Below are 56771 nucleotides of genomic sequence, written 5' to 3'. Positions count from 1 at the left end.
CCCGTTGCTGCCGAGCGAGCGCTTCGGCGTTGGCGGCAGCGGGATCGGTCGCGGCTTCGCCCCGGGCAACATCACCGGTGACCGTGGCTTCGCCCTGAAGCTCGAACCGCGCTATGGCCAGGCGGTGGGCTATAGCTGGCTGCGCAGCTACCAGGCCTACGCTTTCTACGACTGGGGCAAGACCTACAACCTCGACGTGGACGATGACGAGCAGCAGAAGCTCGGCTCGATCGGTGCCGGGGTGCGCTTCAACCTCACCGACCAGTTGTCGTTCAACCCGGAGATTGCCCGCCAGGTCATCGGCGAGCCAGCCGACCAGCGCGATGGGAAGCGCGAGACGCGGGTCCTGTTCAACGTGGTGGCGCGCTTCTGAACCCTGCCGGCCTCCGTTCCGGAGGCTGCTGACGGAGCCCCTCTCCGGTTCTGCGGAGAGGGAGGTTCGTGCTCAATTCCGAGTGTTCTTCTCAAACTTTCGATTTCTTCGATTTTTCATATCGATGCCGTCAATCCGTGCCAAGGCCGGTCGGAGAGGCGTATTCTTGCTGTAACTCCTGTACTAGAGCGGTTCTTCGCACTATTTCAAACGTCGATGAATACTATTGGCGCGCTTCGTTTTCCAATCGAGTTTCCCGAACAGAGAATGGCCCCACGTAACGAATACCTGGAGCCACTGCCATGAAACGCCCGCTGATCCTCGCCATCGCCCTTGCTACCCTGACCGCCAATGCCGCCTTCGCTGCACCGCGGGTCGAATCCATCGCCCTGCGCGGTGCCCAACAACTGATCGCCTCCGACGGTTCCGACCGTACCCTCGAACGCCTGCGCAAGACCCAGGCGCCGCGCGTCCAGGAAGAACGCCGGGTCGCCGAAAGCGGCAGCGAGCAGACCATCGATCGCTTGCACCGCGACATGACCAGCCGCGAGGCGCGCCTGGCCGAGAACGGCAGCGAACAGACCGTCGACCGTCTGCACAAGGACATGGGGCGCGTCGATCTGCGCCTGGCCGACAACGGTAGCGAGCGCACCGTCGACCGCCTGCATCGGGAGATGCGGCGCCCCGCCTGACACCGCGGATCACGCCGCAAGGTGCGAGAAAAGCCCGGCTCGATGCCGGGCTTTCTTATTGCCGAGAAGGTGCGGTGTTCCATGGGGAGGACGGATAACGCCCCAGGCGTTATCGCCGATACGCCGCTGTCGGGGCAGCGACGCGCGACGGCATTGGCCTCAGTGCAGGCGGTCGCGTTGCGCCAGGCTAGGGAACAGCTTCATCCACGCTCCGGTGACCACCAGGGTGCCGATCCCGCCGAGGACCACTGCCGGTACCGTGCCGAACCAGTGTGCGGTGAGCCCGGACTCGAACTCGCCGAGCTGGTTCGAGGCGCCGATGAACAGGCCGTTCACCGCGCTGACCCGGCCGCGCATCTCGTCGGGGGTTTCGAGCTGCACGAAGGCGCCGCGGATGACCATGCTGACCATGTCCGCGGCGCCGAGTACCACCAGCACGCCGAGGGACAGCCAGAACGATTTCGACAGGCCGAAGGCGATGGTTGCCAGGCCGAAGATGCCCACGGAGAGGAACATGATCCGCCCGACGTTGCGTTCGATGCTGAAGTGCGCCAGCCAGAACGACATCGCCAGGGCGCCCACCGCTGGAGCCGAGCGCAGCAGGCCGAGGCCCCAGGGCCCGGTGAGCAGGATGTCCTTGGCGAACACCGGGAGCAGGGCGGTGGCGCCGCCGAGGAGCACGGCGAACAGGTCGAGGGAGATCGCCCCGAAGATGTCCGGTCGGCTGCGGATGAAACGGATGCCGGCGAGCAGCGAGTCGAGGGTGGCCTTGCCCTGGGTGAGCGGCTGGTTGCGTACCGGCAGGCTGAGCGTCAGGACGCACGCGAGGACGTAGAGAGTCGCGGTCGGCACGTAGACCCAGGAGGCACCGAACGCATAGAGCAGGCCGCCGAGGGCCGGGGCGGCAATGGTCGCCGCCTGCATCGCCGAAGCCGAAGCGGCCACCGCGCGCGGGAACAGCCCGGCCGGTACCAGGTTCGGTAGCAGCGCCTGGGTGGTCGGCATTTCGAAGGCGCGGGCGGTACCGAGGGCGAAGGCGAGGACGAAGATCATGTTGCGGGTGATCTCTCCCGAAGCCGCGCCGAGCACCAGTGCCACCGCCACCAGGGCCTGGCCGGCCTGGCAGAGGGCGGCGATCCTGCGTCGGTCGTAGCGGTCGGCAACATGCCCGGTGTGGAGCATGAACAGTACCCGCGGGAGGAATTCGACCAGGCCTACCAGGCCCAGGTCGAGGACATTGCCGGTCAGTTCGTAGATGTGCCAGCCGATGGCCACGGTGAGCATCTGGAAGCCGCTGGCGGTGCAGACGCGGGCCAGCCAGAAGGCGAGGAAGGGACGATGGCGGAGCAGGGAGCTGGGTTGGCTGGACATGCGGGGGTCGGGCGTTTCGAGAGGAGGGCGGAGAGTAACATGCGGTTACCTCTTGGCTGTTGCCATTGCCGAAATCGAAGATTCAGAGAAACGCACGAAAAGGTTGGAGCCGGCCTGGCAGGCGACCAAAGTCGAGTGTCCATGGGGCCTTCCAGCGGTAGACGGGACTTTTCCTCGGGTGCGACTTGTCGCTAAAATTAACTCCTGAGTCAGGTTTTTCCGCCTGCGTGCTCCATCTCGTCCGTCCGGACGAGCTGTTCAAGCCTGAATAACGACATGGGTGGGAACCGTACCACCCAGAGGAACTTGCATGTCCAACCGTGATATATCCCGGCGCGCCTTTCTCCAGGGCGGGTTGATCGCCGGCGTGGGTGTCACCCTGGCGCCGCTCGGCAGCCAGGCGTTCGCTGCCTTGTTCGAGAACCAGGTGACCGTTTCCGCCCAGCGCTGGATGGCGGGCAACGGTCAGGTCCGTTTCCGTAACGACGCCTTGTCCAAGGTCTGCGGCAACAAGGTGTTCGCCCGCGATATCCGCGCCAGGGACATGCCCGGCTGGCCGCAGCAGCAAGGCCACGCCATGTTGCTGAAGACCGTTCGCGCCGACCGCATCTACGAAGGCCACGACCTTTCCTGGCTGGGCGCCGAGTTGCAGCCGGACCGTATCGTCACCGCCGCCGACCTGGAGAAGGACGGCATCGTCTTCCCCGAGGCGCATTCGCCCGATCCGCTCCTGCCGCCGGGCAAGGTGCCGATGTTCATCGGCCATCCGGTGGCGATCCTGATCTGGAACGACTTCGAGCGCTTCCGCCGGGCCAAGCTCAAGCTCAAGTTCAACGACAAGGCGATCCGCTATGGCGCCCAGGCCCCGCTGTACCAGGGCGATCCCTACGGCAGCTATCGCTTCGTCCGGGTCGGCGGCAAGACGCCCTACGAGGACGACGAGTTCTCCAGCCTGAAGGACTCGATGCTGTTCCCCACCATCCTCAACCGCAAACCGGTATGGACCAGCGAGCCGAAGCTGCACGGCGACCTCACCGAGCAGGGGCTGTTCCATGCCAAGCGCATGGCCGAGCAACTGGAAAACCCGCCGCAGGACTGGCTGGTCTTCGACGAGCGCTACAAGACCCCATCGATCGAGCCGGCGGCACTGGAGCCGGACAACGGCAACGGCTGGTACGACGCGGCGAGCAAGACCTTGCACTTCGTGGTCGCCACCCAGTGCCCGTTCGAAGTCGCCTACGAAAGCGTGCACATGATCAAGCCGTCGCGCTTCGCCCTGGAGAAGCTCAACATCCATCCGGGCTATACCGTCGGCTACGGCTCCAAGGACAACAACATCTTCGTCTTCTATGCCGCGCTCGCCGCGCTGTATGGCGAGGGTGTGCCGGTGCGCCTGGCCAACGACCGCTACGAGCAGTTCCAGAGCGGCATCAAGCGCCACCCGTTCGACATCCGCTACCAACTGGCGGTAGACAGGAACGACCTCGGCTTCCGCATCTTCCGCGCCGACATGAGCGCCGACGGCGGCGGGCGCGCCAACTACAGCGCCTCGGTGGCGGCGGTGGGCGCCACCGCCGCGCAGTCGATCTACTACATGCCGCAGAACGACCTGGCGGTCACCGCCTATCATTCGCGCGGCGTGGAGGCCGGCTCGATGCGCGGCTACGGTACCCTGCAGACCATGGCCGCGACCGAGATGATGGTCGACGAGATCGCTGGCCGGCTGGGCGTCGACGCCATCGACCTGCGTCGTCGCAACGCCCTGCGCTCGGGCATGAAGAACACCCAGGGCGCGGTCCCGGCCGGTGCCCTGCGCCTGCACGAGATCCTCGACAAGGCCGCTGCCCACGAGGTCTGGAAGGACCGCGACGCACGCAAGAAGCGCTTCGACGCGGAAGACCCGGACAACTGGTATGGGGTCGGCTTCGCCATTTGCCAGAAGGACTTCGGCACCGGCGCCGAGGCGCCGATGGCGAGCATCGAGTTCAGCGCCGACGGGCGCATCAGCCTGCGCCACATCGGCACCGAGATCGGTACCGGGATGTCCACCTCGCAGGCCTTCGTGGTCGGCGACTTCCTCGGCCGTCCGGCGGACGAGGTGAAGACCGCCGAGACCGAATGGCCCGAGCTGCGGCTCACCACCAAGGGCAATCCCTACCTGATGAGCCAGGCCGAGCAGGACGCCGCGCTACGCGATCCGCGCTGGGTCGGCAAGCTGGCCTCGCCGTCGTCGGCGACCAACTCGGCGTTCTATTTCAGCCACGCCACCCGCGAAGCCGCGCGCGTGCTGTTCAACCACGGCCTGTGGCCGGCGGCCCTGGCGCTGTGGCGCAGCGGTCCGTTCGGCGGCCAGGCCAATCCCTATGTGGTGCGCCGCGAAAACGCGGTATGGGTCGACGGCCAGTTGACCGGCAACGGCCTGGCGCCGATTCCCTTCGCCGAGCTGGCGAAGAAGGCCCACGAGATGGGCCTGGTCACCGGCGTCAGCGTCCACGGCTTCAACCGCTGGAGCTGGGCCGAGGCGGACTTCGTCATCGATGGCGTGCGCGAGCGCCTGCCGCTCGACGCCATGGCGGTGAAGTACGGCGACGGCGCGCCGGGAGTGAAGAAGGCGATGATGAACAGCGCCGGCTTCCACCTGCTCGACCGGCAGAATCCGGCTTATCCGGCGACCCAGCTGAACAACGCGATGGTCACCTACTACAGTCCGGTGGCGACCCTGGTCGAGCTGAAGGTGAACAAGGGCAGCGGCGAGGTGCAGGTGCTCGACCACCATTCCTGGATCGAGTGCGGCCGGGTGCTGGTGCCGGAGCTGGTCAAGGGCCAGCTGGAGGGCGGCATCGCCATGGGTATCGGCCATGCGCTGCTGGAGGAAATGCCGCTCTACGAGGGCGGCCCTGCGGAAGGGGACTGGAACTTCAACCGCTACCGGTTGCCGCGGGCGAAGGACGTGGCGGTTTGGAACCAGACGGCGGAGATCCTCCCGCCGCTGTCGCCGACCGACCCGGCCAAGGGCATCGCCGAGGTGGTGATGATCCCGGTGGTCGGCGCCATCGCCAACGCCGTGGCGCACGCCACCGGCAAGCGCGTCCGCGACCTGCCCATCACTCCCGCCCGCATCAAGGAGGCCCTCCATGGCTAACCGCAAGCTCCAGATGACCCTCAACGGTCAAGCCGTCGGTCCGGTGGAGGTCGCCGAAGACCTGCCGATGATCGACTACCTGCACGAATACCAGAACCTCACCGGCTCGCGCCTGGGCTGTGGCCAGGGCATCTGCCATGCCTGCGTGGTGATCGTCGACAATCCGGACGGCACCAGCGAGGAAGTGCGCACCTGCATCACCGGCGCGCACTACTTCGACGGCAAGAAGGTTCGCACCATCGAAGGCCATGCCCAGCGCGACGAGAATGGCGACATCCGCGAGCTGAACCCGATCCAGCAGAAGTTCGTCGACCAGTTCGCCTTCCAGTGCAGCTATTGCGCGCCGGGCTTCGTCAACGCCGCCACCGTGCTGGTGGAAAAAGCCCAGCGCCAGCCGATCAAGCGCAGCGAGCTGGAGCAGGCGATCGAGGACAGCCTCGGCCATCACATCTGCCGTTGCACCGGCTACGTGCGCTACTACAGCGCCACCCGCGACGTGCTCGACGAACTCGGCCTGGTCAAGGAGGCTTGAGGATGAAGCGTACCCTTTCCGGCCTCGCCCTGGCGCTGGCCGCGCTGTCGCCGTTCCTGGCCTCCGCCGCCGGCGCCGACGCGGCGCTGGTCAAGCGCGGCGAATACCTCGCCCGCGCCGCCGACTGCATGGCCTGCCATACCGCCGAGGGCGGCGCGCCGTTCGCCGGCGGGCTGCCGATCCAGTCGCCGTTCGGCACCATCTACGGCACCAACATCACCCCGGACAAGGAACACGGCATCGGCGCCTACAGCGCCGACGAGTTCTTCGCCGCTCTTACCGAGGGCAAGCGCAAGGACGGCGCCTACCTCTATCCGGCGATGCCCTACACCTCCTATCACCTGATCGAGCGCGAAGATGCCGACGCCATCTACGCCTACCTGATGGCCCAGGAGCCGATCGCCCGGCCGGCGCCGCAGACCAGCCTGAGCTTCCCGTTCAACGTGCGCATGGGCCTGGCCGGCTGGAACCTGCTCTACGGCAAGAGCGTGCGCTTGCAGCCGGAGGAAGGGCGCAGCGAGGCCTGGAAGCGCGGGCAGTACATGGTCGAGGTGCTCGGCCACTGCGGCGAGTGCCATACCCCGCGCAACCTGGCCGGCGCCCTGGAGCAGGACAAGCGCCTGAGCGGCGGCCTGCTCAACGGCTACCTGGCGCCCAGCCTGCTGCCCGGCGACCTTGCCGCGCGCGGTTGGACCCAGCCGGACCTGGCGAGCTTCCTCAAGCACGGCATGAGCGCCCAGGGCAGCATGTTCAACGAGATGTTCCCGGTGGTGCACCACAGCACCCAGCACCTCGACGACAGCGACCTGGCAGCCATGGCCACCTACCTGCTCGGCGACCAGCCGCCGCCGGCCAAGGTGGTCCAGGCGCTGCCCGAGGCGCAGCTGAACGACAGCGGCAAGCGCGGTCGCCAGCAGTACCTCAACGTCTGCGCCGGCTGCCACGGCGGCGAAGGCGAGGGCAAGCCGCATATCGCGGTGGCGATGAACGGCAACACTACCCTGCGCCTGCAAGACCCGCGTAATCTGTTGCGAGTGATCGAAGACGGCATCGTCGAACAGCAGTTCACCGGCTTCGAACGCATGCAACCGATGCCCGGTTTCGCCGGGAAACTCGACGACGAGCAACTCACGGACCTGCTCAACTACCTGCGTCAGACCTGGGGCGGATTGCCCGGTGACCTCGGTCCCCAACAGGTCGCGCAATTGAAGATGGAGAGCGCTTCGGCGCATACCGTCAAGGTGAAGTGAATCGTGCAACACCTCGATCTACAGGTGGTCCGCAAGGCGCTGAAGTGGTCCGTGGGCGGCGAACGGGTGTGGTTCTGTACCGTGCTCACGACCTACGGCTCGGCGCCCCGCGCGCCGGGATCGCTGCTGGCGGTGAACGCCAGCGGTGAATGGATCGGCTCGCTGTCCGGCGGCTGCGTCGAGGATGATTTCCTCGAGCGGGTCGCCGCCGGCGGTTTCCCCGATCCCGCGGTGATCGTGCGCTACGGCGAGGGCGACGACCCGAACTCGAACATCCGCCTGCCCTGCGGCGGCATCCTCGACGTACTGGTGGAAAACCTGGCGCCGGACTGCGATGTCCAGGCCCATCTGCGCGAGCTGGAGTCGGCGTTGCTTGGGCAGCGCCGCCTGCTGCGCGAGGTCGAGCTGGGCAGCGGCGCGCGCAGCCTGCGCGACGATTCCAGCCACGGCCCTCGGGCTGAACGCGACGGCGAGTGCGTGCGCTTGCGCGTCGGCGCTGCCCAGCGCCTGCTGCTGGCCGGCTATTCCAGCGTCGCCCATGCCTGCGCCGAGTTCGGCAAGGGCCTGGGCTTCGAGGTGATCCTCTGCGACCCGCGCGAAGAAGCCTTGCGCGGCGTGGTGCTGGAGGGCATCGAGATCCGTCGCGAGCTGCCCTCGCTGTTCATCGCCGACGGCGGTTGCCACGCCGATACGGCGGTGGTGGCGTTGACCCACGATCCGAAGATCGACGACCTGGCGATGCTCGAGGCGGTGCGTACCGAAGCCTTCTATATCGGCGTGATGGGATCGCGGGCGACCTCGGAGAAACGCTTCGAGCGCCTGCGGCGCATCGGCGGCCTGGGCGATGCCGAACTGGCGCGGATCCACGCGCCGATCGGCCTCAACCTGGGTAGCAAGACGCCGGCGGAAATCGCCCTGGCGGTGCTGGCGGACATTCTCCGCATCCGCAACGGCATTCCCCGCGAGCGGCTCTGATGGTCGCCGCCGACGAGGTGCTGTGCCTGGTCCTGGCGGCCGGGCAGGGGCGCCGCTTCGGCAGCGACAAGCGCCTGGCGCGCCTGGCTGATGGCACGACCCTGCTGGCGGCCAGCGTGGCGCGGGCGCGCGAGGCGTTCGCCGAGGTGCGGGTGGTGGTGCGTGCCGGAGACACCCCGGTGAGCCTGGGCCTGCCGGCGCAGCAGCGGCTTGTCCACAGCCTCGATGCATCGTTGGGCATGGGCCACAGCCTGGCCGCCGGCGTCGCGGCGGCGAGGAACAGCACGGCCCGGGCCATCGCCGTCCTGCTCGGCGACATGCCCTGGATCGCCGCCGATACCCTCGAGCGTCTGGCCGCGATGGCCACTCCCGAAGCCATCGTGTTTCCCCTGTACGACGGTCAGCGCGGCCATCCGGTGCTGTTCGGCCGCGCTTTCTGGGACGCGCTTGCGCAACTGGACGGCGACCAGGGCGCGCGCCGTGTGCTGCAGGCCCATCGTCCGGCCTGGTGCGAGGTGCCGTGCGACGATCCGGGCGTACTCCGCGACGTGGACACCCCGGCGGCGCTCGGCTGACTATTTTCCCGCTTTCAGGATCACGAACTTCGGATTCGCCGCGACCTGCTCGACCCCGCGGAACAGCCGCTTGAGCTTGGCGTGGTAGCCCAGGTGGCGGTTGCCGACGATCCACAGTTCGCCGCCCGCCGCCAGGGCATCGCGAGCCTGGAGAAACATGCGCCAGGCGAGGAAGTCGCCGACCACCTGCTGCTGGTGGAACGGCGGGTTGCACAGGACCAGGTCCAGCGAGCCCGCCGCCTGGCCGGCCAGGCCATCGTCGGCGCGGAACGTCGCCGGCCGCTCGCCCAGCGCCGCTCGCCAGTTTTCCCGCGCCGACTGCACGGCCATGTACGACTCATCCACCAGGGCCAGCTCGGCCTGCGGGTTGAGCAGCGCGTAGGCGATGCCGAGCACCCCGTTGCCGCAGCCCAGGTCGGCGGCGCGTAGCGCGCCGAGGCTGCGTGGCAGGTGCGGGAGGAAGGCGCGGGTGCCGATGTCGAGACCCTCCCGGCAGAATACGTTGGCGTGGTTGAGCAGCGTCAGCGGCGGCTGCTCCAGGCGATAGCGGGTCGGATAGGGCGAGCGCGGCTGCGGGCGCTCCGCTGCCTCGGCGATCAGCAGGCGGGCCTTCTTCACCGCCAGCGAAGCGTGCATCGGGCCGATGTAGCGTTCCAGCAGGTCGCCGGCGGCGCGCGGCAAGTGCTTGACCATCCCCGCGGCGACGACCTGCGCGCCCGGTGCCAGTTGGCCGTGCAGGCGGATCAGTTGCTCCTCCAGCAACGCGAGGGTCTTCGGCACCTTGACCAGCACGTGATCGAAGGGCCCCACGGCGGTTTCGCTGGCCGGGACGAAGCGCACCGAGCCCAGGTCGAGGCCGTTGCGCGCGAGGTTCTTGCGCAGGGCGAGGAAGCCCAGGTGCGAATCGCCGCTGCTGGTGACCTGAACGTGCGGCGCCAGGCTCGCGGCGAGGGCGCCGAAGGCGTCGTTGAGGACCAGCACCCGGCATTGCGCCGTCACGCCCCGTTCGTGCAACTGGTTGAGCAGGTATTCGTCGGCGGCGTCGAACGCCTGGAGGGGCTCGCCGTCCTGCTCGGGCTGGCGGACCAAATCGAGCTGGGCGAAGGAGGTGGCGAATAGAGGCATCGGGTTCCCGGCGGGGCGAATCCCGCTCGTCAATTAACAATCTGTCGAAACTGAGAGCTGGTTGGAGTTCTCCAGCTTGTGCGGCACACGGATATGCCGAAAAATTCTTTACCCGGCTCTGGTTAGTCGTTTCCTTACCGACGAGTCATCCAGCCGGGCACGCCAATAATAACCGGGCTAGGGCTTCGATAGCGCCTGTCATGACCCGGTAGCGCCTGGACGGGCGCCTTCGCCACTTCGAGCGGCGACCGTCACCCAACCCGTTTTCCGAACGAGACCCGTGCGAGCCGTCGCGGGGCTCGTCGTTGCCATCGCACAGGTACATCGATGTTCAAGCCGTTTGTCGGTGTGGCGCTCGCCGCACTGTTCGCCGTTTCCGCCGTCGCCCATGCCGAGGACGCCGGCCCGATCGTGATCAAGTTCTCCCATGTGGTCTCCGACGACACGCCCAAGGGCAAGGGGGCGCTGTTGTTCAAGAAGCTTGCCGAGGAGCGTCTGCCGGGCAAGGTCAAGGTCGAGGTCTACCCCAACTCGACGCTGTTCGGCGACGCCGACGAGATCGAGGCCCTGCGCGCCAACAAGGTGCAGATGCTGGCCACCTCGCTGTCCAAGTTCGAGCCCTATACCAAGCAACTCCAGGTGTTCGACCTGCCGTTCCTGTTCGATGACCTGGAGGCCCTGAAGCGTTTCCAGAAGCGCGACAAGAGCCGCGAACTGCTGCGCTCCATGGCCAAGCACGGTATCTATGGCCTGGCCTACTGGAACAACGGCATGAAGCAGCTTTCCGCCACTCGCGAGCTGCACCGGCCGGACGATGCCAAGGGCCTGGTCTTCCGTATCCAGCCGTCGTCGGTGCTGGAAGCGCAGTTCGCCATGCTCGGCGCCACCGCCAAGCAGTTGTCCTACGCCGAGACCCTCAAGGCCATGCAGGCCGGCAGCGTGCAGGGCACCGAGAACACCTGGTCGAACCTCGCCGGACAGAAGATCGACAGCGTGCAGCCGTACATCACCGAGACCAATCACGGCGCGCTCAGCTACATGCTGATCACCAGTTCGGCGTTCTGGACCGGCATCCCCTACCAGACCCGCACCGAACTGGAGAGCATCGTCGACGAGGTCACCCTGGTGGTGAACAAGGAAGCCGAAGCGCTCAACCAGAAGGAGCGCGAGCACCTGCTGGCAGCCGGCAAGAGCCGCCTGGTCAGCCTCAGCGCGGAAGAGCACGAGGCCTGGCGCAACGCCATGAAGCCGCTGTGGAAGAACTACGAGGCGCAGATCGGTAGTGACGTGTTGCGCGCGGCCCAGGTGGTCAACCGCAAGCGCTGATCGGCCGCTGGCTATTCCCGTCAGCGGGGATAGCCACAAGCCTTGCGGGTGTTTCTGCCGGGTGCTTTGCGGGACACTAGGGGAGTATCGGTATCCGGAGCGGACCATGACCGCCAGCGAAGAGAAATTCACCCGCCAGACGCTGCTCGACGTGCAGCCTCTGACTCCCAACCTGTTCACCCTGCGTACCAGCCGCGACGCGGGATTCCGGTTCCGAGCCGGGCAATTCGCCCGGCTCGGCGTGTACAAGCCCAGCGGCAGTATCGTCTGGCGCGCCTACTCGATGGTTTCGGCGCCTCATGACGAATTCCTCGACTTCTTTTCCATCGTCGTCCCGGACGGCGAGTTCACCAGCGAACTCAGCCGCCTGCGCGAGGGCGACCAGTTGCTGGTCGATCGCCAGGCCTTCGGCTTCCTCACCCTCGACCGCTTCGTGGATGGTCGTGACCTTTGGCTGCTGGCCACCGGTACCGGTGTGGCGCCGTTCGTCTCGATCCTGCAGGACTTCGAGGTCTGGGAGCGCTTCGAAAGCATCAAGCTGGTCTACAGCGTGCGTGAGAGCAAGGAGCTGGCCTACCGCGAGCTGATCGCCGGCCTCGCCGAGCGCGAATACCTGGCCGAGCATGCCCACAAGCTGCAGTTCATTCCGGTGGTGACCCGCGAGCAGGTACCCGGTTGCCTGAACGGACGTATCACCACGCTGATCGAGAACGGCGATCTGGAGCGTGCCGCCGACCTGGAACTGACCCCGGAGCATTCGCGGGTGATGCTCTGCGGCAACCCGCAGATGATCGAGGACACCCGCGCCGTGCTGAAGGCTCGCGGCATGAACCTCAGTCTGACGCGGCGCCCGGGGCAGGTGGCGGTGGAGAACTACTGGTAGGTGCTTGCCCGCGCAGTAGCGGCGGATAGCGCCGCCGCCCGGCGTGTTGTCCGGCAATGAAAAAGGGCCCGTTCGGGCCCTTTTTCATTGTTCCGCCGACGCGATCACGACTTGTTCTGCTGGGCTTTCAGCAGATCGCGGATCTCGGTCAGCAGGGTTTCCTCGGCACTCGGCACTGGCGGTTCGGACGGCGCGACGGCTTCTTCGCGCTTGAGGCGGTTGATCGCCTTGATCCCCATGAAGATGGCGAAGGCCACGATGACGAAGTCGAGTACGGTCTGAATGAACTTGCCATAGGCCAGCACCACCGCCGGCACGTCGCCTTCGGCGGCCTTCAACGTTATCGCCAGGTCGGAGAAGTCGACTCCGCCGATCAGCAGTCCGATCGGCGGCATGATCACATCGCCCACGAAGGACGAGACGATCTTGCCGAAGGCCGCGCCGATGATGATACCGACAGCCATATCCACGACATTGCCCTTGACGGCAAAGGCTTTGAATTCACTCAGAAGACCCATGGGTTCACTCCCTGTATTTCGCTAATAGGTAAAGGCAGTCTAATGCAGCCTTCGGCAAGTTGCTCAGGCTGGAAGATTGGTGTTTTGGTTCCCCCCGGCAACGCGAAAATTCGCAAGGCATACGTTTGCGTCGGGTCTTGTGGGGAGAAACGAAGTTTAGAGGAAAAACATTACACTCATGTCGATTTTCAGGAATTCGCCAAGAAAGAAGACAAAGCAACTTCGGCAACTTGGAACTGCGCCATGCAGATGCCGGAAGTTGAAGTTGGAGTGGCGAGGTTCTCCGACCTAACTTCGCAGCAAATAACGAAGGTGAACTCGTTTACCGGCGAGCGAACTGGGAGTGCCTGGTGCACCAGCGCGGGCTTTCTTCGGCTGGCGGTCTTTTTTATTTCTTTTTGCGATTCATGGGCGCATTGATATTCCTAATCGGCGCGGTGAGGTTTTTCAATTTAGCGTCGCCGGCGGCGCTCCTTACCTTGGTCGGGCGCAACAAGACGCCTGACAAGCCATTAGGAGCTCTTCCATGAACCCTTCCCTGAACGCCTTCCGTCCCGGCCGCCTGCTGGTGGCGGCAAGCCTGACCGCCAGCCTCCTGTCGCTGTCCGTGCAGGCCGCGACCCTGACCCGTGACAACGGTGCGCCAGTGGGCGACAACCAGAACTCGCAGACCGCCGGGCCCAACGGTTCGGTGCTGCTGCAGGACGTGCAACTGCTGCAGAAGCTGCAACGTTTCGACCGCGAGCGTATTCCCGAACGCGTGGTGCATGCCCGCGGCACCGGCGCCCATGGCGAGTTCGTCGCCAGTGCCGATATCAGCGACCTGAGCATGGCCAAGGTCTTCCGCAAGGGCGAGAAGACCCCGGTATTCGTGCGCTTCTCCGCGGTGGTGCACGGCAACCACTCCCCGGAAACCCTGCGCGATCCGCGCGGTTTCGCCACCAAGTTCTATACCGCAGACGGCAATTGGGACCTGGTGGGCAACAACTTCCCGACCTTCTTCATCCGCGATGCGATCAAGTTCCCGGACATGGTCCATGCCTTCAAGCCGGACCCGCGCAGCAACCTCGACGACGACTCGCGACGCTTCGATTTCTTCTCCCACGTGCCGGAGGCGACCCGCACCCTGACCCTGCTGTATTCCAACGAGGGCACCCCGGCCAGCTACCGGGAAATGGACGGCAACAGCGTGCATGCCTACAAGCTGGTCAACGCCAGGGGCGAAGTGCACTACGTGAAGTTCCACTGGAAGAGCCTGCAGGGCCAGAAGAGCCTCGATCCGAAACAGGTGGCGGAAGTCCAGGGGCGCGACTACAGCCACATGACCAATGACCTGGTGAGCGCGATCCGGAAGGGCGACTTCCCGAAATGGGACCTGTACATCCAGGTGCTCAAGCCCGAGGACCTGGCGAAATTCGACTTCGACCCGCTGGACGCGACCAAGATCTGGCCGGGCATTCCCGAGCGCAAGATCGGCCAGATGGTGCTGAACCGCAACGTCGACAACTTCTTCCAGGAAACCGAACAGGTCGCCATGGCGCCGTCGAACCTGGTGCCGGGCATCGAGCCCTCCGAGGATCGCCTGCTCCAGGGACGGCTGTTCGCCTACGCCGATACCCAGATGTACCGGGTCGGCGCCAACGGCCTGGGCCTGCCGGTCAACCGCCCGCGCAGCGAGGTCAATACCGTCAACCAGGACGGCGCGCTGAACGCCGGACACAGTACCAGCGGGGTGAACTACCAGCCGAGCCGGCTCGATCCGCGCGAGGAGCAGGCCAGCGCCCGCTACGTGCGGACCCCGCTGAGCGGTACCACCCAGCAGGCGAAGATCCAGCGCGAGCAGAACTTCAAGCAGACCGGCGAGCTGTTCCGCTCCTACGGCAAGAAGGACCAGGCCGACCTGATCGCCAGTCTCGGCGGGGCGTTGGCGATCACCGACGACGAGAGCAAGTACATCATGCTTTCCTATTTCTACAAGGCTGACAGCGACTACGGCACGGGCCTGGCCAAGGTGGCCGGGGCCGATCTGCAGCGCGTCCGGCAACTGGCGGCGAAGCTCCAGGATTGATCGCAACCGGGGCGGCCATCCAGGCCGCTCTTCCTCTATCGGTTTGGTGGGAGATGACGACGATGCGAGGTTGGATTCTGGCAGGCTTGCTGCTCGCGGCGCTGGCCGCGCAAGCTGGCGAGGTGCATGGGGTCGAGGTCGAAGCGCGGTTGCGCGACTACTTCTTCGATGCCGCCCGACGCGGTGACCAGGCCATGCTGAAGGAGTTCGTCGAGGCCGGCTTCGACCTCGATGTGCAGGATGCCAAGGGCTATACCGGGCTGATCCTGGCCGCCTACCACGGCCATGGCGGAGCGGTGGAACAATTGCTGGAGGCCGGTGCCGACCCCTGCGTCCAGGATGCGCGCGGCAACACCGCCCTGATGGGCGCCATCTTCAAGGGCGAGGTCCGCATCGCCCGGCGCCTGATCGGCGCGCAATGCAGCCCCGACCAGCGCAACGGCGCAGGGCAGACCGCGGCCATGTACGCGGCGCTGTTCGAGCGCGAGGAGCTGCTCCAGGCGCTGTCGGCGCGCGGTGCCGACCTTGGCGCCCGCGATGCGCTGGGCAACAGCGTGGAAAGCCTGCGACGCGGCGAACTGAACGGCACTGCGGCGGCGAGGTGATCGGGGGCAATGTTCGGAGGAGGCCTGCTGGGCTAGTCTGGAGGTGTCGTATACAACGTCAGAGGAGGTCCGTCATGCCGCTCGAGCAACATCCGCTTTCCCGGGAGTTTCCGGATTTTCATGCCGAACTGAAGCAACTTCATGGCAACGACGCCCACTTCACTCGCCTGGCGGCGGACTATGAGAGCCTCGACAAGCGCATCTATGAGGTCGAGGGCGGTCGCGAACCCCTCGACGACCTGGCGCTGCAGGGGTTGAAGCAGCAACGGGTGCAACTCAAGGACGAAATCGCCGAGAGGCTGAGGAAGGCCAACGGAAAAGGCCATTGATTCATTCACGACAACGGCATGAAAAAGGGCGCCTCCGGCGCCCTTTTTCATGTGGGCATGCTCAGAAGGCGCCGCCGAAACGGAAACTCTGTCCGACCGCGACGAAACCCAGGCCCACCAGGGTGATCGCGGCGATGTGCCAGCCCAGCTTCGGCAGGCTCTCGGCGTCCAGGTTCGGGATCAGGCGCAGGCGCGCATGCACGCCCAGGGCGGCGGTCGCCGCCAGGAGCAGCAGCTTGAGCTGCAGGGCACGGGCCACCGACGTGGCGCCGAACCAGTGGTCGAACGGCAGCCACAGGCTGGCCAGCCACAGGCCGCTGACCACCTGCAGCAGCAGGGCGGGGATGCCGATCCGCTCGTAGACCTGCTCGAAGGCGCGGATCGCCTGGGGATCGCGGCGGCGCAGGGCGCCGGGGAGGATGCCGAGGGCCAGGACCAGGTGGCCGCCGACCCAGATCGCGGCACCCAGCAGGTGCAGGAACAGCAGTGTGCGCATGGAAGTCTCCTTGTCCGGCCATCAGTGTCGCGCGAAGCGCGGTCGATCGAGGCTGATCGGAATCAAGCCAGCGGCTATCATCTGCGCTTTGCCCGCGAGAGGAGTTCCCATGGCCAAGGCCAAGCGCATGTACGGCTGCACCGAGTGTGGCGCGACCTTCCCGAAATGGGCCGGCCAGTGCGCGGACTGCGGGGCCTGGAACACCCTGGTGGAGACCGTCGTCGAGGCCGCGCCGAGCGGCTCCGGCCGCGGCGGCTGGGCCGGCCAGCAGGCCAACCTGAAGACCCTGGCGGAGGTCAGCGTCGAGGAAATGCCGCGCTTCACGACCGGCTCCACCGAACTGGACCGGGTTCTCGGCGGCGGCCTGGTGGACGGTTCGGTGGTGCTGATCGGCGGCGATCCCGGCATCGGCAAGTCGACCATTCTCCTGCAGACCCTTTGCAACCTGGCCAGCCGCGTCCCGGCGCTGTACGTCACCGGAGAGGAATCCCAGCAGCAGGTGGCGATGCGCGCGCGGCGCCTGTCGTTGCCGGAAGACAAGCTCAAGGTGATGACCGAGACCAGCATCGAGACCATCATCGCCACCGCGCGCCAGGAGCAGCCGCGGGTGATGGTGATCGACTCGATCCAGACCATCTTCACCGAGCAGTTGCAATCGGCGCCGGGCGGCGTCGCCCAGGTCCGCGAGAGCGCCGCGATGCTGGTGCGCTATGCCAAGCAGAGCGGCACGGCGATCTTTCTGGTCGGCCACGTGACCAAGGAAGGCGCCCTGGCCGGCCCGCGGGTGCTCGAACACATGGTCGACACCGTACTGTATTTCGAGGGCGAATCAGACGGCCGCCTGCGCCTGCTGCGGGCGGTGAAGAACCGCTTCGGCGCGGTCAACGAACTGGGAGTGTTCGGCATGACCGACAAAGGCCTGAAGGAAGTGAGCAACCCTTCGGCGATCTTCCTCACGCGGGCCCAGGAAGCGGTGCCCGGCAGCGTGGTGATGGCCACCTGGGAAGGCTCGCGGCCGATGCTGGTGGAGGTCCAGGCGCTGGTCGACACCAGTCACCTGGCGAATCCGCGGCGGGTGACCCTGGGCCTCGACCAGAACCGCCTGGCGATGCTGCTGGCGGTGCTGCACCGGCACGGCGGTATCCCGACCTACGACCAGGACGTGTTCCTCAACGTGGTGGGTGGGGTCAAGGTGCTGGAAACCGCCTCCGACCTGGCGTTGATGGCGGCGGTGATGTCCAGCCTGCGCAACCGCCCGCTGCCGCACGACCTGCTGGTGTTCGGCGAGGTCGGGCTGTCCGGCGAGGTGCGTCCGGTGCCGAGCGGCCAGGAGCGCCTGAAGGAAGCCGGCAAGCATGGTTTCAAGCGTGCCATCGTACCCCTCGGCAACGCGCCGAAGGAGGCGCCGGCGGGATTGCAGGTGATCGCCGTGACGCGCCTCGAGCAGGCCCTGGACGCCCTCTTCGAGTGACCCGCCTCAGTCGTCGTGGGCGCTGACCAGCAGGGCCAGCTCGCGCTCGAGGAGTTCCTCGTCGCCCAGGTTCAGTTCCACCAGGCGGCGCAGGTGGCTGATGGAGTCGAGGTCGATGTGCTGGCATTCGAAGCCGAGCAGGCCGTCGCGAGCCCAGGCCAGGCTGATCTCCATGCGGATCAGTACATCCAGGCCCAGGTACAGGCGGGCCTCGAAGGGCCGTTGCGGGTCGCCGTTCCAGTCCTGCGGCTGGCCGACCAGGATGCCGTGCAGGGAGACGTCGTGGAGCAAGACCTCCCAGCGCCGTTCGCCCTGGAGGATCTCGCTGTCGGCGTCGAAGGCGATCCGGTGGAAACGTCGACGTTCGTCGTGCTGGTCACTCATGTCGCGATCCCTCGGTGCGCGCTGCTGGATACCACTATAGCCAAGCCATGCCGGCGGGGAAGTGGCGGAATTCGATCGGCGGTGCCGTCCGTCCCCGCCTGTGCGGCTGGATCGGCGGCATGTGTCCGAGTTTGACAGTTCGTCAAGTCTCGCCAAAGCTGCTAAAGCGTTTTTCTCCAAAATACAACTGCGGAGCGCAGACATGGACAAGCGACTTTTGAGCAAGGGGTTGGTTCTGGGGCTGCTGAGCCTGGGCAGCATGACGGCACACGCCGACGCGGCAGGCGGTAATGGCTGTGGTTGGGGCAACATGGTGTTCGAGGGCCAGCGCGGCCTGTTCCCGCACCTGCTGGCCACCACCACCAACGGTACCTCGGGCAACGCCACCTTCGGCATGACCTCCGGGACCAACGGTTGCAACACCAATGCACGCCTGGGCTACGGCGGCCGCTCGATCTTCGCCATGAACGGGATGCTCGACAACATCGCCGAGGACATGGCCAAGGGCCAGGGCGAAGCGCTCGACGCCTATGCCGTGCTGCTCGGCGTGGAAGCCAAGGACCGGGCGCACTTCGCCCAGGTCACCCAGCAGCATTTCGGCGAGATCTTCGCGAGCAAGGATGCGACGGGCGAGCAGGTCCTGAGCAACACCCTGGCGGTGATGAGCCGCGACGGCACCCTGGCGCGCTACGCCAAGCAACCGGCCTGAGATTTCAGGCCCAGGAAAGAGCCCGCTACGGCGGGCTTTTTCGTGTGCGCGGCCTGCCCGCCGGAGGTTGCCGCCTCCGTTGCCACGGCAGACGAGCGGCTTGGGCATACGGCGTTTTCCCAGGGCGCTTCCTACGGAGAGGGCAAGGCCGCGCCGAAGTGTTTTCGCCTGGCCGGCCCTTGTCGGCCATGGACTTTTCCGGCGGATTCCTGCGACATTGCGCCTACCGCCATCGTGCGGTAACCGCTCTAGACTAAGGTCGTATGACCCCTGGTCGGTTCGCGGCTAGAATTTTCGCTGCAGAACTGCGCCCTCCATCTGTCGGAAGCCAAACACTATGAACAATAACAATAGCCTGCTACGTCACCTCGCCTGGCTGGTGGTGGCGATCGTGGGCGCCGCGGCCCTGGGCGTCGTCGCCCTGCGTCGTGGCGAAGCGATCAACGCCTTGTGGATCGTGGTGGCGGCGGTGGCCATCTACCTGGTCGCCTACCGTTACTACAGCCTGTTCATCGCCAGCAAGGTGATGCAACTGGACCCCAACCGCGCCACTCCCGCGGTACTCAACAACGATGGCCTGGACTACGTCCCGACCAACAAGCACATCCTCTTCGGCCACCACTTCGCCGCCATCGCCGGCGCCGGTCCGCTGGTCGGTCCGGTCCTTGCCGCGCAGATGGGCTACCTGCCCGGCACCCTCTGGCTGATCGCCGGCGTAGTCCTCGCCGGCGCGGTGCAGGACTTCATGGTCCTGTTCATCTCCAGCCGTCGCAACGGCCGCTCGCTGGGCGAGCTGGTGCGCGAGGAAATGGGCCAGGTGGCCGGGACCATCGCGCTGTTCGGCGCCTTCCTGATCATGATCATCATCCTCGCGGTGCTCGCGCTGATCGTGGTGAAGGCTCTGGCCGACAGCCCCTGGGGCATGTTCACCGTCCTCGCGACCATTCCCATCGCGCTGTTCATGGGCGTCTACATGCGCTTCATCCGCCCCGGCCGGATCGGCGAGATCTCGATCATCGGGGTGTTCCTCCTGCTCGGTTCGATCTGGCTCGGCGGGCAGGTCGCGGCCAGTCCGGAATGGGCGCCGCATTTCACCTTCAGTGGAATCCAGATCACCTGGATGCTGATCGGCTACGGCGCCGTCGCCTCGGTACTGCCGGTGTGGCTGCTGCTGGCGCCGCGCGACTACCTGTCGACCTTCCTCAAGATCGGCACCATCATCGGCCTGGCGATCGGCATCCTGATCGTCATGCCGGAACTGAAGATGCCGGCCCTGACCCAGTTCACCGACGGCACCGGCCCGGTCTGGAAAGGCAGCCTGTTCCCGTTCCTGTTCATCACCATCGCCTGCGGCGCGGTGTCCGGCTTCCACGCGCTGATCTCCTCGGGGACCACGCCGAAGCTGCTCAACCGCGAGCCCGACGCCCGCTACATCGGCTACGGCGGCATGCTGATGGAGTCCTTCGTGGCGATCATGGCGATGGTCGCCGCCTCGGTGATCGAGCCGGGCATCTACTTCGCCATGAACAGCCCGCCGGCGGTGGTCGGCGCCGACGTCAACGCGGTGGCCGCGACCGTCAGCAGCTGGGGCTTCGCCATCACGCCGGAGCAACTCACCCAGACCGCCCAGGACATCGGCGAGACCACCATCCTGGCCCGTGCCGGCGGCGCGCCGACCCTGGCGGTGGGGATCGCGCACATCCTCCACCAGGTGCTGCCGGGCGAGAACACCATGGCCTTCTGGTACCACTTTGCGATCCTCTTCGAGGCCTTGTTCATCCTCACCGCGGTGGACGCCGGCACCCGTGCCGGGCGCTTCATGCTGCAGGACCTGCTGGGCAACTTCGTGCCGGCGCTGAAGAAGACCGAGTCGTGGACCGCCAACATCATCGGCACCGGCGGCTGCGTGGCGCTGTGGGGCTGGCTGCTGTACCAGGGCGTGGTCGACCCGCTGGGCGGGATCAATACCCTGTGGCCGCTGTTCGGCATTTCCAACCAGATGCTCGCCGGCATCGCGCTGATGCTCGCCACCGTGGTCCTGATCAAGATGAAGCGCCAGCAGTATGTCTGGGTCACCATCCTGCCGGCGGCCTGGTTGCTGATCTGCACCACCACCGCAGGCCTGATCAAGATCTTCGACAGCAACCCGGCGGTCGGCTTCGTCGCTCTTGGCGAGAAGTACGCCACCGCGCTGGATGCCGGCCAGGTGCTGGCGCCGGCCAAGGATATCGGCCAGATGCAGCACGTGGTGCTGAACGCCTACATCAACGCCGGTCTGACCGTGCTGTTCCTGCTGGTGGTGTTCAGCGTACTGTTCTACGCCATCAAGGTCGGCATCGCGGCCTGGGGCAAGAGCGAGCGGACCGACAAGGAAACCCCGTTCGAGCCCATCCCCGACGCCTGACCGGCCGCGCTCCCCGGTTCGCCGGGGAGCCTTAACGAGGAACTCGCCATGTTCAATGACCTCAGTCGCATGGGCAAGTACCTGGGCCAGGCCGCCCGGATGCTGGTCGGCATGCCCGACTACGACACCTATGTCGAGCACATGCGCAACAAGCACCCGGACAAGCCGGTGATGACCTACGAGGAGTTCTTCCGCGAGCGCCAGGAGGCGCGCTACGGTGGCGGCAAGGGTCGGCCGATCCGCTGCTGCTGAATCCCCATCCTTCCGCGGGCCACGTCTGACGTGGCCCGCGTCTTTTCTGGAAGTTGCGCATGTCCGAAGTAGCCAACGACAACCACGCCCCGATCCCCGTCACCGTGCTCACCGGCTTCCTCGGCGCCGGCAAGACCACCCTGCTCAAGTACCTGCTGCAGGCCGAGCACGGCATGAAGATCGCGGTGATCGAGAACGAGTACAGCGAGACGCCGATCGACGGCCAGTTGCTCGGCGTCGAGCCGGTGCAGGTGATGACGCTGTCCAACGGCTGCGTCTGCTGCTCGATCAACACCGACCTGGAAAAGGCCCTGTTCCTCCTGCTGGAGCGCCGCGACAACGGCGAGATCGACTTCGACCGCCTGGTGATCGAGTGCACCGGCCTGGCCGATCCGGCGCCGGTGGCGCAGACCTTCTTCGCCGACGAGGAACTCTGCCAGCGCTACGTGCTGGACGGCATCATCACCCTGGTGGACGCCGCCAACGCCGAGCGTCACCTGCAGGAAACCATCGCCCAGGCCCAGGTCGGCTTCGCCGACCGCATCCTGGTGAGCAAGACCGACCTGGTCGACGCCGCCACCTTCGAGGCCCTGGGCCAGCGCCTGCAACGGATCAACCGGAGGGCGCTGGTGCATGTGGTCGAGCACGGCCGCATCGACCTGGCGCACCTGCTCGACGTACGTGGCTTCAACCTCAACGCCGACCTCGGTCCTGGCATCGGCCTGCGCCCGCTGCGAGCGGTGGCAGCCAAGGATAGCCGCGATCGCATCGGCACCCTGGTACTGCGCAGCGACACGCCGCTCGATCTCGAAAGGCTGAGCGAGTTCATGGACGACCTGTTGCAGTGGCATGGCAATTCCCTGCTGCGCTACAAGGGCGTGCTGAACATCGCCGACGAGCCGCGTCGCCTGGTGTTCCAGGGCGTGCTGCGACTCTACGGCTTCGACTGGGATAGCGAGTGGCGGGACGACGAGGCGCGCGAGAGCGTGATCGTGTTCATCGGCGACAACCTGCCGGAGGACAGTATCCGCGAGGGCTTCGAACGCATCGTCGAAGGCCGCTGAGGCGCATCGACGCCAAAGGAGCGTGGAAATGGACAGGAACGCATTGATCGGCGCCTGGCGGGACTGCATCCGTGGCGCGGACAAATCCTGGGTGCTGTTCGCCCAGGGCACTTGCGTGATCCTCACGCAGCCGGAGCCGGACCTCGCGGCCCAGGCGCGGGCATTGCTGGCCGAGTGGGGAGCGGTACAGGTCGGCACGCCGGCGGGCGACTTCGGTGTGATCACCCTGGACAACGGCCGCGGCTGGGTGGTGACCGGGCATCACCCGGACATCCTTACCTTCGTCCCTCGCGAGGAACTGGAGGAGGACGCCGGCGAGCTGCTCGTCGGCATGCACGGCCGCTCCCGGCGGGGCGAGGATGCCGAGGCCTTGGCGGTGATCCATGTCGAGGACCGGCGATAACGCTACCCGGCGCCTCCTCCCTCGGAGGAAATGAAAAAGCCCGGCATTTGCCGGGCTCTTTCGTCTTGCCTTGTCGCTTAGTTGCCGTAGACCGGGAACTTGGCGCAGATCGCCTTGACCTTCTCGCGTACGCCGTCGACCACGGACTCGTCGCCCATGTTCTCGAGGATGTCGCAGATCCAGCCGGCCAGCTCGCGGCACTCGGCTTCCTTGAAGCCGCGGGTGGTCACGGCCGGGGTACCGATGCGCAGGCCGGAGGTGACGAACGGCGAGCGCGGGTCGTTCGGGACCGAGTTCTTGTTCACGGTGATGAACGCGCGGCCGAGGGCGGCGTCGGCGTCTTTGCCGGTGATGTCCTGCTTGATCAGGGAGAGCAGGAACAGGTGGTTCTGGGTGCCGCCGGAAACCACGTCGAAACCGCGGTCGAGGAAGACCTGGGCCATGCTCTGGGCGTTCTTCAGGACCTGCTGCTGGTAGGTCTTGAACTCCGGCTGCAGGGCTTCCTTGAAGCACACCGCCTTGGCCGCGATCACGTGCTCCAGCGGACCGCCCTGGGCGCCGGGGAATACCGCGGAGTTGAGCTTCTTCTCGATCTCCTCGTTGGCGCGCGCCAGGATCAGGCCACCGCGCGGACCGCGCAGGGTCTTGTGGGTGGTGGTGGTGACCACGTCGGCGAACGGCACCGGGTTCGGGTAGACGCCAGCGGCGACCAGGCCGGCGACGTGGGCCATGTCGACGAACAGGTAGGCGCCGACCTTGTCGGCGATGGCGCGGAAGCGGGCGAAATCGAGGACCTGGGAATAGGCGGAGAAGCCGGCGACGATCATCTTCGGCTTGTGCTCCACGGCCAGGCGCTCGACTTCGTCGTAGTCGATCAGGCCATTGGCGTCGATGCCGTACTGCACGGCGTTGTACAGCTTGCCGGAGGAGGAGACGCTGGCGCCGTGGGTCAGGTGGCCGCCATGGGCCAGGCTCATGCCGAGGATGGTGTCGCCGGCCGACAGCAGGGCCAGGTAGACCGCGGCGTTGGCCTGGGAGCCGGCGTGCGGCTGGACGTTGGCGTAATCGGCGCCGAACAGTTGCTTGGCGCGGTCGATGGCCAGTTGCTCGACGATATCGACGTACTCGCAGCCGCCGTAGTAGCGCTTGTGCGGATAACCTTCGGCGTACTTGTTGGTCAGCACCGAACCCTGGGCTTCCATCACCGCCGGGCTGGTGTAGTTCTCGGAGGCGATCAGCTCGATGTGCTCTTCCTGGCGCTGGGCTTCCTGCTCCATCGCGGCAAAGAGTTCGGCATCGTAGCGGGCGAGGGTCAAATCACGGCTGAACATGGCGGTCCTCATAAGGATCGGTGCTGGGAAAAGGCGCGCATTCTAACCCATGCGGCGGGTGCTGGCACATGAAAGGCCATCATGTCGCGGACAAGCGGCGCTCAAGCGCGCCGCACGGCGGCTCAGCCCTCGTTGAACATGAACAGCACGTCGCTGGCGTAGAGCATGCCGAACTGCTCGGCGGGCATCGGCCGGCCGAACAGGTAGCCTTGCACCTCGTCGCAGCCGTGCTCGCGAAGGAAGTCCAGCTGGGCCTGGCTCTCCACGCCCTCGGCGATCACCATCAGGTTCAGGCTGTGGGCCATGGCAATGATCGCCCGGGCGATCTGTGCGTCCTGTTCGCCGTGGGGCAGGCCGTCGACGAAGCTGCGGTCGATCTTCAACACGTCGATGGGGAATTGCTTGAGGTAGTTCAGCGAGGAGTAGCCGGTGCCGAAGTCGTCCACCGCGATGGCCAGGCCGAGGCGCTTGAGCCCGGAGAGGATCTGCATGGCCTCGGCGACGTCACTCATCAGGATGCTTTCGGTCAGCTCCAGCTCCAGGCAGGCCGGCGGGATGCCTGTCTCGTAGAGGATCGCGGCGATCCGCTCGCCCAACTGGCCATCGGCGAACTGCCGTGCCGAGAGGTTCACCGAGACCTTCGGCACCCGCACCTTGGCCTTGTGCCAGCTGCGCAACTGCTTGCAGGCTTCCGCCAGCAGCCAGTCGCCGACCTGGGCCACCAGGCCGATCTCCTCCAGCACCGGAATGAACTCGCTCGGCGGAACCAGTCCGCGGCGCGGATGCTGCCAGCGCAGCAGGGCCTCGGCGCCAGTCAGGCGGCGGCCGTCGCCGGTGAACTGCGGCTGGTAGTGGAGGACGAACTCGCCCAGTTCAAGGGCGCGGCGCAGATCGCTTTCCAGTTCCAGGCGCTCCAGGGCGCGAGCGTTCATCTCGGCCTGGTAGAACTGGAAGTTGTTCTTGCCCATCTCCTTGGCGTGGTACATCGCCGTGTCGGCGTTCTTCATCAGCAGGCTCAGTTCGGCGCCGTCCTGGGGCGACAAGGCCACGCCGATGCTGGCGGTGACGAAGAATTCACGGCCTTCCAGGGTGAACGGCCGGGCCAGACGGCCGAGGATCAGCTCGGCGACCTGGATCGCCCGTTTCAGGGCGATCTCGCGGTCGCCCTGGGAAGGCAGCAGCAGGGTGAATTCGTCGCCGCCCATGCGCGCCACGGTATCGTCCTGGCTGACGCAGGCGCTCAGGCGGGTCGCCACTTCCTGCAGCATGCGGTCGCCGGCGGCGTGGCCGAGGGAGTCGTTGATCGGCTTGAAGCGGTCGAGGTCGAGGAACATCAGCACCACCCACTGGCCGTTGCGCTCGGCCTGCTGCAGGGCGGTATGCAGACGGTCCTGGAACAGCGTGCGGTTGGGCAGGTGGGTGAGGGCGTCGTAGTAGGCCAGGCGGTGGATGCGCCGCTCGCTGGCCTTGCGCTCGCTGATGTCGCTGAAGAAGCAGACGAAGCTGACCAGGTCGCCTTCCTCGTCACGCACCGCGGTGATGCCGACCCAGGACGGATAGAGTTCGCCGGTCTTGCGCTTCTGCAGGATCTCGCCTTCCCAGCTGCCGCTGTGCTGCAGGCTGGCGAGCACGTGCTTGAGCTGGTTGGCTTCCTGGCGGTCGGCGGTGAGCAGGCGCGGCTGCTGGTCGAGCACGTCGGCCGGGCTGTAGCCGGTCAGGCGCGAGAAGGAATCGTTGACCTGGACGATGTAGCCGGCCGGGTCGGTGACCATGATCGCCGCCGTGGAGTGTTCGAATACCGTCGCCGCCATCCGCAGCTCGCGTTCGGCGCGGCGCTGCTGGCTGATGTCGCGGGCGATGCCGAGCAGGCCTTCGAAGCGGTCGTGCTCGTCCCACATCAGGACGATCCGCAGTTCGATGGGAATCTTGCGTCCGTCGGAGCGCAGGCAGTCGAGGGCGAACAGATGCTGGCCAGGGTTTTCCCGCAGCTCGGCGAGCTTCTGGCGGTCGCCGATGGCGTGCCGCACGCGGCGCAGCAGGCCGTTCAGGCGGCCGAGCTGGCGCGGGTTGGTGGCGGTCTGATGGAGGCCGTTGAGCAGCGCCCATTCCGGGCTGTAGCCGAACACGTGCTGTACCGAGGGGCTGACGTAGCTGGCGTTGAGTTCGGCGTCGGTGGAGAAGATCACGTCGCTGATGTTTTCCGCCAGCATGCGGTAGCGTCGGCCGTTCTCGCGCAGCGCGTTGTTCGCCTCGACGGTGAAGGTGATGTCCTTGGCCACGCCGATCAGGCGCGCCACGCGACCGCTGCGGTCGCGGCTGAAGGCCTGCTCGCGGATGTCGAACCAGTGCCAGCGGCCGTCGCGGTGGCGCCAGCGCAGTTGGCTGTCGAGCAGCAGGCCGTCGCCGACCACGTGCTGCAGGTTGCGGATGCGCCAGTAGTATTCCTGGTCGTCGGGGTGCAGCAGGGTTTCCCAGAAGTTCTCGCCCATCCGCGCCAGTTCTTCCTGGTTGTAGCCCAACTGCTGGCCCAGGTGATGGTTGCTGAAGATCACCCGGCGCGCGTGCAGGTCGTGGATGTAGAGCGTATCGGGCACCGCCTGGACCGCGTCCGACCAGAACTTCTCGCGCTCGATCAGCGACAGTTCGACTTCCTTGCGACTGGTGACGTCGGACAGGCTGAGGGTCACCGCATGCCATTCGCCGGGGTTTTCCGGCAGGCGCAGTTGCAACCACAGGTGCCGCGGCGTGCTCTTGCCGCAGCGCAGCGTGGCTTCCAGTTCGAGTACCGGCCGGCGCTCGATGAGCGCCTCGATCACCTGCAGGCGCAGGCTGTCCGGTTGTAGCGGGCCGTGGTCGAGCAAGCGCTGCCAGGCCTGTTCGGTGGAATCGATCTGCAGCAGGCGGCGACTGACATCGTTGATCTCGGTGATGCGGATCCGCTCCAGCAGCGCCTGCTGCCGCCCGGGTTCGCCGGCGAGCCAGGCGCGCAGTGCGGCGCAGCTGTCCAGGCCTTGCTCCACCAGAGCCTGGCGCAGGGCGGAGAGGTCGAGCACGCAGAGGGCCACGCCGACCCCTTCGAAGATGTCCTGGTAGCGCCGCCGGGTTTCCTCCAGGACGCCGAGGGCGTGCTGTTCCTCGGTGACGTCGCGCAACACCCAGACCTGCCCGCCCTGGAGTATCTGCTCGCGGAGGGTCCAGGCCTGGTCGGCGAGCGCCGGATAGCTGGCCAGCGGATGGCGGCTGAGGGTGAACGTCCGCGGCTCGCCGCGCACCCGCAGCGGCAGCAGCTCGCTACGGGTCTCGCCGTCGCCACCGGCGTCCGTCAGCCAGCCTGGCTCGAGGTCCGGCAGCAGGCCCAGCAGATGATGCTGGCGGGCCTGGGCCGAACTGATGCCGAAGAGGCGTTCGGCCTGGGGATTGAGGTAGCTGAGGCGGCCGTCGGCGCGGGTCACCAGCACCCGCTCGTCGATCGCCGCCAGTGCCGTGGCCGCCTGGCGCAGGCTGCGCTGCGAGGCCAGGGTCATGGCGCGCAGGCCCTGTTGCTCGCGGTGCAGGCGCAGCAGCATGTACACGGTGACGCCGACCAGCAGGAGGAAGATCGCCAGCTCGCCGCCGATTCCCGGCAGCAGGCCGAGCCGCACTCGCGTGCTGTCGTAGAGCCCGCGAAGCTGCCAGTCGCTGTTGCGCAGCGGTTCCACGCCGAGGGTCTGCATGTCGTCGAGCAGCGCCGTGCTCCCCGGGGTATGCCAGAGCACCCGCCCGGCGTATTGGTCTTCCAGGCGCCAGAGCAGGTTGCCGGTGGGCAGGTCGGGACTCCACTGGGCGAGGCTGTCGCTGGCCAGGTGCAACAGCCAGAAGCCACTGTCGCGGCGGCTGCCGGGTTCGCGCAGGGTCAGGTAGAGGGATTCGCCGTCGCGCGGGTCGAGGCAATAGTGGTAGAGGCCGGAGCCGGCGTGCTGGCGCAACTGCTCGGGCAGCGTCCTTTCCGGCGACGGGCTGTCCGTCTGCGGGGCGCTGTCCACCCATTGCAACTGGCGCACCTGCGGCAGCGCATCGCTGATGCGCGGCAACAGCCTGCCCTGGATCTCGCCACGCTCGCTGGGGGGCACGCCCGGGAGCAGGGCGAGGGCGGTGCGCGCCTTGAGTTCGAGGGTCAGGGACAGGCGGTCGTTGAGACGATCGAGCTGGGCCGCGGCTCGCTCGTGTTCGAAGCGTTCCTGCTGGCGCAGCTCCTGGCTCATCTGCCAGAGCAGCAGGCCGAGCATCAACAGGACCAGCAACAGCAGGCCAGCCTTGGCTGCCGGTCGGTCGGGTACGGTCAGTGGGTCGCCGGCGGGAGGCGGCGACGGGGTTAGCGAGGGGGTCGACACTGACCGGAATTCCTGGGGGAGGTGTGATTCGGTAGACAGTTAGGATGCCCGGAAGCAAGGCCAAGTGCCAGTATCGCCGACGAGCGTCACGGTCCTTTCCGGCTGTCGAGGCACTTTGTCGCAGGACCGGTGACGACTGATCTTCCCGAGTGTCGAGCAGGCCTCCGGGCGGCCGAAGTCGACGGCACGCGGATCGGTCCGTGCCATGCGGCGACGAGAGGGGCGCCGCCGCGGGCGCGAGGGTCAGGAGCGAGCCGGATTGGAGGCGCCATGGAGGAACATCTGCTCCAGGGTATGCGCGGAATTGGAGCTGGCCGCCCGTCCGCGACGTTCCGCATCGACCATGCCGTAGACCAGGGTGATGAACAGTTCGGTGAACACGGCCGCCGTGATGTCGATGCGAAACACGCCTTTCTGCTGTCCGCGCAGGAAGAAGGCGTCCAGCGCTTCCAGGTAGGACTGCCAGCGTGCGCCTTCGCCGTGCGGGTCGAGGAAGTCCGGGCGGTACTGGAATACCAGGAATACCAGCAGCTCGCGGTGGGTGAGGTGTTCCTTGATCAGGCGCTGCAACGCCTCCAGAGGCTCGGCATGCTCCAGGTCGCAGGCCTGGATGATCTGGTTCAGTACGGTCTCTCCGTGGTCCTCGAGCATCTGCACCAGGTTGTCCCGCGTGCCGCAGAAGCGGTGCAGGGTGGCCTTGCTTACGCCGGCCGCCTCGGCCAGTTCCTTCAGCGTCGCTCGCGGGCGGTCGACGATAGCGACTGCCAGCGCCTTGATGAGTCGCTCGTCATGGGAAATCAGGGTCATCGATGGGTCCCGGTTGGTTTTTCTGATTGTGCGCATTGTGCAGAAAACTGGCCTCGCGTCCAAAGGAATTAGCTGTCAAAAGATCATTTGAGACAATATTGACTCAATTAGCTCGAAAAAGTACCATTCGATCCGTTTTCAATCAACGGTCGGGTGTGTCATGGCTGATTTGCGTGCAATAGGAAGGATCGGGGCGTTGGCTATGGCCATCGCGTTGGCGGGTTGTGGGCCGGCGGAAGAGCGACAGGAGGCCGCCGAAATGGTGTTGCCGGTGGAGGTCCTGACGGTGCAGGCCGAGCCCCTGGCGCTGAGTTCGGAACTGCCTGGGCGGATCGAACCGGTGCGGGTCGCCGAGGTGCGCGCGCGGGTGGCCGGCATCGTCGTGCGGAAGCGCTTCGAGGAGGGCGCCGACGTCAAGGCTGGCGACCTGCTGTTCCAGATCGATCCGGCACCGCTGAAGGCTGCGGTGTCGCGCGCCGAAGGTGAGCTGGCGCGGAACCGCGCGGTGCTGTTCGAGGCGCAGGCGCGGGTGCGTCGCTACGAGCCGCTGGTGAAGATCCAGGCGGTCAGCCAGCAGGACTTCGATACCGCCACCGCCGACCTGCGCAGCGCCGAGGCGGCGACCCGCTCGGCCCAGGCCGACCTGGAGACCGCGCGCCTGAACCTCGGCTACGCCTCGGTCACTGCGCCGATCTCCGGGCGCATCGGCCGCGCGCTGGTGACCGAGGGCGCGCTGGTCGGGCAGGGCGAGGCGACGCTGATGGCGCGTATCCAGCAGCTCGATCCGATCTATGCGGATTTCACCCAGACCGCGGCCGAGGCCCTGCGCCTGCGCGACGCCCTGAAGAAAGGCACCTTGGCCGCCGGCGACAGCCAGGCGCTGACCCTGCGCGTCGAAGGGACGCCCTACGAGCGCCAGGGCGCGTTGCAGTTCGCCGACGTGGCGGTGGATCGCGGCACCGGCCAGATCGCCCTGCGCGGCAAGTTCGCCAACCCCGACGGGGTCCTGCTGCCGGGCATGTACGTGCGCGTACGTACGCCCCAGGGCATCGACAACCAGGCGATCCTGGTGCCGCAACGGGCCGTGCACCGCTCCAGCGACGGCAGCGCCCAGGTGATGGTGGTGGGCGCCGACGAGCGCGCCGAGGCGCGCAGCGTCGGTACCGGCGTCATGCAGGGTTCGCGCTGGCAGATCACCGAGGGCCTGGAGCCGGGTGACCGGGTCATAGTCGGCGGCCTGGCTGCGGTGCAGCCGGGGGTGAAGATCGTGCCGAAGCCGGATGGTGCCCAGGCGCAAGCCCAGTCACCTGCGCCGCAACAGTAAGGGCGGGTTCGCCCCGAGGATTTTCCGATGTCCGAATTCTTCATCAAGCGGCCGAACTTCGCCTGGGTGGTGGCCCTGTTCATCTCCCTGGCCGGCCTGCTGGTCATTTCCAAATTGCCGGTAGCGCAGTACCCCAATGTCGCGCCGCCACAGATCACCATCACCGCCACCTATCCCGGCGCCTCGGCGAAGGTGCTGGTGGACTCCGTCACCAGTGTGCTCGAGGAGTCGCTGAACGGCGCCAAGGGCCTGCTCTACTTCGAGTCGACCAACAACTCCAACGGCACCGCCGAGATCGTCGTCACCTTCGAGCCGGGCACCGATCCGGACCTGGCCCAGGTGGACGTGCAGAACCGCCTGAAGAAAGCCGAGGCGCGCATGCCGCAGGCGGTGCTGACCCAGGGCCTGCAGGTCGAGCAGACCAGCGCCGGTTTCCTGCTGATCTATGCGCTCAGCTACAAGGAAGGCGCTCAGCGCAGCGACACCACCGCCCTCGGCGACTACGCCGCGCGCAATATCAACAACGAGCTGCGGCGCCTGCCGGGCGTCGGCAAGCTGCAATTCTTCTCTTCCGAGGCGGCCATGCGGGTCTGGATCGATCCGCAGAAGCTGGTGGGCTTCGGCCTCTCCATCGACGACGTGAGCAATGCCATCCGCGGGCAGAACGTGCAGGTGCCGGCCGGCGCCTTCGGCAGCGCACCGGGCAGTTCCGCGCAGGAGCTGACGGCGACCCTGGCGGTGAAGGGCACTCTGGACGATCCGCAGGAGTTCGGCCAGGTAGTGCTGCGCGCCAACCAGGACGGCTCGCTGGTCCGGCTCGCCGATGTCGCGCGCCTGGAACTCGGCAAGGAGAGCTACAACATTTCCTCGCGACTGAACGGCACGCCCACCGTGGGCGGGGCGATCCAGCTGTCGCCCGGGGCCAACGCGATCCAGACCGCTACCCTGGTGAAACAGCGTCTCGCCGAACTGTCGGCGTTCTTCCCCGAGGACATGCAGTACAGCGTGCCCTACGACACCTCGCGCTTCGTCGACGTGGCCATCGAGAAGGTGATCCACACCCTGATCGAAGCGATGGTCCTGGTGTTCCTGGTGATGTTCCTGTTCCTGCAGAACGTCCGCTACACCCTGATCCCGTCCATCGTGGTGCCGGTGTGCCTGCTGGGTACGCTGATGGTGATGTACCTGCTGGGGTTCTCGGTGAACATGATGACCATGTTCGGCATGGTCCTGGCGATCGGCATCCTGGTGGACGACGCCATCGTGGTGGTGGAGAACGTCGAGCGGATCATGGCGGAGGAGGGGATTTCCCCGGCCGAGGCCACGGTCAAGGCGATGAAGCAGGTATCCGGCGCCATCGTCGGCATCACCCTGGTGCTCTCGGCGGTGTTCCTGCCGCTGGCTTTCATGGCCGGTTCGGTGGGGGTGATCTACCAGCAGTTCTCGGTGTCGCTGGCGGTCTCGATCCTGTTCTCCGGCTTCCTCGCCCTGACCTTCACCCCGGCGCTGTGCGCCACGCTGCTCAAGCCCATTCCCGAAGGGCACCACGAGAAGCGCGGCTTCTTCGGCGCCTTCAACCGTGGCTTCGCCCGCGTCACCGAGCGCTATTCGCTGCTCAACTCGAAGCTGGTGGCGCGCGCCGGACGCTTCATGCTGGTGTACGCCGGCCTGGTGGCCATGCTCGGCTACTTCTACCTGCGCCTGCCGGAAGCCTTCGTGCCGGCGGAAGACCTCGGCTACATGGTGGTCGACGTGCAACTGCCGCCTGGTGCTTCGCGCGTGCGCACCGATGCCACCGGCGAGGAGCTCGAGCGCTTCCTCAAGTCCCGCGAGGCGGTGGCTTCGGTGTTCCTGATCTCGGGCTTCAGCTTCTCCGGCCAGGGCGACAATGCCGCGCTGGCCTTCCCGACCTTCAAGGACTGGTCCGAGCGAGGCGCCGAGCAGTCGGCCGCCGCCGAGATCGCCGCGCTGAACGAGCATTTCGCGCTGCCCGACGATGGCACGGTCATGGCCGTGTCGCCGCCACCGATCAACGGTCTGGGTAACTCCGGCGGCTTCGCATTGCGCCTGATGGACCGTAGCGGGGTCGGCCGCGAAGCGCTGCTGCAGGCTCGCGATACTCTTCTTGGCGAGATCCAGACCAACCCTAAATTCCTTTACGCGATGATGGAAGGACTGGCCGAAGCGCCGCAACTGCGCCTGTTGATCGACCGGGAGAAGGCCCGCGCCCTGGGGGTGAGCTTCGAGACCATCAGCGGCACGCTGTCCGCTGCCTTCGGCTCGGAGGTGATCAACGACTTCACCAATGCGGGGCGCCAACAGCGGGTGGTGATCCAGGCCGAACAGGGCAACCGGATGACCCCGGAAAGCGTGCTCGAGCTATACGTGCCTAACGCTGCTGGCAACCTGGTACCGCTCAGCGCCTTCGTCAGCGTTAAATGGGAAGAGGGACCGGTGCAATTGGTGCGCTATAACGGCTACCCGTCGATCCGCATCGTCGGTGACGCCGCGCCCGGCTTCAGCACCGGCGAAGCCATGGCGGAAATGGAGCGCCTGGCCGCGCAACTGCCGGCCGGCATCGGCTACGAGTGGACCGGCCTGTCCTATCAGGAGAAGGTCTCCGCCGGGCAGGCCACCAGCCTGTTCGCCCTCGCCATCCTGGTGGTGTTCCTGTTGCTGGTGGCGCTCTACGAGAGCTGGTCGATCCCGCTGTCGGTGATGCTGATCGTGCCGATCGGCGCCATCGGCGCGGTGCTCGCGGTGATGGTCAGCGGTATGTCCAACGACGTGTATTTCAAGGTCGGCCTGATCACCATCATCGGTCTTTCGGCGAAGAACGCGATCCTCATCGTCGAGTTCGCCAAGGAACTCTGGGAGCAGGGGCATAGCCTGCGCGACGCCGCCATCGAGGCCGCGCGCCTGCGCTTCCGGCCGATCATCATGACTTCCATGGCGTTCATCCTCGGCGTGATACCCCTGGCCCTGGCCAGCGGTGCCGGCGCGGCGAGCCAGCGTGCCATCGGCACCGGAGTGATCGGCGGGATGCTCAGCGCCACCTTCCTCGGCGTGCTGTTCGTACCTATCTGTTTCGTCTGGCTGCTGTCGCTGCTGCGCAGCAAGCCGGCACCCATCGAACAGGCCGCTTCGGCCGGGGAGTGAACGAGATGCGCAAACCTGCATTCGGCGTATCGGCGCTGCTGATCGCCCTGACCCTCGGCGCCTGCTCCATGGCGCCGACCTACGAACGTCCCGCCGCGCCGGTGGCCGACAGCTGGAGCGGCGCCGCCGCCCAGCGCCAGGGCGCGGCGATCGACACGCTGGATTGGAAGAGTTTCATCGTCGATGCCGAACTACGCCGCCTGGTGGACGTGGCCCTGGATAACAACCGCTCGTTGCGCCAGACCCTCCTGGATATCGAGGCGGCCCGCGCGCAGTATCGAATCCAGCGCGCCGACCGGGTTCCGGGCCTGAACGCCGCTGCCACCGGCAACCGCCAGCGGCAGCCGGCCGACCTGTCCGCCGGAAATCGCTCGGAAGTGGCCAGCAGCTACCAGGTCGGGCTGGCCCTGCCGGAGTACGAACTGGACCTCTTCGGTCGGGTCAAGAGCCTGACCGACGCAGCCCTGCAACAGTACCTGGCCAGCGAGGAGGCAGCGCGCGCGGCACGGATCGCCCTGGTCGCCGAGGTCAGCCAGGCCTACCTGAGCTATGACGGCGCCCTGCGGCGCCTGGCGCTGACCCGTCAGACCCTGGTCAGCCGCGAGTATTCCTTCGCCCTGATCGACCAGCGCCGCGCGGCCGGCGCCGCCACCGCGCTGGACTACCAGGAAGCCCTTGGCCTGGTGGAGCAGGCGCGCGCCGAGCAGGAGCGCAACCTGCGGCAGAAACAGCAGGCATTCAACGCGCTGGTGTTGCTGCTGGGTAGCGACGATGCCGCGCAGGCGATTCCGCGGAGTCCGGGGCAGCGGCCGAAGCTGCTGCAGGACATCGCTCCCGGCACGCCGTCCGAGCTGATCGAGCGACGCCCGGACATCCTTGCCGCCGAACATCGTTTGCGGGCGCGCAACGCGGATATCGGCGCGGCGCGCGCGGCGTTCTTCCCGCGCATCAGCCTGACCGGCAGCTTCGGCACCTCCAGCGCGGAAATGTCCGGCCTGTTCGATGGCGGCTCGCGCTCCTGGAGCTTCCTGCCGACGCTGACGCTGCCGATCTTCGATGGCGGGCGCAACCGTGCCAACCTGAGCCTGGCCGAGGCGCGCAAGGATTCGGCGGTGGCCGCCTACGAGGGGACCATCCAGACCGCTTTCCGCGAGGTCGCCGACGCCCTGGCGGCCAGCGATACCCTGCGTCGCGAAGAGAAGGCCCTGCGCGCCCTGGCGAACAGCAGCAACGAAGCCCTGAAGCTGGCCAAGGCACGCTACGAGAGTGGCGTCGACAACCACCTGCGCTACCTCGATGCGCAGCGCAGCAGCTTCCTCAACGAGATCGCCTTCATCGACGGCAGCACCCAGCGGCAGATCGCCCTGGTCGACCTGTTCCGCGCGCTCGGCGGAGGCTGGGACGAGGGACGGAGCCTGGTGGTACATCGAGGCGGCAGGAGTTGAGCGGGTAAACGTGTGGGAAACGGTGCTAGCGGGTGGCAACTGCCGCCCGCTCAAGGGCTGGCAGGTTGTGCGGGGTTCGACGCGCCACGCAGGAACAGCTCCTCCAGCGTGGCGGACAACCCGGCGCTGGCCGCGCGACCGCGGCGCTCGGCATCGACCATGCCGTAGATCAGGACGATGAAGAGTTCGCTGAAGGTCGCCGCGCTGATATCGATACGGAACACACGCTTCTGCTGGCCGCGCAGGAAGAAGGCGTCCAGGGCTTCGACATAGGACTGCCAACTGGCGTCCCCATGCCCGGCCTGGCGTCCCGGGTTCTGCTCGAACATCAGCAGCGCCAGCAGGTCGCGCTGGGCGAGGTGTTCCCGGATCAGCTCGCGTAGCGCTTCCCGCGGCTCCAGCCGCTGCAGGGCGGCGCTGTGGGTGAGGCGTTCGAGGGTACTCCTGGCATGGCTTTCCAGGCGCCGCTTGAGACCTTCGCGGGTACCGCAATGACGGTTCAGGGTTGCCCTGCTCACTCCTGCCAGTTCCGCCAGTTCTCCCATGGTGGCGCGCGGATGATTGACCATCGCGGTGGCCAGGGCCTTGAGCAGGCGCTGGTCCTGAGACGACGGGGTTGGCGCTGGGTCGAGACTGTCCCTGTGCGGGGAGTCGGGTAGCTGGGCGGATCTGGGAGCGAGTGTCATTTTTGAGGTTTTTTTTGTTCTTTTGAGACTGATTTGGATCAATTGTAGCAGGCTGGATCTCCCCACGCCTTGCTTCGCGTCAGGTCTTGAGCGGCAGCACCATGGCCGCGAGCAGTGCCAGGCCCACCCAGACCTCGCACGGGGCGATGGTCGCCGCCTCGCTCAGGCAGAACGCCTTTGACAGGACGAGGGTAGCGGAGACAGTAAGGGCGGCCAGTACGCTGCTCAGCGTCACCGTAACGGCCTGGAATCGGACGGCGAACATCCGCCGGCAAAGCGCCCCGCCCCACGAAAACCGGGGTGGCTGGCCAGCTTTCTCTCGGTCTGTCATATACTTGGCCGAGTTTTTTTCCTTTTCTTCATGAGGTGCTCGTTTTGGCTCAGTACGTCTACACCATGCATCGGGTCGGCAAGATCGTTCCGCCCAAGCGTGAAATCCTCAAGGACATCTCCCTGTCGTTCTTCCCCGGCGCCAAGATCGGCGTGCTCGGCCTGAACGGCGCGGGCAAGTCCACCCTGCTGCGGATCATGGCCGGCGTCGACACCGAGATCGAAGGCGAGGCCCGGCCGATGCCGGGGATCAACGTCGGCTACCTGCCGCAGGAGCCCAAGCTGGACCCGCAGGCCACCGTGCGCGACATCGTCGAAGAGGCCGTCGGCCAGATCAAGCAGGCCCAGGCGCGGCTGGACGAGGTCTATGCCGCCTATGCCGAGCCGGATGCCGACTTCGACGCCCTGGCCGCCGAGCAGGCCAAGCTGGAGGCGATCCTGCAGGCATCCGACGGACACAACCTGGAACGCCAGCTGGAAGTCGCCGCCGACGCCCTGCGCCTGCCGCCGTGGGATGCCAAGGTCGAGCACCTGTCCGGCGGCGAAAAGCGCCGCGTAGCGCTGTGCCGTCTGCTGCTGTCGGCTCCCGACATGCTGCTGCTGGACGAACCGACCAACCACCTGGACGCCGACTCGGTGGCCTGGCTGGAGCATTTCCTGCACGACTTCCCCGGCACTGTGGTGGCGATCACCCACGACCGCTACTTCCTCGACAACGTCGCCGGCTGGATCCTCGAACTCGACCGTGGCCATGGCATCCCGTTCGAAGGCAACTACTCCGGCTGGCTGGAATCCAAGGCCGCCCGCCTGGCCCAGGAAGCCAAGCAGGAAGCCTCCCACGCCAAGGCCATGAAGGCCGAGCTGGAGTGGGTACGCCAGGGCGCCAAGGGCCGCCAGGCCAAGTCCAAGGCGCGCCTGCAGCGCTTCGAGGAACTGCAGTCGCAGGAATTCCAGAAGCGCAGCGAGACCAACGAGATCTACATCCCGGCCGGTCCGCGCCTGGGCGACAAGGTCATCGAACTGCACAATGTGACCAAGGGCTACGGCGACCGCGTGCTGATCGACAACCTGTCCCTGAGCATTCCCAAGGGCGCCATCGTCGGTGTGATCGGCGGCAACGGCGCGGGCAAGTCGACCCTGTTCCGCATGCTTACCGGCAAGGAGCAGCCGGACTCCGGCACCATCGAGATCGGCGAGACCGTGCAGATCGCCAGCGTCGACCAGAGCCGTGACAGCCTGGAAGGCAACAAGACCGTGTGGGAGCAGGTTTCCGACGGTTTCGAGCAGATCAAGATCGGCAACTACGAAGTCCCGTCGCGCAGCTATGTCGGTCGCTTCAACTTCAAGGGCGCCGACCAGCAGAAGTTCGTCAAGGACCTCTCCGGCGGTGAGCGTGGCCGTCTGCACCTGGCCCTGACCCTGAAGCAGGGCGGCAACGTGCTGCTGCTCGACGAACCGTCCAACGACCTCGACGTGGAAACCCTGCGTGCGCTGGAAGAGGCGCTGCTGGACTTCCCCGGCTCCGCCATCGTGATCTCCCACGACCGCTGGTTCCTCGACCGGATCGCCACCCACATCCTCTCCTACGAGGACGATGGCAAGGTGACCTTCTTCGAAGGCAACTACACCGAGTTCGAGGCGGACCGCAAGAAGCGCCTGGGCGACGCCGCGGCCCAGCCGCACCGCGTGCGCTACAAGAAACTGGCGTAAGCGCACCCTCGAGAAACCGCCCGCCGGCGTTGCCGGCCGGCGGTTTTTTCATGCCTGGAATTCAACGAGCCATGCGCTGGGGAACATGGGAACTGCGCAGGGACACCTCCATAGGCGGTACCCGGGGGAGGCTCCCACGCAGCATGCCTGAGCCTTCACCTAACTAAAGATGGGGGTGCATCGACGGCTGCGATGGTGTCAGCTCTGCTAGTGGTCTGCGCAGCCGATCCGTGCGCTCAATACCGCCTGCCCGGAGAGGCCGCGCCATATGGCGAAGCCCGGCGGAATCGAGTACCGGCATTGGCCGGGCGGACCAGCCGCTACCTTCGCTCGGCGCTGGCGCCTCGGGGTAGCGTTGCCGGTGGTGGCGGCTTGTGCGCTGTCCCCATCATCAGCAGTATGGCCGTTCGGCCTGTATCGCCGGCCTTGCGGCGGTACGACCGGGCGGGCCTTGAAGGGATGCGAGCGGTCGGGTGCGAATGCCAACAACAAACAAGCACGAATCATTGATCTCCCTGCGGGGGATCGGCAAGGGCTACCTCCTGGGGGGGCAGCCGCTGCAGATACTGAAAGACGTCTGCCTGGACATCTTTCCCGGAGAAAGCTGCGCGATCGTCGGCGCGTCGGGCTCGGGCAAGAGCACCCTGCTGAATATCCTCGGCCTGCTCGACCGCCCGGACAGCGGTGCCTACCGCTTCGCCGAGCACGACATCTTCAGCGTCGACGGGGACCGACTGGCGGCGATCCGCAACCGCCTGATCGGCTTCGTCTTCCAGAGCTTCAACCTGTTGCCGCGGCTGAACGCGCTGGACAACGTCGCGCTGCCCCTGAGCTATCGAGGGATGCCGCGCCGCGAGGCACTGGAGCGGGCCGAGGCGATGCTCGCCCGGGTCGGCCTGGCCGAGCGCGCCGGCCATCGTCCGGCGGACCTCTCCGGCGGCCAGCGGCAGCGCGTCGCCATCGCTCGCGCGCTGGTCGGCGAGCCGGCGCTGATCCTCGCCGACGAACCAACCGGCAACCTCGACGCGAGCACCGCGAAAGAAGTGCTGGAGCTGCTCCTCACCCTCAACCGCGAGCGCCAGGTGACCCTGGTGGTGGTCACCCATGATCCCAGCCTGGCCGCCCGTCTCGGGCGCCAACTGACAGTGCGGCATGGCGAGGTGCACGAGGACCTGGCGGAGGCCTGCCGGTGAGCGCCAGCCCGTCGCCCCGGCAATTGCTTCACGAGGCCCTCGCCAGTCTTCGCGGGCTGGGGCGCCGCTCGCTGCTGGCGTTGCTGGGTATCGTCATGGGCTGTTCATCGGTGATCGCGATGCTGAACATCGGCAGCAACGCGACCGACGAAGCGATGAGCATCTTCAAGGACATGGGCACCGACACCCTGGTGGTGCAGTTCCCGTTCGCCCCGCAGGCGCCGATGCCGATGCCGGCGTCGCTCGACACCGAACCGCTGCTCCGCGACGTGGCCGGTCTGGAGCACCTGGCGGCGCTGGGCCTGTACTCGGCGCCGGTGACCTTTCACGGACGCACCAGCAACGCCAGTATCGTCGGCGCCAGCGCCGGGCTCGCGGCTGCCGCCAGGCTGCGGCTGCGCGAAGGACGTTTCCTCTCGCGCTTCGACGATCACGACACCTACGTGGTGGTGGGCGCGACAATCGCCGAGGCCCTGGGGGCGCCCGGCGATCCGCTGCGCCTCGGCGAGCAACTGACGGTCAACGACTATCTGTTCCGCGTGATCGGCATTCTCCAGCCGCAGGCCAGCGCCGCTCTCTTGCCGTTCGCCGCCAACGACTCGCTGTTCGTGCCGGCGCCGGGCATGCCGCGCCTGCAGCCGGCCGCCGAGGTCAGCCATGTGGTGGCGCGGGTCTCGCCGGGAGCGGACGTCTATAGCGTCGGCGCGGCCCTGGGCGCGGCCCTGACGGCGCGGTTGCCCGGTCACGAGGCGCAGGTCCAGGTCTCGCAGCAGGTGCTCGATGGACTCAAGCGGCAGACCCGGACCTTCACCTACCTGCTGGCCGGACTGGGGATCATCTCCCTGCTCGGCGGCGGCGTCGGAGTGATGAACGTGATGCTGATGAGTGTCGCCGAACGCCGCCGGGAAATCGGCGTGCGCATGGCGCTGGGCGCGCGCCAGCGGGACATCCGCAATCTTTTCCTGATCGAGGCGGTGACCCTGACCGCCGCGGGCGCGCTGTCGGGCGCGGTGCTCGGCGTGGCGGCTGCGTATCTCTACGCCAGGTTCTCCGGCTGGACCTTCTCCCTGGCCTACGCGGCCCTGCCGCTGGGGATGGGCAGTACCCTGCTGGTGGGGCTGTTCTTCGGGCTCTATCCGGCGGTCTCGGCGGCTCGCCTGCAACCGGTCGAGGCGCTGCGCGATGAATAGGTGGGGCCTGGGCGTGCTGTGGCTGGTCACCGCTCTTCCGGTGGCGGCCAGCGTCAACCCGGCGCTGAGTCCGGACGTACCGAGCATGGCCCGCGAACAGGGCAGGTCGGTACTGCTCAGCGAGCAGGTGATCGACCTCAGCCTGAGCGACGCGGTCTATCTTGGCCTGCGCAACAACCGTGGAATCCGTAGCGCCTACCTGCAACGGATCGCGCAGAAGTTCGACCTGCGCGTCGCCGCCGACGCCTTCAACCCGAAGCTGGTGGTGCGCGGCGACTATCGCGCCAACCGCGCCACCGAAGACCGCACGAGGACCAGCAATGTCTCGCCCACCGCGACCCTGCTTGGCGAATATGGCACTCGCTTCAGCCTGGCCTGGGTCAAGCAGTTCCGCACCGCCGACGAGGCCGGGCGCTACCGCAGCGATGGCCTCGACCTGACCGTCGTCCAGCCGTTGCTGCGCGATGCGGGCTGGGACGTCACCACCGCGCCGCTGCGCCTGGCACGTCTCTCCGAAGACGCCAATCGCCTGCAACTCAAGGCCAGCGTGTCGCAGACCATCAGCCAGGTCATCGGCGCCTACCGGGAGCTGCTGCGCGCCCAGGAGCAGGCGCGCATCGCTCGCGAAGCCCTGGCGCGGACCCAGGAGCTGCTCGAGGTCAACCGGGCGATGATCCGCGCCGGGCGAATGGCCGAATTCGAGATCGTGCAGACCGAGGCCGACGTCGCCAGCCAGGAGCTCAACGTCGAGGAGTCCGCCAACCAGGTCGACAGCGCACGCCTGGCCCTGCTGCAACTGCTGGCGCTGGACCTGTCGACGCAGATCCGCGCCAGCGATGCGCTGGCCGCCACGCCGATCGAGGTCGACCGCCAGCAGGCGATCAGGACCGCCCTGCAGCAGCAACCGGAATACCTGCAACGCCTGATCGGCAGTCGCCAGGCCGACCTCAACCTGGTGCTGGCGAAGAACCAGCGCCTGTGGGATGTCTCGCTGGTGGGCGGCGCCAGCCAGATCCGCGACCGCTACAGCGAGGGTGGTGGCGACAATTCACGCAGCTGGGACAGCTACGCCGGGGTACAGGTGGAAATTCCCATCGGCGACCTCAGCCGCCGGCAGGCCGAGGTGCGCGCCCAGGTCGACGTGGAGAACCAGAAGATCCTGATCGAGGATGCCCGGCAGACCCTGGAGCAGAACGTCATCGATGCGGTGCGCGACCTCGGCACGCGCTGGCGCCAGTACCAGATCGCCCAGCGCGCCACCGCGTTGTCGCGGCGCAAGCTGGAGATCGAACGGGAAAAGCTGCGCGTCGGGCGTTCGAGCAACTTCCAGGTGCTGAGCTTCGAGACCGACCTGCGCAACGTCGAGAACACCCAATTGAATGCTCTGATCTCGTTTCTCAATGCGCAGACGCAGCTCGACCTGATCGTCGGCATGACCCTGGATAGCTGGGAGATTTCGCTCAATGACCACTGACCGGTTTTCCTTCCTGCGCCGGCCGGCATTGTCGCTCGCCGCCGGCCTGGCGGTTGTTGCGGCGCTGGCCTGGCTGGTCCTCGCCGGCGGCACCGCGAAACGCACGGAAGGGGAGCGCTGGGTCGCCGTACGGGCGGCCCCGCTGGTGCATCAGATCGGCCTGGTCGGACGCCTGGAACCGGGGCGCGTGGTGACCCTGGCGGCGCCCTTCGCCGGCAATGTCGAGGCGCTGCTGGTGGAGCCGGGACAGCGGGTCGCGGAAGGACAGGAGCTGCTGCGCATGGACACCCGCGAGATCGCCGTGCAGGTGCGCGAGGCACAGTCGGCGTTGCTCAAGGCCCGTCGCACCCTGCAGGACCTGCGCGACTGGGAGCGTGGCGAGGACATGGCGCGGGTCCGTCGTGCCCTGCGCAGCGCGCAGCTGGCGCAGAGCAGCACCGAGCGCAAGTTGCGCGAGACCCGCGAGCTGTTCCAGCGCGGGATCGTCCCGCGCAACGAACTCGACGATCTCGAACAACAGGCCAGCCAGCAGCGCATGGACCTGGAGGCGGCCCGGCGGGAAGTGGAGTCGACCCGCGCCAAGGGGCAGGGCGAGAATCGCCAGATCGCCGAAATGGACCTGGCCAACGCCAGCGTGAAATACGAGACGCTGCAGGCCCAGCTGGATGGCCGTACGGTGCGCGCGCCCTTTGCCGGTATCGTCGTCGCGGCGCCCGGCCTGGCTGGCGAGCAGGGCAGCCGCGAACCGGTGCAGGCCGGTAGCAAGCTGGGGCAGGGCCAGGCGTTGTTCGGCCTGGCCAGCGTCGAGCGGCTGAAGGTATCTGCGAAGGTTTCCGAACTGGATATCAACCAGTTACGCGAAGGGCAGGCGGTGGAAATCAGTGGCGACGGCTTCGAGGGCACCACGCTGGCGGGCGTCATCGCCGCCCTCGGTGGTCAGGCTCTGCCCGGCATGGCCCAGGGAGGTAGCCCGCAGTTCGAGGTGACGGTGTCGGTAGCGCCGCTCGATCCCCGCCAGTTGCAGAAGATTCGTCTGGGAATGAGCGCCAAGCTGACGGTCACCACCTATCGCAACGAACAGGCCATCGTCGTGCCGCCGGAGGCGATACGCCACGAGGGTGACCGGCTGTTCGTGGACGTTCGCCAGGCTCCCGGCGCCAGCGTGATGGCGCAACAGGTCAAGATCGGACGCTCCACGCCGGAGGGCGTGGAGGTGTTCGAGTTGCAGCCGGGTCTCGTTCGCGTGCCGTCCTCGTCCGACCGATAGTTGGCAACCTAACTTTGGGTTGGCTGGGTCGCTTCGCGAGCTGCCAATTCTGGTAGGTACGCCCCGTCATGGTGCGTTTCTTCCCGACGCGGATGTTGACAGAGGTATCAGGATTCCTTCGCGACAACGCTTCGTCCGCCCTCCACGGCATTCACCGACCTTCCTTCGGAGGGTCAACCCCCTTCTTTCGCTAGGCTTTTCCAGAGCCGCGCTGACCGTACTCTGGCCCCCGTCGTTGACTGGTCCACTGCCCCTTCGTGGTGATTGCCAGCCCTGTCAGGCCTGCGTTCGCGGAGGTCGGCCAGGTGGGCATCTCGAGGCGCGGCGGGTTGGCAAACCCTATCGGATCTTTCCGATATCCGGTCTGTCCCGGCTCGTCGTGGGGACCGTCAGCGTCGGCACCGGATAGGACTCATGAGGTAAAGCCTCTCCCGAATCCCGGTACGCACGGCCAAGGCGGGTGGTGTGGTTCGCCTGGCAGGTGGATCGGACGGGAAGGCACAAGGTGGTCGTGGGGGCGGGTCGGCGACGATCCTGCCGCATGATCAAGGCTCGGCAACCGCGAGCGTTGCCAACTCACTGGAAGGATACAAAACAATGAAATCCATCAAGTCCCTGCCGTCCTTTGCTGCTCTTGCTCTCTGCCTGAGCGTTTCGTCCATGGCCAGCGCGGCCACCATCACCCCGGTCAACTCGGCCTTCACCGCACCTGGCACCATCAGCGTGAGCTCGCCGGCGTCGCTCAATCTGCCAGTGACCTGCAACATCACCTTCAAGGGCAAGACCGCCGCCGATGGCTCCTATGCCTCGATCGACAGCGTCACCGTCAGCGGCAGCAACACCCTGTGCAGCGTGCCGCAGATGACCGGCCTGCCGTGGAAGCTGACCGTTTCCAGCACCACTGCCGGCAAGGTCGATGGCGTCGGCTTCAAGATTCTCTCCTCTACCTGTGGCCCGAGCACCGTCAACGGTTCCTGGAGCAACGCCACCAACACCCTCAGCGCCAGCAATCAGTCGCTGGCAGGCAACTGCAAGATCAACAGCCTGAGCGTGAAGCCGACCCCGGCCTTCGTAGTCAACCCGTAATCCGGGCTGCCGCTGGCGCCCTCGGCGCCAGCGGTTTCGCGCTCCCGCTGCCAGGCGTCCTTCGCGGGCCGGCAGGTCCGAGGGAGTTTCCGCCGGAAGCGGCGCAGAACCTCGTTCGCACATGGAAAACGGTCTGGGGGAGGGTGTCCGCCAGGACGCTCAAGCAGGCCGACCATCGTGCCCCGTGCACTAGCAGTCCACCAGGGGTGAAACCTTGAACAACAAAAACGATATTTCCTGCCTGTTTGCCAGAAAACCATTGCCATTGCTCTGCGCCCTGATCGTCGGCGGACTCTTCGGCACGTCCCAGGCGCAAGCCGGCGGCTTCATGGTGCCGACCACCAACACGGCGGGCTGGGGCCGTGCGATGGCAGGCGGCTCGCTGTTTCCCAACGATCCGAGCGCCGCGTTCAACAACCCGGCGGCCATGGCGTTCATCGACAAGCGGATCGCCCAGTTGACGGTCAACTACGCCGATATCGACATCAAGTACAACGGCGATGCCTACGACTACCAGGGCAATCCCATGACCGGCGGCTACCAGGACGGGCCGGGTACCCCCGAGCTGGCTACCAACGATGGCGGCCAGGCCGGATTCGGCGCGTGGCTGCCGACCGGCTTCCTGGTCGTACCGATCAACGACCGCTTCGCCTTCGGTCTGAGCCAGGTCGTTCCGATGGGAATGCGCAGTACCTGGGACCCGAACTGGAAAGGCCGCGATTTCGCGGTGGACACCAAGATCGAGACGATCGGCCTGACCGGCTCCCTGTCGTTCAAGGTCAACGACAACTTCTCCCTGGGCGCCGGGGTGATCATCCAGCGCACCTCCGGCTTCGTCAGTCAGAACCTCGATCTCTATGCCTCGGCCGCCAACTCCCCGGGCATGGGCGGGATTCCGTTCCCGGCCTCGAACTCGTCCGCGCTGATGCGGGTCAAGGTGGACAACACCTCGCCCGGCTTCTTCGCCGGCGCGGTGTGGAAGCCGACCGACCGCGACACCCTGGGCTTCGCCTACCACGCGAAGATCCGCAACAAGCTGAAGGGTCACTACAACCTCTACGACCACGACGGTGGGCTGACCGAGGGCGCCATCGAGGGAGGCACCCCGGGCCTGGCCTATCCCGGCCTGGACCTGCGCATGGGCGCTTCCGCCTCGGCGCGCCTGGATATCCCCGCCTACGCCTCGCTGGACTGGGTACACCAGTTCAACGACCGTCTGAGCCTGGGCGCCAGCGCCACCTGGACCGAGTGGTCGTCATTCCAGGACCTGACCCTCAAGTCCCACGGCAACACGATCGTCTCCATCCCCTACACCTACCGGAACACCTGGACCCTGGCGGTGGGCGGCGACTACAAGGTGACCGAACAGTGGACCATGCGCGCCGGGGTCGCCTACGACCAGACGCCGACCCACAATGCCACCCGCGACCCGCGGATTCCCGACGGCGATCGCTACTTCGCCTCCCTGGGCGCCGGCTATCGCTTCCAGTCGATGCCGGAGTTGTCGATCGACGCGGCCTACTCGCGGCAGTTCGTCAAGGAGGTGCCGTTGAAGACGGTCAACCAGGATCGCCTGGGCGGCGGACGCCTGGATGGCAGGGCAACCAGCAAGGGACAGGTGTTCAGCCTGTCCGCGACCTACGACTTCTAGACCCGGCCGTAGGCAGAGAAAGGGCCTCCCCCGTCAGGGGGAGGCCCTTTCACATCTGGCGCCGGGATGCACGCGAACGGTGCTTTCGTCGCCCTTCAACAGTGCGTGGCCTGCCCGGAAGCCAGCCTGGTTCCAGGCGCGCGCTCTGGCCCTAGCCGTTCTGGCGGACCCGGAAAGTTTCAGTTTTGCACCATAAAGATTCATCAATGCGTCATTTCGCACTTTCTAGGTGCCGCCTGGCTTGTTAGAGTCACGCGCAAAAAATTGTTCACAAAACTAGAAACCGGTGAGAAAAATGACGCAATCCGTCGACGCTTTCCTCGAGCGCCTGAAGCGGCGCGATCCCGATCAGCCCGAATTCCACCAGGCGGTGGAAGAGGTGCTGCGTTCCCTCTGGCCGTTCCTCGAGGCCAACCCGCACTACCTGGAAGCCGGCATCATCGAACGCATCGTCGAACCCGAGCGGGCGATCCTGTTCCGCGTACCCTGGGTCGACGACCAGGGCCGGGTACGGGTCAACCGTGGCTACCGGGTGCAGATGAGCAGCGCCATCGGCCCCTACAAGGGCGGCCTGCGCTTCCATCCCTCGGTCAACCTCGGGGTGCTGAAGTTCCTCGCCTTCGAGCAGGTCTTCAAGAACTCCCTGACCACTCTGCCCATGGGCGGCGGCAAGGGCGGCTCCGACTTCGATCCGAAGGGCAAGAGCGACGCCGAGGTGATGCGTTTCTGCCAGTCGTTCATGAGCGAGCTGTACCGCCACGTCGGCGCCGACCTGGACGTGCCGGCCGGCGACATCGGCGTCGGCGCGCGTGAGATCGGCTACCTGTTCGGCCAGTACAAGCGCCTGTCCAACCAGTTCACCTCGGTGCTGACCGGCAAGGGCCTGAGCTACGGCGGCAGCCTGATCCGCCCGGAGGCGACCGGCTTCGGCTGCGTCTACTTCGCCCAGGAAATGCTCAAGGATCGTGGCCGCGGCTTCGACGGCCAGCGGGTGGCGATCTCCGGCTCGGGCAACGTCGCCCAGTACGCGGCGCGCAAGGTCATGGAAATGGGCGGCAAGGTGATCTCGCTGTCCGATTCCGAAGGCACCCTGTATGCCGAGGCGGGGCTCTCCGACGAGCAGTGGGAATACCTGATGGAGCTGAAGAACGTGCGCCGCGGGCGCATCCGCGAGATGGCGGAGCAGTTTTCCCTGCAGTTTCTCGAAGGGCGCCGGCCCTGGGGCCTGGCCTGCGATATCGCGCTGCCCTGCGCGACCCAGAACGAACTGGATGCCGAGGATGCGCGGCGCCTGCTGGCCAACGGCTGCGTCTGTGTCGCCGAAGGCGCCAACATGCCCTCGACCCTGGAAGCCGTCGACCTGTTCCTCGAGGCCGGCATCCTCTACGCGCCGGGCAAGGCGTCGAACGCCGGCGGGGTGGCGGTGAGCGGCCTGGAGATGTCGCAGAACGCCATGCGCCTGCGTTGGAGCGAGGGCGAGGTGGATACCAAGCTGCACGGCATCATGCAGTCGATCCACCATGCCTGCCTGCTGTACGGCGAGGAGCAGGGGCGGGTCAACTACGTGAAGGGGGCGAACATCGCCGGCTTCGTCAAGGTCGCCGATGCGATGCTGGCGCAGGGCGTGGTCTGAGGTCGTCCCATAGAGGAAAAACGGGGCTCCAGGGGAGCCCCGTTTTTCCTTGTGGCGGTTATTCCGCGGGACGCGGCGTGGTCTCCGTGCTGGCCGGCAGCAGCGGATATTCGACGCGCGGCTGCTTGCCGCTCAGGCTGTGCAGGAAGGCGACGATGTTCTCCACGTCGTCCGGCGCCAACTGCTTGCCGAGCTGGGCGTTGCCCATGATCGCCACCGCGTCCTTGAGTTCCCAGACCTGGCCGCTGTGGAAGTACGGCGCGGTGAGGGCGACGTTGCGCAGGGGCGCGGCGCGGAATACGTACTCGTCGCTCTGGGTCTTGGTCACGGCGAAGCGGCCCTTGTCGCCGCTGGGCAGCACGCTGGCGTCGGGCTTCTTCACCAGGCCGAACGGGAAGTAGGCCTGGCCGCCCAGGTTGATGCCGTTGTGGCAGGCGCTGCAGCCACTGTCCATGAATGCCTTGAGGCCTTTCTTCTGCTGTGCGTCGAGGGCCTTGTCGTCGCCCTTGAGATACAGGTCGAAGGGCGAGTCCGGAGTCACCAGGGTCGCCTCGTAGGCCTCGATGGCCAGCGCCATGTTGTCGAAGCTGACCGGCTTGCCGGCCTTGGGGAAGGCCTTGCGGAAGGCGTCCACGTATTCCGGGATGCTGCCCAGGGTCTGTTCGACCAACTGCGGGGTACTGTGCATCTCGACGCTGTTCTGGATGGGGCCCTTGGCCTGCTCCCCCAGGTCCTTGGCGCGGCCATCCCAGAACTGCGCGGCATTGAACACGGCGTTGAAGACCGTCGGCGAATTGCGTGGCCCCTTCTGCCAGCCGTGACCGACCGACGTCGGTACGTTGTCGGCGCCGCCGGTGCCGACGTTGTGGCAGGTGTTGCAGCTGAGCACATGGCTGCGTGACAGGCGCGGGTCGAAGAACAGTTTCTTGCCGAGTTCGCGCTGTTGCTCGCTGATGGGCTGGCCGCGTAGCTCGGTGACCTGCTCGGGGATGGGTTTGAACAGCGCGCTGGCCTGGTCGTGCAGGGCATCGGCCTGGGCGAGGGGCGTGGCGAACGACAGCAACAGGCTGCCAAGCGGGAGCAGTTGCGAGGACTGCATCTTTTTTTCTCCTTATCAGGCGTTACAACCGGTCCTGTGAGGAGAGGCCAGCGGCGCGCTGCTCGGCTTGACGTGGATCAAGCGCACCGGGATCGGTGCTGCGGATGGTTGTCGCAGCGTGCTTCAGCGCTCGCGCAAGGCCCGGGCCAACGCGCGGTCGCGGTCGCGCTGCCAATCGTCGTCGCGGTCGTCCCACTGGCGCTCCTCGAAACGCCGCCGCTCTTCGCTCCGCGCCATCGACCGGCATTGCTCGAAGCCGTCGCCCCAGCCGCTGGCGTAGATCGCCTCACGCAGGTAGCGGGGGACGTCCTTGCGGAATTCGCCGCTGATCGAGCCGGCCGCCTGGCGGCCGCTACCGCAGCCATCGTCGAAACCGTCGGCATAGGCGGGCGGGTAGCCCTTGGCGAGCAGGTACTGGTGGGTGCTTTCGCAGCCGCCGAGCAGGGTGGCGGTGAGCAGGATCAGGGCGAGGACAAGCACGCCGAGACGCGAAGAAGACATGGCCGGGACTCCTCGACCGCCGGGATGGGGCTCCCGGAGATTCGCGCCGGGCCCGCTGGCAGGTCCGGCGCGAGTCTAGGTCGGCATTGGTGAGGAATTCGTCAAGCCGATGTGATGACGATGCGATGACCGCCGCCGTCCAGCGCCTGGTCGCCGATCCTCACCGGCAGGAAGCGTTCGATAACCCGGCGGTTGCTTTGCAGATGGGCGCTCAGCCGCGGCGTGGTGAAGCTGCCGGCGCCGGCCAGGGCCATGGGCAGCAGCAATTGGTCGGCGAGGTGCTCGTCCGCCGCGCAGCCGCTTTCCATCCAGCCGATGGCTTGCGTCGCGACCTGTTCCGCCACCCGTTCGGCGCTGACGCCGGCCTGGCCGAAGGCGCAGAAGGTCGCGCAGATGTGCTCGCAGTCGATCCGCAGCAGCAGGGCGTTGCCCGGCCCCTGGTCCTCCGCGAGGAACTCCAGCTGGCGTTCTTCGTCGCTCCAACCGAGGCGCTGGCGGACCCTCTCCAGCTCACGCTCGCCGACGTGCCCGGGAATCCCGGCGAGCAGCGCCCGCGCCTGGCGCCGCAGCGCCGCGCCGGGATGCTCCAGTTGCAGCGGCCGCCAGCGTGCCGGGCGTACCCGCGCCAGCAGCTCGCCACCGCCGGCGGGTACGAAGCCGTGGCGCAGCAGTTCCAGGTCGACTTCCGCGCCCATCCGCTGCAACAGCGGCAGCCAGCTGTCGCGGAGAAAGTCCGCCGGCGGCGCCAGTGGATTGTGGGTGCCGCCGCTGATCCTCACCCGGCTTTCGCCGTTGGCCGCGAGCAGCGCCGGCAGCAGGGTTTGCAGTACCAGCGAGCAACTGCCGGCGGAGCCGATGGCGAAGGCGTAGTCGCCGGCGCGGATCGCACCGGGCCGGAACGCCAGCTCGCGTGAGCCGAGCTCGGCACCCTCGACCTCGGCCGCGCAGATTTCCGCCGCCGCGCGCACCGCGGTGAGGTGCTGCCGCAGCAGCCCCGGACGGCTGCGCCGGCCACGGATGTTGCGGATGCGCAGCGGCTGGCCGCTGGTCATCGACAGGCTCAGGGCGCTACGCAGGATCTGCCCGCCGCCTTCGCTGCCGTCGAGTTCGATGAGGTCCTTTCTCATGAGGTTTCCCTTGTGTATTGCCATATCTTGTCGTGGAGGTAGCGATCCAGCAGTCGGCTGTCCTGGCGCGCGCCGGTTGGTTGGGTGGCCCCTCGTTCGGCCTGGAGCAACTCCGCTTCGATGAAGCGTTGCAGCGCCAGGCGCGGAGGGCCGTAGGCCGATTCGTCGCGCTGACGCTTGAGGCTCAGCAGGGCATCCAGCTCTTCGCGCAGCGACGGGTCGTCCAGTGTGGCTTCCACTAGCCTCTCGAACGCCACCGACGGCAAGCCCAGGCCTGCATCCAGCCAACGCACCGCGAACAACGGGCGCAGGACGTAGAGGTATTTCTTCAGCCGGACGCTGTCGCCCTTCAGGTAGCCGCGGTAGTTCTTGCGTGCCATCGACAGGTAGTGATGGCGGCTGCCAGGTACGGAGTGAAAGGCGTTGCCCAGCCAGAGCAGTTCCTCGCGCACGCCAGGCTCTTCCCGATACACCAGCGGCGAGCCGAGCCACTCCAGCAGGGCCGGGTTGGATTTGCGCATCAGGCGCAACGCCTTGCGCAGCTCCCAGCCGCTGATGTCCAGCTCGTCGCTCAGCGGGCGTTCTATCACGTCGCGAGGTTCCTCGACGCGCTGATACCACTCGGGCTGATGCACATAGACGAAGCGTACGTCGTAGTCGCTGTCCGGCGAAGCGAAGCCCCAGGCCCGGCTGCCCGACTCGCAGGCGTAGAGCACGACTACGTCGTGCTCGCGTTCGATCCGTTCCAGCTCATCCAGTACCCGCTCGCGCATGGCGGCGGGGAGCGGATGGCGTTCTTCCCTGTTCATTTCGATTCTTCCCCAGCGGGCGCCACAGGGCGCCCGTCATCCTTTCACGCACACCACCTGACGCAGGGTGTGCAGCACTTCCACCAGCTCGCGCTGGGCTTCCATGACCCGGTCGATGTCCTTGTAGGCCATCGGGATCTCGTCGATCACGTCGGCGTCCTTGCGGCATTCGACGTGGGCGGTGGCGCGCGCCTGGTCGGCGACGCTGAAGACCTTCTTCGCCTTGGTCCGGCTCATGGTCCGCCCGGCGCCGTGGCTGCACGAGCAGAACGCTTCCTGGTTGCCGAGGCCGCGGACGATGAAGCTCTTCGCCCCCATCGAGCCGGGAATGATGCCGAGCTGGCCCTTCTGCGCGGACACCGCGCCTTTGCGGGTGACCAGTACCTCCTGGCCGAAGTGGCGCTCCTTCTGCACGTAGTTGTGGTGGCAATCGACCGCCTCCAGGTTGGCTTCGAACGGCTTGCGGATCACCTGGCGCGCCGCCTCGATCACCGCGTACATCATCAGCGCGCGGTTCTGCCGGGCGAAATCCTGGGCCCAGCCCACCGCTTCCACGTAGTCGTCGAAGTGCCGGCTGCCTTCCTCGAAGTAGGCCAGGTCCTTGTCCGGCAGGTTGGCGATGTGCTGGCGCATGTCCGCCTTGGCCAGTTCGATGAACAGGTTGCCGATGGCGTTGCCGACCCCGCGCGAACCGCTGTGCAGCATGAACCAGACGCGGTCGACCTCGTCCAGGCAGACCTCGATGAAGTGGTTGCCGGTGCCGAGGGTTCCCAGGTGCTGGCGGTTGTTGGTCTTCTCCAGCCTCGGGTGCTTGTCGGTGATCGCCTTGAAGCGACCGGCGAGCGCCTTCCAGGCCTGGTCGGCGGCCTCCGGTACCTCGTGCCAGGCGCCGCGGTCGCGGCGGCCGAAGGTCTTGCCGTGGGGTACCGCCTGCTCGATGGCGCTGCGCAGGCCGTGCAGGTTGTCCGGCAGGTCGGCGGCGACCAGCGAGGTGCGCGCGGCGATCATTCCGCAGCCGATATCCACGCCCACCGCGGCCGGGATGATCGCGCCGAGGGTAGGGATCACGCTACCGATGGTCGAGCCCTTGCCCAGGTGTACGTCAGGCATCACCGCCAGGTGCTTGAAGATGAAGGGCATCTTCGCCGTGTTCAGCAACTGCTGGCGCGCTTCCTCCTCCACCGGGACGCCCTGGGTCCAGAGCTTGATCGGCTTGCCGCCGGCCACTTCGAGGATATTCATGTCTTTCATCGTGCTTTCCTTGTGCTCCGCGCCGTCTTGTCGACGGCGCGGCTATCGTTCGTGATCAGGCCTGCTTCAGCGTGACCAGTCCGTTCAATACCTGGTCCAGGCCACCGAATACCGAAATCCGGTCGATGCGCTCGGCCACCCGCTCCAGGGTTTCCAGTTCCTTCAGACGCAGCGCGGTCGGGTTTTCCTCCATGACCTTCGCGGTATTCAGCAGCGAGCGGGTCGCCGAGGTTTCCTCGCGGCGGCGGATCACATTGGCCTGGGCCGCCTTCTCCGCCTCCACCACCTGCGCCAGCAGGGTCTTCATTTCGCCCGGGAGGATGATGTCGCGTACGCCCAGGCCGCTCACTTCCAGGCCGCTGTCTTCCAGCTTGGCGGCCAGGTGGGCGCTGACCGCTTCGTCGATCGACTGCTTGTTCTCCAGCAGTTCGTCGAGGGTACGGGTGCCCACTGCCGCCCGCAGGCCGAACTGCAGCTCGCGGTACAGATACTCCAGCGGTTTGCTCAGCCGCGAGAAGGCGGTGAGCACGTCGCTGTAGCGCCAATTGGCGGCGAGGTTCAGGCGCAGGCTGACCTTGTCGCGGGTGAGGATCTCCTGGCCGCTGACCTCCAGCGCCTGGATACGGGTGTCGACCAGTTCCACGCTGACTTGCCGGTTGTAGCGCCAGAAACCGTATTGTCCAGCTTGCAGCAGGCCGGCAAGGGCGCCGTCGACCTTGAGCACGCCGACCTGGAACGCCGGCACCTGGACCAGCAACACTGCGTCCAGGCCCGCCAGGGCGCGGTCGCGCAGGTTCGGCTGGTGCAACTGGGCGACCAGCGCGGCGGACAATCGATAGTCCTGGGTCAGGTCGATGCGCTCCAGGCGCTGCTCGGTCTGGCCTTTCCAGTACAGTCGGCGGCTGCCCGGTGCGAGCAACTCCACCAGCACGCCGTCCTCGTAGCGCAGGCCGGCCTCGTTGTCGCCCAGGTCCATCCGGGTGAAGTAGCGCTCCACCAGCTGCGGTTCGCTCTGCCGCAGGTAGCCGGCCAGGCGGTGTTCGAACTGCGGGGTGTTCAGGCTGAAGCTTTCCAGGCTCAGGCGGTCGTACGGATCGAAGCGGCGGTAGGTGCCCGGTTCGAGCACGGCGAGGAAGTCGCCTTCGGAATACAGCAGGCCGCGTTCGCTCTTCTTCACGATAAAGCGCTTCAGCATTTTCATCTCTTCATTCCTTTCATTCTTCCGTGGTGCCGGTGTTGCCGGCCCGTCGAGCGTCGTGGGTGGAGCGCGGAGGAGGTTGGTCTGGCGGACGTCCTGTCCATACGATCGATTCCCTCGATCCCCGGCCTGCCTTGCCCCGTGCCCGAACCGCGGGCCGGACGGGCCGGCGGCGGCTTCGGCTCCCTTGCGTTGTCCGGCCTTCCTGGCCGCTTGCGCAGTTCGCCTCGGCCACACCGGCGGGTGTTGCCATTGAGTGATTGCCGTTAAGGCAACGTTCGAGCGGGAGTCGAACCCGCGACAGACCATTTCGTGGATGGTTGCTCTACCAGGCTGAGCTATCGAACCGCGAAGCGGCATTGCCGTCATTCGCGAATGACCGTCGTTGTTGCGGGCGGCATGCACGACGCCGACACCAGGGGTGGGCTCGGGCACCGGCGGGACTGGAGTCCCGACCCGTCGGCCTGCATGGGCGATGCGGTCGAAATGGATATAGCGAGCGGCGTGCCAGGTTTTTATCGATGAGACTGTTTCTTGCTTAACTGTTTGATTTTAAATGTGAATAAATTTTTTATTGCGCTTCGTCGGCGAATTCGATGGAGAGATGCCTGGCTATTTCTATATATTTTCATATCGATCTTTATCTTGAAGGATAAGCAGTGATGAAACGCACGGTCGCCATCGGCTTCATCGGCGCCACCCTCGACCGTCTCGGCAAGGGCGCGGCGCGCTGGCAAAAGTGGCGGCCGAGCATCGGCCTGTGCCAGCAGCCGGACCTGCTGATCGACCGCCTCGAACTGATCCACGGCAACGACGCCCGCGACCTCGGCCTGGCCGAGCGGATTCGCGCCGACATCGCCGCGGTGTCGCCGCATACCGAGGTCCGCCTGCAGCAGATGGAACTGCGCAACCCCTGGGACTTCGAGGAGGTCTATGGCGCCCTGCACGATTTCGTCAGCGCCTACCCCTTCGACACCGAGCGCGAGGACTACCTGGTGCATATCACCACCGGGACCCATGTCGCGCAGATCTGCTGGTTCCTCCTTACCGAGGCGCGCTACCTGCCGGCCCGGCTGGTGCAGACCTCGCCGTCGCGGCGCAAGGACGAGGCGCGCCATCCCGAGGGCTCGGCGACGCTGATCGACCTCGACCTGTCCCGCTACGACCGCATCGCCTCGCGGTTCCGCCGCGAACAGGAGGAAAGCCTGGCTTTTCTCAAGTCGGGAATCGCCACGCGCAATGCCGCTTTCAACCGCTCCATCGAGCAGATCGAGCGGGTCGCCGTGCGTTCGCGGGCACCCATGCTGCTGGTGGGGCCGACCGGTGCCGGCAAATCGTTCCTCGCCCGGCGCATCTATGAACTCAAGCGCAGCCGGCACCAGCTCGACGGGCGTTTCGTCGAGGTCAACTGCGCCACCTTGCGCGGCGACGGCGCGATGTCGGCACTGTTCGGTCACGTCAAGGGCGCCTTCACCGGCGCGCAGAATGCGCGCGAAGGCCTGCTGCGCGCAGCCGACGGTGGCATGCTGTTCCTCGACGAGATCGGCGAGCTGGGCGCCGACGAACAGGCGATGCTGCTCAAGGCTATCGAAGAGAAGCGCTTCTTCCCGCTGGGTTCGGACCGTGAGGTGGAGAGCGACTTCCAGCTTATCGCCGGGACCCACCGCGACTTGCGCGGACGAGTGGCCGAAGGCCTGTTCCGCGAGGACCTGTTCGCCCGCATCAACCTTTGGACCTTCGAGCTGCCGGGCCTGGCTGGACGCCGCGAGGACATCGAGCCGAACATCGACTTCGAACTGGAGCGGCACGCCCGCGAGCAAGGGCGGCAGGTGCGTTTCAACCTGGAGGCCAAGCGTCGCTACCTGGCCTTCGCCGGTTCCAGCGAAGCGCGCTGGGCCGGCAACTTCCGCGAGCTGTCGGCTTCCATCACACGGATGGCGACCCTGGCCGACAGCGGGCGGATCGACGAGGCGCTGGTCGAGGAGGAGATCCTCCGCCTGCGCCAGGCCTGGGGGCTCGATGCGGGCCGGGAGCCACTGGCCGATCTGCTGGGGCAGCGGGTGGAGGCCCTGGATCTGTTCGACCGCCTGCAACTGCAGGCGGTGCTGGAGGTGTGCCGCGGGGCTAAGACCCTTTCCGAGGCGGGACGCCGGCTGTTCGCCGTTTCGCGCCAGGACAAGCGCAACCCCAACGACGCCGACCGGCTGCGCAAGTACCTGGCGCGTTTCGGCCTGGACTGGGCGCAGATACGCGCCTGAACACCACTTCGGGATATCCTTGGCGTCTTTTCACGGGCTCCAGGGACGAATGCCGATGAGCGAGATAATGGACGTCGAGCGACTGCGCCAGCGCTGCGCGGCCGGCGAAAGCTTCAAATACCTGTATTTCTGGGGACATCGCCCGGCGACGGATGACAAGGTCGGCAAGAGCTGTTTCAGCCAGTGGTACGAGGCTTCGTTCAAGCTCGACGGGGTGCGCTACGCCAGCGCCGAGCATTACATGATGGCGGCCAAGGCACGCTTGTTCGACGACCCTAGGTTGCTCGAGCGCATCCTGGCGGCGCGCAGCCCAGGCGAGGCGAAGGTCCTCGGCCGCGAAGTCGCCGGCTTCGACGAGGCACGCTGGAACGCCGAGCGGGTGGGAATCGTGATCGAAGGCAACCTCGGCAAGTTCGGCCAGAACGCTTCGCTGAAGAAATACCTTCTGGGCACCGCCGACCGGGTGCTGGTCGAGGCCAGCCCGGTGGACGCGATCTGGGGCATCGGCCTGGCCGCGAGCGATCCCCTGGCAGCCGAGCCGGCGACCTGGCAAGGCCTCAACCTGCTCGGCTTCGCCCTGATGGAGGTGCGCCGGAGGCTGGCTCAGTAGTAGTACCAGCGCAGCTCCAGCTTCACCTCGTTGATCGGCTTGCCGACATGGCTGAACTCGCGTTCGGCGCTCAGGCGCAGGCCGAGGTCGCGGCCCAGCTCCACCTGCTGGACGAAGCCCAGGCTGCGGCGCACTTCACCGTTGTGGAAGTAGTCGCCCTTGGCCTCCAGGGTCAGGTTGCCCAGCGGGTTGCGCCACAGCAAGCCGCTGTCGAAGCCCACCGCCGGGGCGATGGCGGCGGCGAAGTCCCTGTTGTTCTCGATCCGCGCGGTGCCCATGGCGTAGAGCAGCAGGTCGTCGCCGAACATCCAGCTG

Annotated in this window: 49 protein-coding genes and 1 tRNA gene (2 of these 50 cut by a window edge); 32 read left to right on the top strand and 18 right to left on the bottom strand. The window is 66.5% G+C overall.

Annotation, left to right across the window (positions count from 1 at the left end):
* Positions 1 to 373, top strand: partial view of a two-partner secretion system transporter CdrB gene (cdrB, locus tag LJF27_RS14415; protein ID WP_003094915.1) — the 3' end only. It extends 1334 nt beyond the left edge of the window; the window shows 373 of its 1707 coding nt (coding positions 1335-1707); its start codon lies off the left edge, out of view; it ends in the stop codon at positions 371 to 373.
* A 302-nt stretch (positions 374 to 675) separates the two neighbouring features.
* A complete protein-coding gene (locus LJF27_RS14410) occupies positions 676 to 1065 on the top strand; it encodes a hypothetical protein (RefSeq protein WP_003106768.1) in 390 nt (129 codons plus the stop codon).
* A 159-nt stretch (positions 1066 to 1224) separates the two neighbouring features.
* Here the strand turns inward: LJF27_RS14410 and LJF27_RS14405 are convergent, their stop codons facing one another.
* Positions 1225 to 2436 carry an MFS transporter gene (locus LJF27_RS14405; protein ID WP_003094912.1) on the bottom strand — a complete coding sequence of 404 codons (1212 nt, stop codon included), beginning with the start codon at positions 2434 to 2436 and terminating at the stop codon, positions 1225 to 1227.
* Between the two features lie 310 nt (positions 2437 to 2746).
* On the opposite strand from LJF27_RS14405, the gene LJF27_RS14400 reads away from it, so the two are divergent.
* From LJF27_RS14400 to LJF27_RS14380, 5 genes are read left to right on the top strand one after another with little or no spacing between them, the layout of a single operon-like run.
* Positions 2747 to 5578, top strand: coding sequence for a xanthine dehydrogenase family protein molybdopterin-binding subunit (locus LJF27_RS14400; protein ID WP_003116296.1), 2832 nt, complete (start codon positions 2747 to 2749; stop codon positions 5576 to 5578).
* Positions 5571 to 6110: a (2Fe-2S)-binding protein gene (locus LJF27_RS14395; RefSeq protein ID WP_003094903.1), complete on the top strand. Its 540-nt coding sequence runs from the start codon at positions 5571 to 5573 to the stop codon at positions 6108 to 6110. Before LJF27_RS14400 ends, LJF27_RS14395 begins: the two co-directional genes overlap by 8 nt.
* A 2-nt stretch (positions 6111 to 6112) precedes the next feature.
* Positions 6113 to 7360 (top strand): cytochrome c, encoded by a 1248-nt coding sequence (locus tag LJF27_RS14390; protein WP_003116295.1) that lies wholly within the window; start codon positions 6113 to 6115, stop codon positions 7358 to 7360.
* 3 nt (positions 7361 to 7363) lie between these two features.
* Positions 7364 to 8335, top strand: a complete 972-nt coding sequence (locus LJF27_RS14385) for an XdhC family protein (RefSeq protein ID WP_003104873.1) — start codon at positions 7364 to 7366, stop codon at positions 8333 to 8335.
* Positions 8335 to 8910, top strand: coding sequence for a nucleotidyltransferase family protein (locus LJF27_RS14380; protein ID WP_023103526.1), 576 nt, complete (start codon positions 8335 to 8337; stop codon positions 8908 to 8910). Before LJF27_RS14385 ends, LJF27_RS14380 begins: the two co-directional genes overlap by 1 nt.
* Here LJF27_RS14380 and LJF27_RS14375 read toward each other — a convergent pair whose 3' ends face one another.
* A complete protein-coding gene (locus tag LJF27_RS14375) occupies positions 8911 to 10035 on the bottom strand; it encodes a methyltransferase (RefSeq protein ID WP_023103525.1) in 1125 nt (374 codons plus the stop codon). It abuts the gene before it with no gap.
* Between the two features lie 327 nt (positions 10036 to 10362).
* On the opposite strand from LJF27_RS14375, the gene LJF27_RS14370 reads away from it, so the two are divergent.
* Together LJF27_RS14370 and LJF27_RS14365 are read left to right on the top strand one after the other, a co-directional pair.
* Complete coding sequence (locus tag LJF27_RS14370) at positions 10363 to 11361, top strand: DctP family TRAP transporter solute-binding subunit (RefSeq protein ID WP_003121339.1); 999 nt, start codon at positions 10363 to 10365, stop codon at positions 11359 to 11361.
* 106 nt (positions 11362 to 11467) lie between these two features.
* Complete coding sequence (locus LJF27_RS14365) at positions 11468 to 12244, top strand: ferredoxin--NADP reductase (RefSeq protein ID WP_003110878.1); 777 nt, start codon at positions 11468 to 11470, stop codon at positions 12242 to 12244.
* Positions 12245 to 12348: 104 nt separating this feature from the next.
* Here LJF27_RS14365 and mscL read toward each other — a convergent pair whose 3' ends face one another.
* Positions 12349 to 12762 carry a large-conductance mechanosensitive channel protein MscL gene (gene mscL / locus LJF27_RS14360; RefSeq protein WP_023116760.1) on the bottom strand — a complete coding sequence of 138 codons (414 nt, stop codon included), beginning with the start codon at positions 12760 to 12762 and terminating at the stop codon, positions 12349 to 12351.
* A gap of 42 nt (positions 12763 to 12804) precedes the next feature.
* Here mscL and LJF27_RS14355 point away from each other — a divergent pair, with 42 nt between their 5' ends.
* The 4 genes from LJF27_RS14355 (at position 12805) to LJF27_RS14340 (ending at position 15764) form a co-directional block, all read left to right on the top strand.
* On the top strand, positions 12805 to 13182 hold the full coding sequence (locus tag LJF27_RS14355; RefSeq protein WP_170943113.1) for a hypothetical protein: 378 nt from the start codon (positions 12805 to 12807) through the stop codon (positions 13180 to 13182).
* A 106-nt stretch (positions 13183 to 13288) separates the two neighbouring features.
* Entirely contained in the window at positions 13289 to 14830 is a 1542-nt protein-coding gene (gene katB / locus LJF27_RS14350; protein WP_023103524.1) for a catalase KatB, read from the top strand.
* A gap of 53 nt (positions 14831 to 14883) precedes the next feature.
* Positions 14884 to 15435 (top strand): ankyrin repeat domain-containing protein, encoded by a 552-nt coding sequence (locus LJF27_RS14345; protein ID WP_003121338.1) that lies wholly within the window; start codon positions 14884 to 14886, stop codon positions 15433 to 15435.
* A gap of 74 nt (positions 15436 to 15509) precedes the next feature.
* Positions 15510 to 15764: a YdcH family protein gene (locus LJF27_RS14340; protein ID WP_003104887.1), complete on the top strand. Its 255-nt coding sequence runs from the start codon at positions 15510 to 15512 to the stop codon at positions 15762 to 15764.
* A 61-nt stretch (positions 15765 to 15825) separates the two neighbouring features.
* Here the strand turns inward: LJF27_RS14340 and LJF27_RS14335 are convergent, their stop codons facing one another.
* A complete protein-coding gene (locus LJF27_RS14335) occupies positions 15826 to 16260 on the bottom strand; it encodes a CopD family protein (protein ID WP_003104889.1) in 435 nt (144 codons plus the stop codon).
* Between the two features lie 109 nt (positions 16261 to 16369).
* Here LJF27_RS14335 and radA point away from each other — a divergent pair, with 109 nt between their 5' ends.
* The gene (gene radA / locus LJF27_RS14330; protein ID WP_003094867.1) at positions 16370 to 17731 is read left to right on the top strand and encodes a DNA repair protein RadA; all 1362 of its coding nucleotides are present in this window, start codon (positions 16370 to 16372) and stop codon (positions 17729 to 17731) included.
* A gap of 6 nt (positions 17732 to 17737) precedes the next feature.
* Here the strand turns inward: radA and mapZ are convergent, their stop codons facing one another.
* A complete protein-coding gene (gene mapZ / locus LJF27_RS14325; protein ID WP_003094864.1) occupies positions 17738 to 18115 on the bottom strand; it encodes a cyclic di-GMP-binding protein MapZ in 378 nt (125 codons plus the stop codon).
* Between the two features lie 202 nt (positions 18116 to 18317).
* Here mapZ and LJF27_RS14320 point away from each other — a divergent pair, with 202 nt between their 5' ends.
* From LJF27_RS14320 to LJF27_RS14300, 5 genes are all read left to right on the top strand, one after another.
* Positions 18318 to 18824, top strand: a complete 507-nt coding sequence (locus LJF27_RS14320) for a DUF3015 domain-containing protein (RefSeq protein ID WP_003094862.1) — start codon at positions 18318 to 18320, stop codon at positions 18822 to 18824.
* Positions 18825 to 19161: 337 nt separating this feature from the next.
* Complete coding sequence (locus tag LJF27_RS14315) at positions 19162 to 21228, top strand: carbon starvation CstA family protein (RefSeq protein WP_003094859.1); 2067 nt, start codon at positions 19162 to 19164, stop codon at positions 21226 to 21228.
* A 48-nt stretch (positions 21229 to 21276) separates the two neighbouring features.
* Entirely contained in the window at positions 21277 to 21480 is a 204-nt protein-coding gene (locus tag LJF27_RS14310; RefSeq protein ID WP_003094856.1) for a YbdD/YjiX family protein, read from the top strand.
* 59 nt (positions 21481 to 21539) lie between these two features.
* Positions 21540 to 22544, top strand: coding sequence for a GTPase (yjiA, locus tag LJF27_RS14305; protein WP_003094852.1), 1005 nt, complete (start codon positions 21540 to 21542; stop codon positions 22542 to 22544).
* A gap of 22 nt (positions 22545 to 22566) precedes the next feature.
* On the top strand, positions 22567 to 22947 hold the full coding sequence (locus LJF27_RS14300; protein WP_003121337.1) for a hypothetical protein: 381 nt from the start codon (positions 22567 to 22569) through the stop codon (positions 22945 to 22947).
* A 77-nt stretch (positions 22948 to 23024) separates the two neighbouring features.
* Here LJF27_RS14300 and glyA read toward each other — a convergent pair whose 3' ends face one another.
* The 3 genes from glyA to nfxB form a co-directional block, all read right to left on the bottom strand.
* Positions 23025 to 24278, bottom strand: coding sequence for a serine hydroxymethyltransferase (gene glyA, locus LJF27_RS14295; RefSeq protein ID WP_003094846.1), 1254 nt, complete (start codon positions 24276 to 24278; stop codon positions 23025 to 23027).
* A 122-nt stretch (positions 24279 to 24400) separates the two neighbouring features.
* The gene (gene morA, locus LJF27_RS14290; RefSeq protein ID WP_023116759.1) at positions 24401 to 28648 is read right to left on the bottom strand and encodes a cyclic di-GMP receptor MorA; all 4248 of its coding nucleotides are present in this window, start codon (positions 28646 to 28648) and stop codon (positions 24401 to 24403) included.
* 243 nt (positions 28649 to 28891) lie between these two features.
* The gene (nfxB, locus tag LJF27_RS14285) at positions 28892 to 29455 is read right to left on the bottom strand and encodes an efflux pump transcriptional repressor NfxB (RefSeq protein WP_003094842.1); all 564 of its coding nucleotides are present in this window, start codon (positions 29453 to 29455) and stop codon (positions 28892 to 28894) included.
* A 160-nt stretch (positions 29456 to 29615) separates the two neighbouring features.
* Between nfxB and mexC the strand changes: the two genes are divergently transcribed.
* From mexC to oprJ, 3 genes are read left to right on the top strand one after another with little or no spacing between them, the layout of a single operon-like run.
* Positions 29616 to 30779 carry a multidrug efflux RND transporter periplasmic adaptor subunit MexC gene (gene mexC / locus LJF27_RS14280; RefSeq protein ID WP_004352726.1) on the top strand — a complete coding sequence of 388 codons (1164 nt, stop codon included), beginning with the start codon at positions 29616 to 29618 and terminating at the stop codon, positions 30777 to 30779.
* A 27-nt stretch (positions 30780 to 30806) separates the two neighbouring features.
* The gene (gene mexD / locus LJF27_RS14275; protein WP_003103150.1) at positions 30807 to 33938 is read left to right on the top strand and encodes a multidrug efflux RND transporter permease subunit MexD; all 3132 of its coding nucleotides are present in this window, start codon (positions 30807 to 30809) and stop codon (positions 33936 to 33938) included.
* A 5-nt stretch (positions 33939 to 33943) separates the two neighbouring features.
* Positions 33944 to 35383: a multidrug efflux transporter outer membrane subunit OprJ gene (gene oprJ / locus LJF27_RS14270; RefSeq protein ID WP_003103148.1), complete on the top strand. Its 1440-nt coding sequence runs from the start codon at positions 33944 to 33946 to the stop codon at positions 35381 to 35383.
* Positions 35384 to 35433: 50 nt separating this feature from the next.
* Here the strand turns inward: oprJ and escR are convergent, their stop codons facing one another.
* Entirely contained in the window at positions 35434 to 35952 is a 519-nt protein-coding gene (escR, locus tag LJF27_RS14265) for a TetR/AcrR family transcriptional regulator EscR (protein ID WP_003094834.1), read from the bottom strand.
* A gap of 196 nt (positions 35953 to 36148) precedes the next feature.
* Complete coding sequence (locus LJF27_RS14260; protein WP_009316255.1) at positions 36149 to 36304, bottom strand: hypothetical protein; 156 nt, start codon at positions 36302 to 36304, stop codon at positions 36149 to 36151.
* A 140-nt stretch (positions 36305 to 36444) separates the two neighbouring features.
* On the opposite strand from LJF27_RS14260, the gene ettA reads away from it, so the two are divergent.
* The 8 genes from ettA (at position 36445) to gdhA (ending at position 47603) form a co-directional block, all read left to right on the top strand.
* Positions 36445 to 38109: an energy-dependent translational throttle protein EttA gene (ettA, locus tag LJF27_RS14255; protein WP_003094829.1), complete on the top strand. Its 1665-nt coding sequence runs from the start codon at positions 36445 to 36447 to the stop codon at positions 38107 to 38109.
* A 506-nt stretch (positions 38110 to 38615) separates the two neighbouring features.
* Positions 38616 to 39302 (top strand): ABC transporter ATP-binding protein, encoded by a 687-nt coding sequence (locus LJF27_RS14250; RefSeq protein WP_003103142.1) that lies wholly within the window; start codon positions 38616 to 38618, stop codon positions 39300 to 39302.
* Positions 39299 to 40492, top strand: a complete 1194-nt coding sequence (locus tag LJF27_RS14245) for an ABC transporter permease (RefSeq protein WP_003103140.1) — start codon at positions 39299 to 39301, stop codon at positions 40490 to 40492. The genes LJF27_RS14250 and LJF27_RS14245 overlap by 4 nt, the downstream gene beginning before the upstream one ends.
* Entirely contained in the window at positions 40485 to 41966 is a 1482-nt protein-coding gene (locus LJF27_RS14240; protein ID WP_016253901.1) for a TolC family protein, read from the top strand. Before LJF27_RS14245 ends, LJF27_RS14240 begins: the two co-directional genes overlap by 8 nt.
* Positions 41956 to 43233, top strand: a complete 1278-nt coding sequence (locus LJF27_RS14235; protein WP_003103134.1) for an efflux RND transporter periplasmic adaptor subunit — start codon at positions 41956 to 41958, stop codon at positions 43231 to 43233. The genes LJF27_RS14240 and LJF27_RS14235 overlap by 11 nt, the downstream gene beginning before the upstream one ends.
* Positions 43234 to 43830: 597 nt before the next feature.
* Entirely contained in the window at positions 43831 to 44319 is a 489-nt protein-coding gene (gene praA / locus LJF27_RS14230) for an alkane oxidation protein activator PraA (protein ID WP_003119407.1), read from the top strand.
* A 259-nt stretch (positions 44320 to 44578) separates the two neighbouring features.
* Complete coding sequence (locus LJF27_RS14225; RefSeq protein ID WP_019372174.1) at positions 44579 to 45970, top strand: outer membrane protein transport protein; 1392 nt, start codon at positions 44579 to 44581, stop codon at positions 45968 to 45970.
* A gap of 295 nt (positions 45971 to 46265) precedes the next feature.
* The gene (gene gdhA, locus LJF27_RS14220) at positions 46266 to 47603 is read left to right on the top strand and encodes an NADP-specific glutamate dehydrogenase (protein ID WP_003094817.1); all 1338 of its coding nucleotides are present in this window, start codon (positions 46266 to 46268) and stop codon (positions 47601 to 47603) included.
* Between the two features lie 58 nt (positions 47604 to 47661).
* Here gdhA and ccpA read toward each other — a convergent pair whose 3' ends face one another.
* The 7 genes from ccpA to LJF27_RS14185 form a co-directional block, all read right to left on the bottom strand.
* Complete coding sequence (gene ccpA / locus LJF27_RS14215) at positions 47662 to 48702, bottom strand: cytochrome-c peroxidase CcpA (RefSeq protein WP_003094815.1); 1041 nt, start codon at positions 48700 to 48702, stop codon at positions 47662 to 47664.
* A gap of 123 nt (positions 48703 to 48825) precedes the next feature.
* Entirely contained in the window at positions 48826 to 49203 is a 378-nt protein-coding gene (locus LJF27_RS14210) for a hypothetical protein (protein WP_003107850.1), read from the bottom strand.
* A 101-nt stretch (positions 49204 to 49304) separates the two neighbouring features.
* Positions 49305 to 50330, bottom strand: coding sequence for an RNA 3'-terminal phosphate cyclase (gene rtcA, locus LJF27_RS14205; protein ID WP_003112809.1), 1026 nt, complete (start codon positions 50328 to 50330; stop codon positions 49305 to 49307).
* Positions 50327 to 51139, bottom strand: a complete 813-nt coding sequence (locus LJF27_RS14200; protein ID WP_023115583.1) for a nucleotidyltransferase domain-containing protein — start codon at positions 51137 to 51139, stop codon at positions 50327 to 50329. The genes rtcA and LJF27_RS14200 overlap by 4 nt, the downstream gene beginning before the upstream one ends.
* 36 nt (positions 51140 to 51175) lie before the next feature.
* On the bottom strand, positions 51176 to 52390 hold the full coding sequence (locus tag LJF27_RS14195) for an RtcB family protein (protein ID WP_017148580.1): 1215 nt from the start codon (positions 52388 to 52390) through the stop codon (positions 51176 to 51178).
* 55 nt (positions 52391 to 52445) lie between these two features.
* The gene (locus LJF27_RS14190) at positions 52446 to 53591 is read right to left on the bottom strand and encodes a slipin family protein (protein WP_023089640.1); all 1146 of its coding nucleotides are present in this window, start codon (positions 53589 to 53591) and stop codon (positions 52446 to 52448) included.
* A gap of 271 nt (positions 53592 to 53862) precedes the next feature.
* Positions 53863 to 53936, bottom strand: a tRNA-Arg gene (locus LJF27_RS14185).
* A 314-nt stretch (positions 53937 to 54250) separates the two neighbouring features.
* Here LJF27_RS14185 and rtcR point away from each other — a divergent pair.
* Both rtcR and LJF27_RS14175 read left to right on the top strand, forming a co-directional pair.
* Entirely contained in the window at positions 54251 to 55846 is a 1596-nt protein-coding gene (gene rtcR, locus LJF27_RS14180; RefSeq protein ID WP_003119412.1) for an RNA repair transcriptional activator RtcR, read from the top strand.
* Positions 55847 to 55901: 55 nt separating this feature from the next.
* Positions 55902 to 56456, top strand: a complete 555-nt coding sequence (locus tag LJF27_RS14175) for an NADAR family protein (RefSeq protein WP_023115582.1) — start codon at positions 55902 to 55904, stop codon at positions 56454 to 56456.
* On the opposite strand, the gene LJF27_RS14170 is transcribed toward LJF27_RS14175, so the two are convergent.
* On the bottom strand, positions 56450 to 56771 hold the 3' end of the coding sequence (locus LJF27_RS14170) for a DUF4105 domain-containing protein (RefSeq protein ID WP_003094784.1). The gene runs 1535 nt beyond the window's last position; the window shows 322 of its 1857 coding nt (coding positions 1536-1857); the start codon falls outside the window, past its right edge; the stop codon is at positions 56450 to 56452. The genes LJF27_RS14175 and LJF27_RS14170 overlap by 7 nt on opposite strands.

The sequence above is a fragment of the Pseudomonas sp. 203-8 genome, assembly GCF_020708595.1.
Lineage (GTDB): Bacteria > Pseudomonadota > Gammaproteobacteria > Pseudomonadales > Pseudomonadaceae > Pseudomonas > Pseudomonas aeruginosa.
Note: the sequence above shows the minus strand (reverse complement) of the source record. Positions and strands in the feature narration are given on the sequence as shown.

Excerpts from the sequence above, each read along its gene's own strand:
- LJF27_RS14410 (WP_003106768.1), top strand. The coding sequence starts at position 676 with ATGAAACGCCCGCTGATCCTCGCCATCGCCCTTGCTACCCTGACCGCC.
- LJF27_RS14405 (WP_003094912.1), bottom strand. The coding sequence starts at position 2,436 with ATGTCCAGCCAACCCAGCTCCCTGCTCCGCCATCGTCCCTTCCTCGCC.
- LJF27_RS14400 (WP_003116296.1), top strand. The coding sequence starts at position 2,747 with ATGTCCAACCGTGATATATCCCGGCGCGCCTTTCTCCAGGGCGGGTTG.
- LJF27_RS14395 (WP_003094903.1), top strand. The coding sequence starts at position 5,571 with ATGGCTAACCGCAAGCTCCAGATGACCCTCAACGGTCAAGCCGTCGGT.
- LJF27_RS14390 (WP_003116295.1), top strand. The coding sequence starts at position 6,113 with ATGAAGCGTACCCTTTCCGGCCTCGCCCTGGCGCTGGCCGCGCTGTCG.
- LJF27_RS14380 (WP_023103526.1), top strand. The coding sequence starts at position 8,335 with ATGGTCGCCGCCGACGAGGTGCTGTGCCTGGTCCTGGCGGCCGGGCAG.
- LJF27_RS14375 (WP_023103525.1), bottom strand. The coding sequence starts at position 10,035 with ATGCCTCTATTCGCCACCTCCTTCGCCCAGCTCGATTTGGTCCGCCAG.
- LJF27_RS14370 (WP_003121339.1), top strand. The coding sequence starts at position 10,363 with ATGTTCAAGCCGTTTGTCGGTGTGGCGCTCGCCGCACTGTTCGCCGTT.
- LJF27_RS14365 (WP_003110878.1), top strand. The coding sequence starts at position 11,468 with ATGACCGCCAGCGAAGAGAAATTCACCCGCCAGACGCTGCTCGACGTG.
- mscL (WP_023116760.1), bottom strand. The coding sequence starts at position 12,762 with ATGGGTCTTCTGAGTGAATTCAAAGCCTTTGCCGTCAAGGGCAATGTC.
- LJF27_RS14355 (WP_170943113.1), top strand. The coding sequence starts at position 12,805 with ATGCAGCCTTCGGCAAGTTGCTCAGGCTGGAAGATTGGTGTTTTGGTT.
- katB (WP_023103524.1), top strand. The coding sequence starts at position 13,289 with ATGAACCCTTCCCTGAACGCCTTCCGTCCCGGCCGCCTGCTGGTGGCG.
- LJF27_RS14345 (WP_003121338.1), top strand. The coding sequence starts at position 14,884 with ATGACGACGATGCGAGGTTGGATTCTGGCAGGCTTGCTGCTCGCGGCG.
- LJF27_RS14340 (WP_003104887.1), top strand. The coding sequence starts at position 15,510 with ATGCCGCTCGAGCAACATCCGCTTTCCCGGGAGTTTCCGGATTTTCAT.
- LJF27_RS14335 (WP_003104889.1), bottom strand. The coding sequence starts at position 16,260 with ATGCGCACACTGCTGTTCCTGCACCTGCTGGGTGCCGCGATCTGGGTC.
- radA (WP_003094867.1), top strand. The coding sequence starts at position 16,370 with ATGGCCAAGGCCAAGCGCATGTACGGCTGCACCGAGTGTGGCGCGACC.
- mapZ (WP_003094864.1), bottom strand. The coding sequence starts at position 18,115 with ATGAGTGACCAGCACGACGAACGTCGACGTTTCCACCGGATCGCCTTC.
- LJF27_RS14320 (WP_003094862.1), top strand. The coding sequence starts at position 18,318 with ATGGACAAGCGACTTTTGAGCAAGGGGTTGGTTCTGGGGCTGCTGAGC.
- LJF27_RS14315 (WP_003094859.1), top strand. The coding sequence starts at position 19,162 with ATGAACAATAACAATAGCCTGCTACGTCACCTCGCCTGGCTGGTGGTG.
- LJF27_RS14310 (WP_003094856.1), top strand. The coding sequence starts at position 21,277 with ATGTTCAATGACCTCAGTCGCATGGGCAAGTACCTGGGCCAGGCCGCC.
- yjiA (WP_003094852.1), top strand. The coding sequence starts at position 21,540 with ATGTCCGAAGTAGCCAACGACAACCACGCCCCGATCCCCGTCACCGTG.
- glyA (WP_003094846.1), bottom strand. The coding sequence starts at position 24,278 with ATGTTCAGCCGTGATTTGACCCTCGCCCGCTACGATGCCGAACTCTTT.
- nfxB (WP_003094842.1), bottom strand. The coding sequence starts at position 29,455 with ATGACCCTGATTTCCCATGACGAGCGACTCATCAAGGCGCTGGCAGTC.
- mexC (WP_004352726.1), top strand. The coding sequence starts at position 29,616 with ATGGCTGATTTGCGTGCAATAGGAAGGATCGGGGCGTTGGCTATGGCC.
- mexD (WP_003103150.1), top strand. The coding sequence starts at position 30,807 with ATGTCCGAATTCTTCATCAAGCGGCCGAACTTCGCCTGGGTGGTGGCC.
- oprJ (WP_003103148.1), top strand. The coding sequence starts at position 33,944 with ATGCGCAAACCTGCATTCGGCGTATCGGCGCTGCTGATCGCCCTGACC.
- escR (WP_003094834.1), bottom strand. The coding sequence starts at position 35,952 with ATGGTCAATCATCCGCGCGCCACCATGGGAGAACTGGCGGAACTGGCA.
- LJF27_RS14240 (WP_016253901.1), top strand. The coding sequence starts at position 40,485 with ATGAATAGGTGGGGCCTGGGCGTGCTGTGGCTGGTCACCGCTCTTCCG.
- LJF27_RS14235 (WP_003103134.1), top strand. The coding sequence starts at position 41,956 with ATGACCACTGACCGGTTTTCCTTCCTGCGCCGGCCGGCATTGTCGCTC.
- praA (WP_003119407.1), top strand. The coding sequence starts at position 43,831 with ATGAAATCCATCAAGTCCCTGCCGTCCTTTGCTGCTCTTGCTCTCTGC.
- gdhA (WP_003094817.1), top strand. The coding sequence starts at position 46,266 with ATGACGCAATCCGTCGACGCTTTCCTCGAGCGCCTGAAGCGGCGCGAT.
- ccpA (WP_003094815.1), bottom strand. The coding sequence starts at position 48,702 with ATGCAGTCCTCGCAACTGCTCCCGCTTGGCAGCCTGTTGCTGTCGTTC.
- LJF27_RS14210 (WP_003107850.1), bottom strand. The coding sequence starts at position 49,203 with ATGTCTTCTTCGCGTCTCGGCGTGCTTGTCCTCGCCCTGATCCTGCTC.
- rtcA (WP_003112809.1), bottom strand. The coding sequence starts at position 50,330 with ATGAGAAAGGACCTCATCGAACTCGACGGCAGCGAAGGCGGCGGGCAG.
- LJF27_RS14200 (WP_023115583.1), bottom strand. The coding sequence starts at position 51,139 with ATGAACAGGGAAGAACGCCATCCGCTCCCCGCCGCCATGCGCGAGCGG.
- LJF27_RS14195 (WP_017148580.1), bottom strand. The coding sequence starts at position 52,390 with ATGAAAGACATGAATATCCTCGAAGTGGCCGGCGGCAAGCCGATCAAG.
- LJF27_RS14190 (WP_023089640.1), bottom strand. The coding sequence starts at position 53,591 with ATGAAAATGCTGAAGCGCTTTATCGTGAAGAAGAGCGAACGCGGCCTG.
- rtcR (WP_003119412.1), top strand. The coding sequence starts at position 54,251 with ATGAAACGCACGGTCGCCATCGGCTTCATCGGCGCCACCCTCGACCGT.
- LJF27_RS14175 (WP_023115582.1), top strand. The coding sequence starts at position 55,902 with ATGAGCGAGATAATGGACGTCGAGCGACTGCGCCAGCGCTGCGCGGCC.